Source organism: Nocardia mexicana NBRC 108244 (genome assembly GCF_001613165.1).
GTDB classification, from domain to species: Bacteria; Actinomycetota; Actinomycetes; order Mycobacteriales; family Mycobacteriaceae; genus Nocardia; species Nocardia mexicana.
The window spans coordinates 1-44,691 of sequence record NZ_BDBV01000025.1; the positions used below are offsets into that span (position 1 = coordinate 1).

39 protein-coding genes are annotated in these 44,691 nt (G+C 70.4%); 21 read left to right on the forward strand and 18 right to left on the reverse strand.

Translation table 11 applies throughout. From position 1 onward, the window contains the following. From NM1_RS10765 to NM1_RS10790, 6 genes are all read left to right on the forward strand, one after another. Window positions 1–622: ATP-binding cassette domain-containing protein (locus NM1_RS10765; protein ID WP_068017558.1), on the forward strand; the 622-nt coding region annotated here is incomplete at its 5' end. Between the two features lie 55 nt (window positions 623–677). Beyond that, window positions 678–1,907 carry an alpha-D-ribose 1-methylphosphonate 5-triphosphate diphosphatase gene (locus NM1_RS10770; RefSeq protein ID WP_068017562.1) on the forward strand — a complete coding sequence of 410 codons (1,230 nt, stop codon included), beginning with the start codon at window positions 678–680 and terminating at the stop codon, window positions 1,905–1,907. A 126-nt stretch (window positions 1,908–2,033) separates the two neighbouring features. Then, entirely contained in the window at window positions 2,034–2,966 is a 933-nt protein-coding gene (locus NM1_RS10775) for a phosphate/phosphite/phosphonate ABC transporter substrate-binding protein (protein ID WP_068017565.1), read from the forward strand. Between the two features lie 19 nt (window positions 2,967–2,985). Continuing rightward, window positions 2,986–3,804 (forward strand): phosphonate ABC transporter ATP-binding protein, encoded by an 819-nt coding sequence (gene phnC / locus NM1_RS10780; RefSeq protein WP_068017567.1) that lies wholly within the window; start codon window positions 2,986–2,988, stop codon window positions 3,802–3,804. A gap of 92 nt (window positions 3,805–3,896) precedes the next feature. After that, window positions 3,897–5,531 carry a phosphonate ABC transporter, permease protein PhnE gene (gene phnE, locus NM1_RS10785; protein WP_246010648.1) on the forward strand — a complete coding sequence of 545 codons (1,635 nt, stop codon included), beginning with the start codon at window positions 3,897–3,899 and terminating at the stop codon, window positions 5,529–5,531. Window positions 5,532–5,615: 84 nt separating this feature from the next. Then, window positions 5,616–6,410, forward strand: a complete 795-nt coding sequence (locus NM1_RS10790) for an inositol monophosphatase family protein (RefSeq protein ID WP_068017569.1) — start codon at window positions 5,616–5,618, stop codon at window positions 6,408–6,410. Between the two features lie 24 nt (window positions 6,411–6,434). Here the strand turns inward: NM1_RS10790 and NM1_RS10795 are convergent, their stop codons facing one another. The 3 genes from NM1_RS10795 to NM1_RS10805 form a co-directional block, all read right to left on the reverse strand. After that, window positions 6,435–7,091: a hypothetical protein gene (locus NM1_RS10795; RefSeq protein WP_246010650.1), complete on the reverse strand. Its 657-nt coding sequence runs from the start codon at window positions 7,089–7,091 to the stop codon at window positions 6,435–6,437. Between the two features lie 83 nt (window positions 7,092–7,174). After that, window positions 7,175–7,495 (reverse strand): hypothetical protein, encoded by a 321-nt coding sequence (locus tag NM1_RS10800; protein WP_068017575.1) that lies wholly within the window; start codon window positions 7,493–7,495, stop codon window positions 7,175–7,177. Window positions 7,496–7,792: 297 nt separating this feature from the next. Continuing rightward, window positions 7,793–8,578 carry an IclR family transcriptional regulator gene (locus NM1_RS10805; RefSeq protein WP_068017578.1) on the reverse strand — a complete coding sequence of 262 codons (786 nt, stop codon included), beginning with the start codon at window positions 8,576–8,578 and terminating at the stop codon, window positions 7,793–7,795. An 89-nt stretch (window positions 8,579–8,667) separates the two neighbouring features. Here NM1_RS10805 and hutH point away from each other — a divergent pair, with 89 nt between their 5' ends. The 5 genes from hutH to hutI are packed head-to-tail and all read left to right on the forward strand — an operon-like array spanning window position 8,668 to window position 15,653. Continuing rightward, window positions 8,668–10,257: a histidine ammonia-lyase gene (gene hutH / locus NM1_RS10810; protein WP_068017581.1), complete on the forward strand. Its 1,590-nt coding sequence runs from the start codon at window positions 8,668–8,670 to the stop codon at window positions 10,255–10,257. After that, complete coding sequence (hutU, locus tag NM1_RS10815; RefSeq protein ID WP_068017584.1) at window positions 10,254–11,903, forward strand: urocanate hydratase; 1,650 nt, start codon at window positions 10,254–10,256, stop codon at window positions 11,901–11,903. The genes hutH and hutU overlap by 4 nt, the downstream gene beginning before the upstream one ends. Window positions 11,904–11,940: 37 nt before the next feature. Beyond that, window positions 11,941–13,137, forward strand: a complete 1,197-nt coding sequence (locus NM1_RS10820; protein WP_068017587.1) for an allantoate amidohydrolase — start codon at window positions 11,941–11,943, stop codon at window positions 13,135–13,137. Continuing rightward, window positions 13,134–14,444: a formimidoylglutamate deiminase gene (locus tag NM1_RS10825; protein ID WP_246010655.1), complete on the forward strand. Its 1,311-nt coding sequence runs from the start codon at window positions 13,134–13,136 to the stop codon at window positions 14,442–14,444. Before NM1_RS10820 ends, NM1_RS10825 begins: the two co-directional genes overlap by 4 nt. 18 nt (window positions 14,445–14,462) lie before the next feature. Further along, window positions 14,463–15,653 carry an imidazolonepropionase gene (hutI, locus tag NM1_RS10830; RefSeq protein WP_068017593.1) on the forward strand — a complete coding sequence of 397 codons (1,191 nt, stop codon included), beginning with the start codon at window positions 14,463–14,465 and terminating at the stop codon, window positions 15,651–15,653. A 52-nt stretch (window positions 15,654–15,705) separates the two neighbouring features. Here hutI and NM1_RS10835 read toward each other — a convergent pair whose 3' ends face one another. Together NM1_RS10835 and NM1_RS10840 are read right to left on the reverse strand one after the other, a co-directional pair. Beyond that, the gene (locus tag NM1_RS10835; protein ID WP_068017596.1) at window positions 15,706–16,383 is read right to left on the reverse strand and encodes a methyltransferase family protein; all 678 of its coding nucleotides are present in this window, start codon (window positions 16,381–16,383) and stop codon (window positions 15,706–15,708) included. 12 nt (window positions 16,384–16,395) lie between these two features. Continuing rightward, a complete protein-coding gene (locus NM1_RS10840; RefSeq protein ID WP_068017599.1) occupies window positions 16,396–17,079 on the reverse strand; it encodes a TetR/AcrR family transcriptional regulator in 684 nt (227 codons plus the stop codon). A 173-nt stretch (window positions 17,080–17,252) separates the two neighbouring features. Here NM1_RS10840 and NM1_RS10845 point away from each other — a divergent pair, with 173 nt between their 5' ends. After that, on the forward strand, window positions 17,253–17,735 hold the full coding sequence (locus tag NM1_RS10845; protein WP_068017602.1) for a cation:proton antiporter regulatory subunit: 483 nt from the start codon (window positions 17,253–17,255) through the stop codon (window positions 17,733–17,735). Between the two features lie 12 nt (window positions 17,736–17,747). On the opposite strand, the gene NM1_RS10850 is transcribed toward NM1_RS10845, so the two are convergent. Both NM1_RS10850 and NM1_RS10855 read right to left on the reverse strand, forming a co-directional pair. Continuing rightward, window positions 17,748–18,617 carry an SDR family NAD(P)-dependent oxidoreductase gene (locus NM1_RS10850; protein WP_068017606.1) on the reverse strand — a complete coding sequence of 290 codons (870 nt, stop codon included), beginning with the start codon at window positions 18,615–18,617 and terminating at the stop codon, window positions 17,748–17,750. A 150-nt stretch (window positions 18,618–18,767) separates the two neighbouring features. Further along, window positions 18,768–20,756 (reverse strand): heavy metal translocating P-type ATPase, encoded by a 1,989-nt coding sequence (locus NM1_RS10855; protein WP_068017609.1) that lies wholly within the window; start codon window positions 20,754–20,756, stop codon window positions 18,768–18,770. An 82-nt stretch (window positions 20,757–20,838) separates the two neighbouring features. Between NM1_RS10855 and NM1_RS10860 the strand changes: the two genes are divergently transcribed. Further along, window positions 20,839–21,192 carry an ArsR/SmtB family transcription factor gene (locus NM1_RS10860; RefSeq protein ID WP_068017614.1) on the forward strand — a complete coding sequence of 118 codons (354 nt, stop codon included), beginning with the start codon at window positions 20,839–20,841 and terminating at the stop codon, window positions 21,190–21,192. On the opposite strand, the gene NM1_RS10865 is transcribed toward NM1_RS10860, so the two are convergent. The 3 genes from NM1_RS10865 to NM1_RS10875 form a co-directional block, all read right to left on the reverse strand. Further along, entirely contained in the window at window positions 21,189–21,794 is a 606-nt protein-coding gene (locus NM1_RS10865; RefSeq protein WP_068017618.1) for a TenA family protein, read from the reverse strand. The genes NM1_RS10860 and NM1_RS10865 overlap by 4 nt on opposite strands. Window positions 21,795–21,842: 48 nt before the next feature. Then, complete coding sequence (locus tag NM1_RS10870) at window positions 21,843–22,862, reverse strand: methyltransferase (protein WP_068017621.1); 1,020 nt, start codon at window positions 22,860–22,862, stop codon at window positions 21,843–21,845. A gap of 95 nt (window positions 22,863–22,957) precedes the next feature. Continuing rightward, the gene (locus NM1_RS10875) at window positions 22,958–24,085 is read right to left on the reverse strand and encodes an ArsB/NhaD family transporter (RefSeq protein ID WP_084519403.1); all 1,128 of its coding nucleotides are present in this window, start codon (window positions 24,083–24,085) and stop codon (window positions 22,958–22,960) included. A gap of 119 nt (window positions 24,086–24,204) precedes the next feature. On the opposite strand from NM1_RS10875, the gene NM1_RS10880 reads away from it, so the two are divergent. Together NM1_RS10880 and NM1_RS10885 are read left to right on the forward strand one after the other, a co-directional pair. Next, a complete protein-coding gene (locus tag NM1_RS10880) occupies window positions 24,205–25,230 on the forward strand; it encodes a sigma-70 family RNA polymerase sigma factor (RefSeq protein WP_068017624.1) in 1,026 nt (341 codons plus the stop codon). Between the two features lie 74 nt (window positions 25,231–25,304). Beyond that, window positions 25,305–26,525 (forward strand): erythromycin esterase family protein, encoded by a 1,221-nt coding sequence (locus NM1_RS10885; protein ID WP_068017628.1) that lies wholly within the window; start codon window positions 25,305–25,307, stop codon window positions 26,523–26,525. Window positions 26,526–26,558: 33 nt separating this feature from the next. Here NM1_RS10885 and NM1_RS10890 read toward each other — a convergent pair whose 3' ends face one another. Beyond that, window positions 26,559–28,172: a GMC family oxidoreductase gene (locus tag NM1_RS10890; protein ID WP_068017663.1), complete on the reverse strand. Its 1,614-nt coding sequence runs from the start codon at window positions 28,170–28,172 to the stop codon at window positions 26,559–26,561. A gap of 147 nt (window positions 28,173–28,319) precedes the next feature. Then, window positions 28,320–29,273: a helix-turn-helix domain-containing protein gene (locus NM1_RS10895; protein WP_068017666.1), complete on the reverse strand. Its 954-nt coding sequence runs from the start codon at window positions 29,271–29,273 to the stop codon at window positions 28,320–28,322. Window positions 29,274–29,529: 256 nt separating this feature from the next. Between NM1_RS10895 and NM1_RS10900 the strand changes: the two genes are divergently transcribed. After that, entirely contained in the window at window positions 29,530–30,423 is an 894-nt protein-coding gene (locus tag NM1_RS10900) for an SGNH/GDSL hydrolase family protein (RefSeq protein WP_068017631.1), read from the forward strand. Between the two features lie 4 nt (window positions 30,424–30,427). Here the strand turns inward: NM1_RS10900 and NM1_RS10905 are convergent, their stop codons facing one another. Next, complete coding sequence (locus NM1_RS10905; RefSeq protein ID WP_068017633.1) at window positions 30,428–32,536, reverse strand: amylo-alpha-1,6-glucosidase; 2,109 nt, start codon at window positions 32,534–32,536, stop codon at window positions 30,428–30,430. Window positions 32,537–33,042: 506 nt separating this feature from the next. On the opposite strand from NM1_RS10905, the gene NM1_RS10910 reads away from it, so the two are divergent. The 4 genes from NM1_RS10910 to NM1_RS10925 all read left to right on the forward strand — a co-directional run bounded on the left by NM1_RS10910 (window position 33,043) and on the right by NM1_RS10925 (window position 37,897). Continuing rightward, window positions 33,043–33,426, forward strand: coding sequence for a nuclear transport factor 2 family protein (locus NM1_RS10910; protein WP_068017636.1), 384 nt, complete (start codon window positions 33,043–33,045; stop codon window positions 33,424–33,426). 64 nt (window positions 33,427–33,490) lie between these two features. Continuing rightward, window positions 33,491–36,721 (forward strand): AAA family ATPase, encoded by a 3,231-nt coding sequence (locus tag NM1_RS10915; protein WP_169814240.1) that lies wholly within the window; start codon window positions 33,491–33,493, stop codon window positions 36,719–36,721. Window positions 36,722–36,800: 79 nt separating this feature from the next. After that, window positions 36,801–37,451, forward strand: coding sequence for an MBL fold metallo-hydrolase (locus NM1_RS10920; protein WP_068017642.1), 651 nt, complete (start codon window positions 36,801–36,803; stop codon window positions 37,449–37,451). A 146-nt stretch (window positions 37,452–37,597) separates the two neighbouring features. Then, window positions 37,598–37,897, forward strand: a complete 300-nt coding sequence (locus tag NM1_RS10925; protein ID WP_068017645.1) for a hypothetical protein — start codon at window positions 37,598–37,600, stop codon at window positions 37,895–37,897. A gap of 13 nt (window positions 37,898–37,910) precedes the next feature. Here NM1_RS10925 and NM1_RS10930 read toward each other — a convergent pair whose 3' ends face one another. From NM1_RS10930 to NM1_RS10945, 4 genes are read right to left on the reverse strand one after another with little or no spacing between them, the layout of a single operon-like run. After that, the gene (locus NM1_RS10930) at window positions 37,911–38,687 is read right to left on the reverse strand and encodes a glutamine amidotransferase (RefSeq protein ID WP_068017648.1); all 777 of its coding nucleotides are present in this window, start codon (window positions 38,685–38,687) and stop codon (window positions 37,911–37,913) included. A gap of 41 nt (window positions 38,688–38,728) precedes the next feature. Continuing rightward, window positions 38,729–39,595: a metal ABC transporter permease gene (locus tag NM1_RS10935; RefSeq protein ID WP_068017651.1), complete on the reverse strand. Its 867-nt coding sequence runs from the start codon at window positions 39,593–39,595 to the stop codon at window positions 38,729–38,731. A 2-nt stretch (window positions 39,596–39,597) separates the two neighbouring features. Next, entirely contained in the window at window positions 39,598–40,347 is a 750-nt protein-coding gene (locus NM1_RS10940; protein ID WP_068017653.1) for a metal ABC transporter ATP-binding protein, read from the reverse strand. Next, entirely contained in the window at window positions 40,344–41,282 is a 939-nt protein-coding gene (locus tag NM1_RS10945) for a metal ABC transporter substrate-binding protein (protein ID WP_084519395.1), read from the reverse strand. The genes NM1_RS10940 and NM1_RS10945 overlap by 4 nt, the downstream gene beginning before the upstream one ends. 397 nt (window positions 41,283–41,679) lie before the next feature. Between NM1_RS10945 and NM1_RS10950 the strand changes: the two genes are divergently transcribed. Continuing rightward, complete coding sequence (locus NM1_RS10950; protein ID WP_084519397.1) at window positions 41,680–43,281, forward strand: ArnT family glycosyltransferase; 1,602 nt, start codon at window positions 41,680–41,682, stop codon at window positions 43,279–43,281. Window positions 43,282–43,642: 361 nt separating this feature from the next. Here the strand turns inward: NM1_RS10950 and NM1_RS10955 are convergent. Beyond that, on the reverse strand, window positions 43,643–44,691 hold a 1,049-nt coding region (locus NM1_RS10955), incomplete at its 5' end, for an alpha/beta hydrolase (protein WP_307719311.1).

Sequence of the window (44,691 nt, forward strand, 5' to 3'; positions counted from 1 at the left end):
GCACGTGGCCCTCGCCGGACCCAGCGGTGCGGGCAAGTCGAGCCTGCTGCGCTGCGTCTACCGCAGCTATCTGCCCGATGCGGGCACCGTGACACTCGGCACGGCGTCCGGGCTCGTGGACCTCACCGCGCTCAGCGACCGGGAGATGGCCAGGCGGCGTGGCCGCGAACTCGGCTACGTCTCCCAATTCCTTTCCGCCCCACCGCGAACCGGACCCCTGGAGGTTGTGGCGGCGGCCGGACGACGGCGTGGCCTGGACCGCGCCTCGGCCCGCGATGCCGCGGCCGCGGCACTGCGGCGGCTGGCGCTGGACGAAACCCTGTGGGACGTCGACTGCGGTGTGCTGTCCGGCGGCGAGCGGCAGCGCGTGAACATCGCCGCGGGCACCGTGCACCCGCCGCGCCTGCTGCTGCTGGACGAGCCGGTGTCGGCCCTGGACCCCGCCAATCGCGAACGCGCACTGGACCTCATCGCGGCCCTCTCGGCCGACGGCGTCGCGGTGCTCGCGGTCTTCCACGACCTCGAGGCCATGCACCGCCTCGCCGACCGCGTCCTCCGCTTCAGCGAGGGCCGCATCGCCGAGCACGGCACCCCCGCCGAAGTCCTGGGGGTGGCGGCGTGAGCAAACAGTCGCATCGTGCACCGGCACTGCGAACCTATGTCTGCGAGGAGGCGGCGTGAACGCGATTCTGGACACCCTGGACCGGCCCGCCTGGTCCCTGCCGCAGTCGCCGCGGGACTACGTGCTCGGCCACGTGCGTGCCGTGCTGCCCGATCGGGTGGTCGACGACGCCCGAATCGTGGTGCGGGACGGGCGGATCGCGGAGGTGGGGCCGAGCCGGACCGGCACCGTGGCCGATGTCGACGGCGGCGGGCTGATGTGCCTGCCCGGCCTGGTCGACGTGCACTCCGACGGGCTGGAGCGCGAGCGGCTGCCGCGGCCGGGAGCCGAACTGCCGTGGCTGTTCTCGATGATGTCGTTCGAGGGCAAGCTGCGGGCGGCGGGCATCACGACGGTCTTCCACGGCGCCTCGTTCTCCGATCGGCAGACGGCCCGGGACAAGCGCAGCGTGCAGTCGGCGCTGGACATGTGCGAGGCGATCGCGATCTGGAACGACCGCGACACGGCCGGGCTGGTCGACCACCGCGTGCTGCACCGGCTGGACGTGCGGTGCGCCCCGGGCCTGGCGGCGCTGACCGACCACATCGAGCAGGCCGTGAGCCACGGCAGGTTCAATCCGGCTGTGCCGGCGGTGATCTCGCACGAGGACCACACTCCCGGCATCGGACAGTACGCGGACCGAACGTACTACGAGACCTACCTCGCCACCATGCAGGGCCTGTCGGCCGAGGAGGCCCGCACGCAGGTGGACGAGATCGCCCGCGAACGCGCCGCGAATCTCGCGGTGCGCGAGGAGTCCATGCACTGGCTGGCCGGGCAGGCCGCCACGGGCGTGGCCCGGATCTTCGGACACGATCCGGAGTCCGCGGCCGAGATCGCGGACCTGGCCGGGCGCGGCGGTGCCGTCGCGGAATTCCCGACCACCGAGGAGGCGGCGCGGGAGGCGCGCGCCCGGGACATGGCGGTGATCATGGGCGGGCCCAATGTGCTGCGCGGTGGATCGCACTCCGGCAACGTGTCCGCACACACCCTCGCACGGCTCGGGCTGGTGACGGCGCTGGCCTCGGACTATCTGCCGTCCGCCCTGCTGTCCGCCGTCTTCCTGCTGGCGGGGGACGCGAGCGTGCCGCTGGCGCGAGCGGTGTCGCTGGTCACCAGCGGACCGGCGACCGCCGTCGGGCTGACCGATCGCGGCACGCTCGAACCGGATCGGCGGGCCGACCTGATCCTCGTCGGCCTCGAGCACGACTGCCCGGTGGTCCGCGCGGTGCTGCGGGCGCACTGAACCGACAACCCCCGGCATCCGCCCCCAGCCATTCCGCTGCGGTTAACCGCTGGTTGCCGTGCCGGACACGGCTGTCACGGACCGTCGTGGTGGCGGGGAACGGGCAACAAAGGAGTCAACGTCACAATGGGTAGCAATATCTTCCGCGCCCTCGGGGTCGCCGCCGCGGTCGCGGTACTGGGCCTCACCGGGTGCGGTTCCAGCGCCGACAGCAAGGGCTCCGGCGATCCGGACACGCTGGTGCTGGCCTCGATTCCCTCGGAGAACTCCGGCAGCCTGCAGCAGCAGTACCGGCTGGTGGCCGACGTCATCGAGAAGGAGACCGGCCACAAGGTGCAGTTCCAGAACGCGACCGACTACGCCGGGGTGATCGAGGGCCAGCGCGCCGGCAAGGTGCAGATCGCCGGGTACGGACCGTTCTCCTACGCCCTGGCCAAGGACAGCGGCGTCCAGACCACCGCGATCGCCGCGCCGGTCAACGCCGCGGACGCCAAGCCCGGATACGTCTCCTACGCCGTCACCAAGCCGGGTTCGCCGATCAAGACACTGGCCGACTTCCGCGGCAAGAAGGTCTGTTTCGTCGATCCCTCCTCGACCTCGGGTTACCTGTACCCGTCCGCGGGGCTGAAGGAGGCGGGCCTCGACCCGGAGAAGGACATCACCCCGGTCTTCGCCGGTGGGCACGACGCCTCGGTGCTGGCCGTGCTGAGCGGTCAGTGCGATGCCGGATTCGCCTACGACACCATCGTCGACAAGACGATGCCGGAGAAGGGCCAGCTGAAGCCCGGCGATATCGGCGTGATCTGGAAATCGCAGACCATCCCCACCAGCCCGATCGCGATCAGCACCACGCTGTCGGCGCCGCTGCAGGAGAAGCTGACCGCGATCTTCCGCGATCAGCTCAACATCCCCGCGCTGACCGCCGCGGGCCGCTGCTCCGGCGCGGACTGCACCCTGCCCGACGGCGTGAAGTACGGCTATGTCCCCGTTCAGGATTCGCTGTACGACGGTGTCCGGCAGGTCTGCAAGGTCACCGACGCCAAAGCCTGCAAGTCCTGATCCGCGGTAGGAGAACGTCATGTCCGATCCCGACCACGCACTGGGCGCGACGATCGATCGCGTCCTGAGGCCCGCCGTCGCGCTCGAGCGGGTGCACAAGAATTTCGGACCGCGAGTCAGCGCCCTCGAGGACGTCTCGCTGCAGGTGTATCCGGGTGAGGTGGTGGCGCTGCTCGGCCAGTCCGGCTCCGGCAAGTCGACGCTGCTGCGGCTGCTCGACGGGCTGCACACCCCCGACGGCGGCACGGTGACGGTGCTGGGCCGGGACGTGGCGGCGGCGCGCGGGCGCGAGCTGCGGGCGCTGCGCCGCCGGGTGGGGTTCGTGTTCCAGCAGTTCCATCTGGTGGGCAGCATGTCCGTGCTGGAGAACGTGTGCACCGGCGCGCTGGGATCGCTGCGCGGACCACGGCTGGGCTTGGTCACCTATCCGAAGTCGGTGCGGCTGGCGGCGATGGAGCAGCTCGACCGGGTCGGCTTGGCCGACCGCCCGTTCCAGCGCGCCGACACCCTCTCCGGCGGCCAGCAGCAGCGCGTCGCGGTGGCGCGGGCGCTGGTGCAGCGGCCGCGGATCCTGCTGGCGGACGAGCCGGTGGCCTCGCTGGATCCGGAGTCGGCGGCGCAGGTGATGGCGCTGATCTCGGCGATCGCCGCCGAGGACGACCTGACCGTGCTGTGCAGCCTGCACCAGGTCGAGCTGGCGCTGTCGTGGGGGCATCGCCTGGTCGGCCTGCGCGCCGGGCGCGTGGTCGTCGACAAGCCGATGTCGGCGATCGACCGGACCGAGACGATGTCCATCTACTCGACGGTGGCCGCCGCCGCGGTCCCGCAGCCGGTGTGATCTCCGTGTCGGTGCTCGCTCCCGAAAGACCGCGTCCCGCAGGGCAATCCGAACAGCCGACCATACCCCGGCCCTCGGGCACCGCGATCGGCGTGGCCGCCGTACTGGTGGCGTGGGTGGTGGCGTCCGTGTGGTCGGTCGCCTCGCTGCGGCTCAATATCGCCACCTTCGCCGACAGCCTGGGCAACGCCGCCGATTTCCTGTCCCGCGCGCTTCCGCTGGATTTCCCGCCACTCGCCGAGCTGGCAGCGATGACCGGGCAGACCCTGGCGATCGTCGCCTGCGCCACTCTGCTGAGCGTGCTGCTGTCGGTTCCGGTCGCGGTCGCGGCGGCGCGCAACACCACGCCGGGTGCGCCCGCACGCTGGGGTGCCCGCGCAATCATCGTGGTGGCCAGGGCAATTCCCGATATCGTGCTGGCCATCGTGTTCCTGCGACTGTTCGGGCTCGGCACGCTGGCGGGTGTGCTGGCCATGGGCATCCACTCGGTCGGCATGGTCGGCAAGCTGTACGGCGACGCCATCGAGGACACCGCGGCCGGTCCCCGTGACGCGCTGCGGGCGGCGGGCGCGGGCTGGGCGCAGCAGCTCACCGGCGCCGTGTTCCCGCAGGCGCTTCCGGCGTTCGTCGCGACCGCGCTGCACCGCTTCGACATCAATCTGCGCACGTCGGTACTGCTGGGCTATGTGGGCGTCGGCGGACTCGGCATGGAGCTGTCGATGGCGACGCGGACCATGCAGTACCGGCGCGCGCTCGCCCTGGCGCTGTTCGTGCTCGCCCTGTGCATCGCGGTGGAACTGCTGTCCGGGGCGGTGCGCCGCGCGCTGCTCGGCAACCAGGCGCCCGCCCGGCGCGGACCGTGGCGACGATTCACCCGATGGCTGCGGCGCGCCGAGAACGGCTGGGCCACCGGCGAATCCGCGAGCACGACCAACGACGGCGGCTACCGCATCAGCCCGCCGTGGACCGCCCGGCGGATACGCGGCGCCTGCTACGCCGCCGTCACGATCGTGGCCCTGGTGGCGGCCGTGCGGGGAGCCGATCTGGAACTGTCGCGGGTGGGCGAGGGGCTCGCCACGTTGCCGCAGACGCTGGGGCTGTTCTTTCCGCCTGCGAGCGGCGGCATCTGGGGCGAACTCGTCGACCAACTGATCGTCACGGTTCAGATCGCCCTCGCCGCAACCTTTCTCGGGTTCCTGATCGCGCTGCCGATCGGTGCCTTCGCCGCCCGCAATGTGGCGCCGAGTCCGGAGGTGGCCCGGGTGTTCCGGATGGTCATCGTCACCGTGCGCGGTATCCCGGACCTGATTCTGGCGATCCTGTTCATCGTGGTCACCGGGCTGGGTGCGCAGGCCGGTGCGCTGGCGCTCGCCGTCGGCACGGTCGGGTTGTTCGGCAAGCTGATCGCCGACTCGCTCGAGGAGACCGACGTGCGGGTGCAGCAGGCGGTATCGGCCACCGGCGCCACCCGCGTGCAGGTCTTCGGCGCCGCGACATTGCGCCAATGCGCGCCCGCGCTCGTCGCCCACCTGTGCTACCAACTCGACGTCAACATCCGGGCGGCCACCCTGCTCGGCGTGGTCGGTGCGGGCGGCATCGGCTTCTACCTCATCAACGCCACCAGGGTGCTGCAGTTCGACGTGGTCACCACGATCGTCCTGATGGTGTTCGCTGTGGTGATGGCGGTGGAGGGCATCGCCATGTGGCTGCGCCGCGCCACCTCGTAAGACCCGGGGACTGCACAGCCATCGCATTTCCCCTATTTCCGGCTCGCTTTCGGCCGGAATCCGCCGACACTGCCGGGAGTATCCATGCTGAGCACGAAACACATTGGTGACCAGGCGAATACGGCGTTGGTCGCCGCGGCCGAGGCCGCGCAGACCGCGTACCGCAAGGCGCTGGAGAACCACTCGCCGCAGCAGCTCGCGGCCGTCGCCATGGACGGCGCCGACGGCACACCCACCATGCTGATCGACGTCCTGGTGGAGGAGGCCGTCATCGACGCCGCCACCGCGGCGGGGGTGAACGTGCTGTCGGAGGAGCGGGGTTGGATCGATATCGGCTCGGCGGTGAGCCTGGTCATCGATCCCGTGGACGGGTCGGCCAATGCGGCGGCCGGGGTCCCGCTGTCGTGCTTCAGCGCCGCGGTCGCCGTCGACGGCGAGTTCACCGAGGCGATGACCGTCTGGCTGCACACCGGGGAGCGCTGGTGGGCGGCGGCCGGACGCCCTGCCTTCGGGACCAGCGGCTGCCGATCGGCGAAGGCGGCGGCGGTGTCGGTGCTGCGGCCGCACCCGCGCAACTGGGACGCCTGGTCGCGAGTTGCCCGGTCCGCCACCAGGATTCGGATCCTGAGCTGCAGCACCCTGGACGCGGCTTTCGTGGCGACCGGCGCCGTGGACGCCTTCGTGGACGCGGGCAGCGATACGCATCGGCTGATGGATATCGCGGCGGCCACGGTACTCGTGAGTGCGGCGGGCGGTGCGGTGGTGGACGCCTACGGCCGCCCGATCGTCTTCGACACCGACCTCACCCGCCGCTGGAGCGGGGTCGTCGCCGCCACCGCGGAACTCGCGGACGAGTTGTGCGCCCTGATCCGGGGTTGAGCGCCGCGGCCCGGGTAACCGGCGCTAACGACCGAGGCCGTTGAGTAGCAACGGAATACGGCCCGCATAGTCGGTGGGCAGGTAGCGCTCCGGGCCGGTCGTCCACGGCTGCCCGGACTGCGGATCGTAGCGATCGGGCATGGCGATACCCCGGGGTGCGTACGCGTGGAATCCGTGGGCGGCGGTGGTGCGCGTCGCCCGCCAGAGATGATCACGGAAGGCGACGACACCGACGGTATCCGAGCTGACGGCCGCACCGCGCAGTTCCGCCACCCGCGCCGCGACACCGTCGGTCGACAGGTAGGCCAGCGTTCCGTCCGGATTGCGGTCGGCGGCGATGGTGACCACATCGCGCATCCCGTACTTCGACTCGAGCACCTCGGCGATCGTCGTCTGCGCGAAGACGGGAATGTCCCGGTCGCCGCGCGCCGCGACCACGGCATCGGCCAGCGCTTCGTTCACCGGGCCGGGCTCGCCCTCGATCCGCGCCGGATCCGCGCCCGGAGGTATCCGGTTGCCGAAGCTGTAGGCGACGATCAGCGAGAGATCGTCCGGGGCGGCGGTGGGAACGCCCCACACCGATTCCGCGGCGGCGCTCGGTCCGGCGTGCGCCGGCACCTGGCACGCCAGCGGCGCGATCACAGCTACGGCGCCGACACACAACATACTGCGGAGTCTCACCGAATCGATGCTAACGGTGCCGCCCGAGCCGCGAGGCCCGGCCACCTCGCGGGCGGCCGGGTCTCGGCAAGGCAGTGCGGGGGTCAGGCCGACCCGCGAATGCTCTTGACGTCGCAGACGTCGAGCACATAGTGGCCGTGCTCGTCGACGCCCAGATCGATCCTGTTCTCGGTGCAGGTCGATTCGACGATGACCGTGGCGCCGTGATTGCAGACGTTGTGGTAGTACACGGTGGTGCTGACGTTTCCGTCGTCGTAGGAGTACGTGATGCACCCGCTCGTGCCCTCGACGCGCTCGGCGGACGCCGTGGTGGCGGTGGCGACGGTGGACCCGACCGCGGCGGCGGCAATCGCGAAACCCGCCAGCAGCCTGTTCGTCTTCAGCATGTTCTTCCGTTCTTCCATGGGGACTACGGCGAGCGAGATTATGGTGGTGCCGTAAGGCTGTCAAAGCCCGTCGAACTGCATGTTCGGGCGACCACCACGCCGTGTCGGAGCCTCCGGAGGGAATCCGTCGAAAATCTGAATCATTCTGTGGCGCAACACTGTTCGCGTGTCTGATGTATAGTCGGACCAGCACCGCCCGGGGGCACGAGGGTACGGATTTGCGGGGCCGGGAGGCCCGCAAGCGCGACAATGATTCGCGTGGTGGCAACTTTCCTGCGCGGGCCGACAATTCCAGAACCCCCGCGGCAGGCTCAGCTACCCGGGCCCGCGCCCGCCGATGATGGCGGTCAGCGCAGCGGCCGTGGAGCGCACTCGGGCGGCGAGCTCGGGCCAATCCCGTTCACACGGAACGGGTTCGTCGGGGCAGTGGTGGCGCAGGGTGACGCCGACGGCGGCGAGGGGACGGCCGCCGTGGTCGAATGCGGGCGCCGCGACCGTGGCGAATCCCGGTGTCACGTAACCGTCTTCGACGGCCCAGCCGCGAGACTTCTCGGCCCGCAGCAGTTTTCGCAGTTCGGTGAGGGTGCGGGGGCCGCGGTCGGTGCGCATCGGGAAGGCGGCGGGCCCGGGGAACAGGGCACGCACGTGCACAGGCTCGAGGTGTGCCAGCATCGAGCGGCCGGTGGCGGTCAGGTGGGCGGGCAGCCGCACGCCGACGTCTGTGACAAGGGTCTGGGGCCGCGCGGGCCGCTGCTCGATCAGGTACAGCGATTCGTTGCCGTGCAGGATGCCGAGGTGCCCGGTGTGGCCGACGGCGTCGACGAGCGCGCGCAGCAGCGGGGCGCCCACCCGCTCCAGCGGGTCGTGCCGCAAATACGCCGACCCGAGCTCGAAGGCGGCGATGCCGAGTCCGTAGGCGCGTTCCGCGGGCAGGTGGGCCACGTATCCCGCCGTGCGCAGCTCGTTGAGCAGGTGATAAGTCGTCGATCGCGGCAGGCCGAGCTCGCGCGCGATCGCGGCCGCGGGAATCGGCACCGCGCGCCGCGCCAGCAGGCCGAGCACCTGCAGCCCGCGCCGCAGCCCCGGAATGTCGCCGCCCACCCGGGGAAGCCTAACGGTTGTCTGATATCCCGGACAGATTCCGGTGTGGCCTCCTGCCCGCGCGCGGTGCGAGGGGTTGCAATGTCTGCATGACAGGAATCGGGATCGATCCGGTGCTGGTCGGTTCGGCGCCGCTGCACCCGCCGGAGGTGCTGGCCGTCGCCCGCGGGGAGGCGAGGGTGGCCCTCGCCGAGGACGCCATCGCCCACCTGGCGGTGGTACGCCGTCACATCGACAAGCTCGCGCACAGCCCGGAACCGGCCTACGGGGTGTCGACCGGATTCGGCGCACTGGCCTTGCGGCACATCCCGCCCGACAGGCGAGCCGACCTGCAGCGCAGCCTGATTCGCTCGCACGCGGCGGGCGCGGGGGCAGCGGTCGAGGCGGAGGTGGTGCGGGCGATGATGCTGCTGCGCCTGCGCACCCTGCTCAGCGGCCACACGGGGATCCGCCCGGACACGGTGCGGGCGCTGGCCGCGTTGATCAACAGCGGCCTGGTTCCGGAGGTCCCCGAGTTCGGCTCACTCGGGTGCTCCGGCGATCTGGCGCCGCTCGCGGCGGTGGCGCTGACGCTGATGGGTGAGGGCGCGGTGTACGACCCCCACGGGCGGCGCCGGGAGGCGGCGCAGGCCCTCGCCGAGGCCGGTATCGCGCCGACGATTCCCGCCGAGAAGGAGGGGCTGGCGCTGACCAACGGCACCGACGGCATGCTCGCCATGCTGGTGCTGGCGGGCGCCGACCTGCACCGGCTGCTCGACATCGCCGATCTCACCGCCGCCATGAGCGTCGAGGCGCTGCTGGGCACCGACCGCGTCTTCGCGGCCGACCTGCAGGCCCTGCGGCCGCATCCGGGGCAGGCGCGGTCGGCGGCCCGGATGCTGGCGGCGCTCGCCGGTTCGGAGATCGTCGCCAGTCACCGCAACCCCGACTGCCCGCGGGTCCAGGACGCCTATTCGCTGCGGTGCGCTCCGCAGGTGCACGGCGCCGCCCGCGACACCCTCGCGCATGCCGACGCCGTCGCCGCCCGCGAATTGTCCTCGGCCATAGACAATCCCGTGGTGCTCGAGGACGGGCGGGTGGAATCCAACGGCAACTTCCACGGCGCGCCCGTCGGCTATGTGCTCGACTTCCTGGCGATCGCGGCCGCCGATGTGGCGAGCATGGCGGAGCGCCGCACGGATCGGATGCTGGATGTGCACCGTTCGCACGGGCTACCGGCCTTCCTGGCCGCCGATCCCGGGGTCGACTCGGGGTACATGATCGCGCAGTACACCCAGGCCGGGGTGGTGTCGGAGTTGAAACGCCTGGCGGTGCCCGCGTCGGTGGATTCCATCCCGTCCAGTGCGATGCAGGAGGACCACGTATCCATGGGGTGGTCCGCCGCGCGCAAGCTACGCCGCGCGGTCGACGGCCTCACCACCGTGCTCGCCGTCGAAATGCTCACCGCCGCAAGGGCTCTCGACCTGCGTACACCGTTGCGCCCGGCGCCGGTGACCGGCGCGGTGCGCGATCTGCTGCGCACCCGGGTGCCCGGACCCGGCCCGGACCGCCATCTCGCTCCCGATATCGCCGCGACCGCCGAACTCATCGGCGGTGGTGCCGTCGGGGATGCCGTCGCACCGCTGCTCGAGTCCGGCATCGCTCACCCCACCTCCTACGACCCCCGGGAGCAGTCATGACCGCCACCGTGCGCGCCGCCCGCGGCAGCACCCGCACCGCCCGCAGCTGGCAGACCGAGGCGGCGCTGCGGATGCTGCACAACAACCTCGACCCCGAGGTGGCCGAGCGCCCGGGCGACCTGGTCGTATACGGCGGCACCGGCAAGGCCGCGCGAGACCGGCCCAGCTTCGCCGCCATCGCGCGCACGCTCACCGACCTGGCAGCGGACGAGACGCTGCTGGTGCAGTCGGGCAAGCCGGTGGGTGTGGTGCGCACCCACGAGTGGGCGCCCCGGGTGCTGATCGCCAACTCGAATCTCGTTCCGGACTGGGCGAATTGGCCGGAGTTCCGCCGTCTCGAGGCGGCCGGATTGACGATGTACGGGCAGATGACGGCGGGCTCGTGGATCTATATCGGCACCCAGGGCATCCTGCAGGGTACCTACGAGACCTTCGCCGCGGTGGCCGCCAAGCGATTCGGCGGCAGCCTCGCCGGAACGCTCACCGTCACAGCGGGTCTCGGCGGCATGGGCGGTGCGCAGCCGCTGGCGGTCACCATGAACGGCGGCGTGGCGCTGTGCGTCGACTGCAATCCGCGACATGCGCTGCGGCGGGTGGAAACCCGGTTCCTCGACGAGATCGCGGCGGATCTCGACGACGCGTTGCGGCGGGTGCTCGCGGCGAAGCGGGAGCGCCGCGCCCTGTCGGTGGGGTTGGTCGGCAACGCCGCCGACGTGCTGCCGGAACTGCTGCGGCGCGACGTTCCGGTGGACATCGTGACCGACCAGACCTCCGCGCACGACCCGCTGTCGTACCTGCCGCGCGGCGTCGGGCTCGACGACTGGGACGACTATGCGAGCCGGAAGCCGGACGAATTCACCCGCCGCGCAAGAGAATCCATGGCCGAGCACGTCGGCGCGATGGCGGGATTCCTGGACCGCGGGGCCGAGGTGTTCGACTACGGAAACTCCCTGCGCGGCGAGGCGCGGCTGGGTGGCTGCGAGCGGGCCTTCGACTTCCCCGGCTTCGTGACCGCCTATATCCGGCCGCTGTTCTGTGCGGGCAAGGGCCCGTTCCGGTGGGTCGCGCTCTCCGGTGACCCCGCCGATATCGCCGCCACCGACCGCGCGATCCTGGAGCTGTTCCCGGAGAACGAGTCGTTGGCGCGGTGGATCCGCCTGGCCCGCGAGCGGGTCGCCTTCCAGGGGCTGCCCGCCCGCATCTGCTGGCTCGGGTACGGCGAACGGCAGCGGGCGGGTCTGCGGTTCAACGAGATGGTCTCGGGCGGTGCGGTTTCCGCGCCGATCGTGATCGGCCGCGACCACCTGGACTGCGGCTCCGTCGCCTCACCGTATCGCGAAACCGAGGCGATGGCCGACGGGTCGGACGCCATCGCCGACTGGCCGCTGCTGAATGCGCTGGTCAACACCGCCTCGGGGGCGAGTTGGGTGTCCATTCACCACGGCGGCGGTGTCGGTATGGGCCGGTCCATCCACGCCGGGCAGGTCACGGTCGCCGACGGCACCGCCCTGGCGGCGCAGAAGCTCGAGCGAGTGCTCACCAACGACCCCGGCATGGGCGTGTTCCGGCACGTCGACGCGGGGTATCCGGAGGCCGAGCGCGTGGCACGGGACTGTGACATACGAATTCCGATGTGGGAGTCGTGATTCGAATGTCATGCATTCTCCGTGGCGGGAAAATCGGATGAGCGCGAACGGGTTACTGGCCGAGATCGCGGATGTAGGCGCGGACCACGCGCGCGGGGGCTATTCGCGGCACGTGTTCGAACCGGCTGAACTGGAACTGCGTGAATGGTTCATCGCGCACGCGCGGGCGCGGGGCCTGCAGACACAGGCCGACCGGAACGGCAATCTGTGGGCCTGGCTCGGTGCACCCGGACCGGATGCCGTCGTGACGGGCAGCCACCTCGACTCCGTGCCGGGCGGCGGAGCCTTCGACGGTCCGCTGGGCGTTGCGAGCGCGTTCGCGGCACTGGACCTGCTTCGCGCACAAGGGTTTGCACCGCGGCGGCCCCTGGCGATCGTGGTATTCGCCGAAGAGGAGGGCGGCCGGTTCGGGGTGCCGTGCCTGGGGTCGCGCCTGCTGACCGGCGCCCTCGCCCCGGATCGTGCGCTGGTGCTCGCCGACGGACACGGCGTCACGCTCGCCGAGGCCGCACGCCGCGCGGGCACGGATCCCGGGCGATTCGGCCGCGACGACGAAATACTGTCCCGTATAGGAACATTCGTCGAACTGCATGTGGAGCAGGGGAGAGGTCTCATCGACCTGGACGCCCCGGTCGCCGTGGGATCGACGGTTATCGCCCACGGCCGCTGGCGGTTCACCTTCACCGGACAGGGCAACCACGCCGGCACCACCGCGACGGCGGACCGCCGCGACCCGATGCTCCCGGCCGCCGAAACCATCACCGCGGTACGACACCTGACGAGGTCGATTCCCGACGCCCGCGCCACGGTCGGGCGCCTGGTGCCGACGCCGGGCGGCGCCAACGTCATAGCCTCGCGGGTCGACCTGTGGCTCGACGCCCGCCTGCCCGAGCCCGGCAACGTCCGCGCTCTCGTTGCCGAGATCCATGAAAGCGCCAGGGCAGCAGCGACTCTGGAGGGATGCCTGGTCAGCGTGCACGAGGAATCCTATGCGGGCACCGCCACCTTCGACCCGGCGCTGCGCGATGAACTGACCGCCCTGCTGGCCGCCCCGGCGCTACCGACGGGCGCGGGCCACGACGCCGCAGTACTCGCCCCCCACATCCGCACCGCCATGCTCTACATCCGCAATCCCACCGGCATCAGCCACTCCCCGGCAGAACACGCGGACCCCACCGACATCGACGCAGGCGTAACAGCCCTCGCCCAGACCCTCACAAGGCTCGCCGGATGATGCGCGGCGAAACCGTGTGGTGTGGGCGGGCGTGGTTGCCGGGCGGGGTGGCGGAGGCCGTGCGGATCGAGATCGATGGTGGGCGTATCGAATCCGTTGCCGTGGGGGAGGAGCCCGCCGGGACGGTGTTGCCGGGGCTGACCGTGCCGGGGTTCGCGAATGCGCATTCGCATGCGTTTCACCGGGCGCTGCGCGGGCGCACCCACGATGATCGCGGGAGTTTCTGGACCTGGCGCGAGCGGATGTATGCCGTCGCCGGACGGCTGCGGCCGGATTCCTACTATCGGCTGGCGCGCGGGGTATTCGCCGAGATGGTGTCGGCCGGGTACACCAGCGTCGCGGAATTCCACTATCTGCATCATCCCGGTCGCGGACAGCGCTACGCGGACCCCAACGAGTTCTCCCACGCCCTGGTCGCGGCCGCGGCCGAGGCGGGTATACGGCTGACGTTGCTCGATACCTGCTATCTGGCAGGCGGATTCGGACTCCCCACCGAGGGCGTGCAGGCGCGCTTCGACGACGGTGACGCCGAACGCTGGGCCGAGCGGGTGCACGCGTTCCGTCCCGCGGGAGATCTGGTCGTCACCGGCGCGGCGGTGCATTCGGTGCGCGCGGTACCCGCCGAGCAGCTGCCCGTGGTGGTGGCCGGTGCCGCGGGCCGCCCGCTGCACGTGCATGTGTCGGAACAACCGCGCGAGAACACCGACTGCCTCGCCTTCCACGGCTGCACGCCGACCGCATTGCTCAGCGCCGCAGGCGCTTTGACGGCGAATACCGTCGCGGTACACGTCACCCACCCGACCCCCGAGGACATCGCCACGCTCGCTCGCGCGCGGGCACGGGTATGCCTGTGCCCGAGCACCGAATCCGATCTGGGCGACGGCATCGGCCCCGCGCGCGCCATGTCCGACGCCGGTATCCGGCTGTGCCTGGGCAGCGACGGACAGTCCGTCATCGACCCCTGGTTCGAGGCCCGCGCCCTGGAATGGCACGAACGTCTCGCCTCGGGCAGGCGGGGCCGGTTCGACGTGACGGAATTGCTGAGCGCGGCCACCGCGCACGAGGCCGCCGGATGGCCCGGGGTAGGCGCGCTCGGGCCGGGCTGGGGCGCGGACCTCGTCCACATCAACGAACGATCCCCGCGAATCGCCGGAACCGACGGTGCGGGAACGCTTTTCGCGGCCTCGGCCGCCGACGTCACCGATGTGATGGTGGCCGGTCGCTGGATGGTGCGCGACGGCGTCCACCAGCAGATCCCCGACGTGGCACGGGAACTGGAGACCGAAATCGCGGCATTGTGGCAATGAGGCCGGAGGAGGAACACGGTGACGGCAGATACGGCTACGGTGATCACCGGGATCGCCGAGCTCACCACGAACACCGACGAATGGGGCACGCTCGGCACCGCCGCGCTCGTGGTCGAGGGCGACCGGGTGCGGTGGGTGGGTCCGGAATCCCGTGCCCCGCAGGCCGATCGCAGGATCGATATCGGCGGGCGGGCGATGCTGCCGGGCTGGGTGGACAGCCACACGCACATGGTGTTCGCGGGCGACCGGACCGCGGAGTTCGGTGCGCGCATGGCAGGCCGCCCGTATTCCGCCGGTGGCATCCTGACCACCGTCGACGCCACCCGGTCCGCACCGGACAGCGAGCTGGCCGCCACCCTGCGACGCTTGCGCGACGAGGCGCTGCGCCAGGGCACCACCTGCGTCGAGACGAAGACCGGGTACGGACTGACCGTCGCCGACGAGCGGCGCTGCGCCGCCCTGGCCGCGGAGGTGGCGGACGAGGTCACCTTCCTCGGCGCCCACACGGTGCCGCGAGACACGACGGCCGACGACTACACCGACCTGGTCTGCGGCCCGATGCTCGACGCCGTCGCCGAATACGTCGGATGGATCGATGTGTTCTGTGAGACAGGCGCTTTCGACGCCGAGCAGTCCGGCCGCGTGTTGGCGGCGGGCCGAGCTCGGGGCCTCGGGTTGCGGGTGCACGGCAACCAGCTCGGCCCCGGCGACGGGGTGCGACTGGCGGTGGATCACGGGGCGGCCAGCGTCGATCACTGCACGTATCTCACCGACGACGATATCGGGGCACTCGCCGGATCCTCCACCATCGCCACGCTGCTCCCGGCATGCGACCTCTCCACCCGCCAACCCCTCGCACCCGCGCGCCGGCTCCTGGACGCGGGTGCCCGGATCGCGTTGGCCACCAACGCCAATCCCGGCAGCTCGTACACGACCTCGATGGCCTTCTGCGTGGCCATCGCGGTCCTGCGGATGAAACTGTCTGTCGCGGAGGCGGTCTGGGCGGCGACCGCGGGCGGCGCACTGGCCCTCGGCCGCGATCTGGACGCCGAGGGCGCCGTCGGCGTCCTCCGTCCCGGATCTCGCGCCGACCTGCACGTCCTCGACGCTCCGTCGGCGGTCCATCTGGCGTATCGGCCGGGTGTCCCGCTGACCTGGGCCGTGTGGCGACATGGGGACCTCGTGGTGTGCCCGCCCGAAATCCGGTGAGCCGCTGGGACAGCCGTACCGCAACGGCGCCGCGGCAATCCTCCGGAGGGCGCTACCAGACCTGGGGGACCAGCCGGTAGCGCGTCCGGCGGGCGTACTCGGTGTAGCCCGGGAGGCTCTGACTCAGCAACCGCTCCTCGTCGGAGATCCGCCACAGCATGATCGGCACCAGCGGCACGAAAACGGCCAGCCCCCACCAGGATCCGAGCGCGACCGGCATCGCGACCTGATACAGCAGCGAACCCGTGTACATCGGATGCCGCACGAGCGCGTACGGACCGGTCGACACGACCTGCTGGTCCTCCGCCACATCGATGGTCGCCGAGGTGAAGGAGTTCTCGCGGAACACGAAGAACACGATCAGCATCCCGAGCGCGATCACCACCTCGGCGACAACGCTCAGCCACCCCGGCACCGACGACCAGCCGAAGCGGTGATCGAGCCCCGGTACCACCAGCAGGGCGAAGAACCCCAGCGACGCAAGGGACATGATGATCCGCTGGCTCGTCCTGGTCTCGGCGGTCGGCCCGGCCGACATTCGCCGCTCCAGCAGTTCCCGGTCGTAGCGGATGAGATAGAGCATGATCAGCACGCCGGACGCGCCGAATACCCCGAGGAAGACCCATGCCTGCCAATACTCGAAGGTCCAGGCCGACAGGAAAGCCAGCGCGCCCAGCCCGACCAGCAGTGCCGCCAGCGAGGCGAACGACTTCACGTAGACGTTACCCATGACCAACTCCCATCATCCGTCGAACCACAGGCGCAGCGTGGCCTCGTCGTGGCCCTCGAGCGACTCGGCGGGGAGGCCGAGAAGGCGTTCGAGGGCCGCCAGATCGGCCGCGTTGGCGCGCAATACGGCATCGAACGAGACCTCGCCGCGGCGGCGGGCGAAGAACAGTTCCGTGCCGGTCTCCTGGAATCCGTACAGCATCGACGCCATGACGATCGCGGTCTCCTGCGGCTCGACGGCCGCGAACACGTCCTCGGCGACACCCTGCGCCACGATGGCCGCGAGCACCGGCCGCAGCCGCCGCGTCCCGCTGCGCCGGACCTGTTCGCGCACGATCGCGTTGTCGTCCGAGCGCCAGGTCTCCAGCACCGCGAGCACCAGGTCCTGACTCTCGCCGGTGTAGGCGGCCAGGCCGGTGAAGACGGCCTGCAGTTTGTGCAGCGCGGTCCGGGACGGATCCTCGAGCACCGGCGCGAGTGCCGCGACGGCCGCTTCCGTCATGCGTTCGCTGACGGCCACCAGCAGTGCCCGCTTGGAGTCGAAGTAGTGATAGAAGGACCCCTTGGACGCGCCGAGTTCGTCCAGCACGTCCTGCACGCTCATCTGCTCGTAGCCCTTGGTCTGGATCAGCCGCGTGGCGGCCTCGACGAACGCCTCCCGCCGAACAGTCTGTGCCGCCTTCACCGTGCGCGCCATACAATCACGCTAACAGACCAACGGTCGGTCTGCTAGGCGCGGCGGCACGGATATGTACTGCCACAATGGAATTGGCGCAAGCCGACCGGCGCGAGGTGTCGTCGGCGCATATCGGCCCGCATGCGAACCGTCGACCAGGTTTCCGTCGGGCCCCGCGTGGTTATGGTGAAAAGGTGAACGTTGAGGTGACCCCGCTCCCGGGCATCGGGGTGCGCAAGGAGTTCTCGCTGGGGAACGCGCGGCGGCGGGTGGGGGTGATCGACCATCGGGACGGCACGATCGATCTCATCGTCAGCAAGCCCGGGAATCCGGATGCGACCGATCAGATTCCGCTGTCCGCGCGGGAGGCGACCGCGCTGGCCAATCTGCTCGGCGCACCGCAGCTGGTGGCGCAATTGCGGGAGGAGCACAGCGAACTCGACGGGGTGACGACGCGCGAACTTCCGGTGCGGGACGGCTCGCCCTATGCCGGGCAGCCGCTGGGGGAGACCCGAATGCGTACGCGCACGAAGACGTCGATCGTCGCGGTGGTGCGGTGCGGGCACGCCATCCCGTCGCCGGGCCCGGATTTCACCTTCACCGCCGGCGATGTGCTGGTGGCCGTCGGCACGACCGAGGGCCTGGAGGCCGCCGCCCGGATCCTCGCCGACGGCTGACCCGCACCCGAATCACCTGTCCGCCAACAGATCCGCGACGATCGTCTCCACTCGAGTACGAATGTGGGGGGCGTAGTCCGGGTGTGTGGTGGTGTAGAGGCGGTCGGCCTCGACCGCCGCCAGGACGATCTCCGCGGCACGTGCGGTGGACATCGGGTCGGCGGTCATCTCGGCGATGGCCGCGAAGACCGGCTCCATCTCGTCGCGCTGTTCCGGGGTGAGTTCGGCCAGCCACGCCGTCTCCGGGCGTTCCCGCAGCTGCTGCGGATCGCTGTCGAGAATCGACGCGATGTCGCCGACACCGCGCAGCAGCCGGGTGTCGACCGGGCCCGGACAGACCACGGTCACTCCGACATTCGGTGCCAGCACGGCCAATTCGTTGTGCAGCGATTCCGACAGCGCCACCACGGCATGCTTGCTCGCGGCATAGGGTGCGTTGAACGCCCCGGCCGTGAGACCGGCGATCGACGCGGTATTCACGACGTGCCCGCGCCCGGCGGTGACCATATGCGGAACGAAGGCCCGCACGCCGTGCACCACACCGTCCACATTGACCGACCAGACCCGTTGCCAGGCCGCGAGTTCCACCTGCCAGCTGGGCCCGCCGGAGCTGATGCCCGCATTGTTGAACAGCAGGTCGACCCGGCCGAACCGGTCCATCGTCGCCTCGGCGAGCTGCTCGACCTGCGCGGAATCGGCGACATTCGTCGGCACGGCCACGGCGCCGTCGCCGAACTCGGCGACGGCCTCCTTCAGCGTATCGGCCTCGATATCGGCCAGCACGACCTGGACGTTCCGGGCGTGCAGGGCGGCCGCGACCGCCCGGCCGATTCCGTGCGCGGCCCCGGTGACGACCGCGACCTGTCCGGCTTCGATCTGCATACCCGCTCCCTTCGAATGGCCCCCGCAGGCCCACGGGAGGCAGCTCCACACGGTCGACTGCCTACCAAGCTACTCGCGCGATCGGCCGCTACGACGGGTTATTCGCCATGAGAAGACGCCGAATTCCGTTGCGCAGGACGGGCGCTGCGATCAGCGCTCGCCGTGAACCCAGGCGCGGGATGCCAGCAGGCGCATGCCGTTGAGGCCGACGATCACCGTGGACCCCTCGTGCCCCGCGACGCCCAGGGGGAGTGGCAGATGTCCGGCCAGGTCCCACACGACGAGCACGGTGATGAAGCTCGCGGCGATCACCAGATTGGCCACGACGATGCGTTTCGCCCGGCGCGACAGCGCGATCACCGCCGGGATCGTGGTGAGGTCGTCGCGGACGACCACCGCGTCCGCCGTCTCCAGGGCGAGATCGGATCCGCTGCGGCCCATGGCGATTCCGGTGTGGGCGGCGGCGAGCGCGGGCGCATCGTTGACTCCGTCGCCGACCAGGGCGACGCGATGCCCACCGCCTTCCAGGCCGCGAACGGCGGCGACCTTGTCCTCCGGGAGCAGGCCCGCCCGGATATCGGTGATCCCCACCCGCCTCCCGAGTTCCGTTGCCGCACGGGCATTGTCACCGGTGAGCAGCACGGGTCGCGTCCCGGTCAGCCGGGTCAGCGCCGACACCGTCGCGCCGGCGCCCGGTCGCAGCCGATCGGAGACGGCGAGCACCCCTGCCGGTTCGCCGTCCACCAGCACCACCACCGCGGTCTCGCCCCGCGATTCCGCCGCGGCGACAAGCGTTTCCAGCGCACCGTCGTCCGCGCGGTTCGCGGGGGCGAATGAATGCGCGGAACCGGATACCGCCGCACAGGCGGGGCTGACGACGTGAATCTCGTGACCGTCGACGACCGCCCGAACCCCGCGGCCGGGCATCGACTCGAAGTCGCCGGCGGCGGGGACGTCCACGCCGCGCCGGCCCGCCGCGGCGACCACGGCGCGGGCGATGGGATGCGCACTGGAGTGCTCGACAGCGGCGGCCAGGGCGAGGATCCGGTCGGCATCGGTGTCGCCGAGCGGATGAACGCCGGACAGGTGCGGTTCGCCGCGGGTGAGCGTGCCCGTCTTGTCGAAGGCGACGGCGGTGACCGTGCCGAGCTGTTCCATCACGATCGCCGACTTCACCAGCACGCCGTGCCGTCCGGCGGTGGCCATGGCGGCGAGCAGCGGCGGCATCGTCGCCAGCACCACCGCGCACGGCGACGCCACGATCATGAACGTCATGGCCCGCAACAGCGCCGAGTGCAAGTCTGCACCGAATGCCAAGGGCAGGAACAGGACCGCGATCGTCGCGGCGACGACGGCGGCCGAATACCACTGCTCGACCTTCTCGATGAACAGCTGCGCCCCGGCCTTGGTCGCCGAGGCCTGCTCGACCATGGCGACGATCCGGGCCACGACGGTGTCCGACGCGGCGCGCTCCACCCGTACCCGCAGCATGCCGGTGCCGTTGAAAGTGCCCGCGAACACCTCGTCGCCCCGCGCCTTCGGTACCGGCAGCGGTTCGCCGGTGATGGAGGCCTGATCGACGTCGCCGGCGCCGGATTCGACCGTGCCGTCGGCGCCGATCCGCTCCCCGGGCCGCACCACGATCACGGCGCCGGGCGTCAGGTCGGCGGCCTCGACGACCCGTTCGCGCCCGGAATCGTCGAGCACCGTCGCCCGGGCGGGCGCGAGGTCGAGCAGGCTGCGCACGGAGTCGGCGGTGCGCTGGGTCAGCACCGCCTCCAGCGCACCCGATGTCGCGAAGATGACGATCAGCAACGCCCCGTCGAAGACCTGCCCGATCGCGGCCGCCCCGATCGCGGCGACGATCATCAGCAGATCGACGTCGAGAGTCTTGTCCCGCAACGCTTGCAGGCCCGCTACCGCGGGTTCCCACCCGCCGGTGAGGTAGCAGGCCAGGTACGCCGCCCACCACAGCCAGGCCGGTCCGCCCGCCCACTGCGCGGCCAGTCCGGCGACGAACAGCGCGGTTGCGGCGGCGGCCCACCGCACCTCCGACAGCGCCAGCGCGCGGGTGCGGCCCGACAGCGCGGGGCGCGTCGCGCCCTCGGTCCGCGGTCGATCCACGAGGGATGCGGTCATACCGAACTCCGTTTCTCCGAACCACTACACAGGAATACATGAAGACGTCTTCATGTAATCACCGGGCGGTAGAGTAACCGCTGTGGGACATGGAGTCCAGGGCAGGACAACGCCGCCGGCACAACTGGATGCCGACTCGGCCGCCACCGTCGCGGCCACGCTGCAGGCACTGGCCACACCGAGCCGCCTGCGCATCCTCACGCGGCTACGGCACGGCGCGTGCTCGGTGGGCGATCTGGTGGAGGCGGTGGAGATGGAGCAGTCGGCCGTCTCCCATCAGCTCCGCCTGCTGCGCGCGATGGGCTTGGTCACCGCGACCCGCCAGGGCCGCAGCATGATCTACACCCTCTACGACAACCACGTGGCCATGCTGCTCGACGAGGCGGTCTACCACATCGAACATCTCGGGCTGGGAATGAGCGATCCGGCGGTCTAGGGAATATCCCAGAACGCCAGCTCGTGCCGCATTCCCTCCAGGAACAGCTTTTCGGCGCGGGCGGGATCGGTGGTGGCCTCGTCGAGCATGTGGGCGCAGCGGCGCGTGAGGGCGGCGAACTCCGGATCGGCGTAGGTCTGCACCCAGCGCCGGTATCGCGGGTCCTCGGGCATGGTCCGCGCCAGCATGGCGCCCAGCGTGGAATAGCCCCACATGCACGGATACAGCGCCGCGAGGCCGTCGGCGTACGCGGCGGCCGAGTCCAGCAGGAAGCCCGTATATGCCACGCACGGAGCGCCTTTCACGGCATTGTCGAGATCGGCGTCGAATTCGGCGGCCAGCGAACGGTGCAGCGACAGCTCGTCGTGATAGGTGGCGTGCGCCAGATCCACGAGATCGCCCAGGTGCGCCGCCGGCGCCTGCCAGGCCAGCCGCGTGAAGACCCGGACGTAGTCCAGCAGGAACAGGTAGTCCTGCTCCAGCCACGACCGGAAGACCGGTTCCGGCAGGTCACCCCGGGCGATCCCGGCGACGGTGGGGTGCTCGAGCTGCTGCTCGACCAGCGGGAGACCGATATCCTCGAGATGCGCCGAAATGCTCATGTCCCGAGTCAATCAGGTGCGCCGCGCGCGAGCGTCCCGACCGGGCGACTACGCGCCCTTCGCTTCGATCAGGGATATGCCGCCCGGCAGCGTTGTGATGGTGGATACGGCCAGTCCGGCTGTGGCGCAGAGGGTTTCGAAGTCATCGCGGGTGCGCTCACGGCCGCCGAGATTGACCAGCATATTGAGATCGCTGATGTACATGTTCGGGGGAACGGAGTCGTCGACGACATCCGGCAGGATCGGCTCGACGATCAGCACGCGGCCGCTGTCGGGGAGTACTCGGCGGATGTGGCCGAGGATGACCGCGGCGCGCTCGTCGTCCCAATCGTGCATGATGCTCTTGAGCAGGTAGAGATCGGCGCCCGCGGGGGCGGCGGCGAAGAAATCTCCCGCGACGACCGTGCAGCGCTCGGAAACGCCCTGTACCGACAGTGTTTCCGCGGCCTGGGCCGAGCCCTCCGGGGTGTCGTACAGGATTCCGCGCAGGCCGGAATTCGCGTTCAGGACGGCGGCGAGCAGGGTGCCGTCCCCGCCGCCGATATCGGCCACGGTGTGGAACGGCGCGAAATCGTAGTGCTGCGGCAGGATTCGGGCCGTCGCCGAGGTGCCCTGCCGCATCGACACGTTGAACTGGGCGGACAGTTGCGGGTGGGTGGCCAGGTACTCGAAGAAGCCGACTCCGAATATGGTGTCGAAACTCGGCTTTCCGGTTTGCACCGCGGTGCCGAGTTCGCCCCATGCCGCCTGCATGGCCGGATCGGAGAACATCTGCACGAAGGAGTTCAGCGAATCCGGGCGATCGGTGCGCAGCAGGGCGCCCGTCTCGGTGAGCCGGAACCGGCCGGGCTCGGTCTCGGCGAGGATGCCGAAGGCGGCGAGCGCACGGCACAGGCGGATCGTGGACAGCTCGTGCGCGCCGATGACCTCCGCGATCGCCGCGCCGGTGCGCTCGCCGTCGCCGAGCGCGTCGGCCACGTGCAGCCGCGCCGCCGTGGCGATCAACTGCCCCGCCATCTGCCCGAAAACCAACCCGACCACATGTCCGCGCTGCTCTGCCGTCGCCATGCGAGTTAGCCTAGCCTTACTTAATGAGTCCGACAACAGTTTCGGAACTGGGGCAACGGATTTCGCACGCACGGCAGGGACCTCGCATAGGCGCTTCAGGACCAGTGCAGCGCCGCTCCCGCACCGAGCAGCACCAGCGGCACCCCGCCGAGACCGATGGCCGCGAATCGCAGCGGTGCGATCGTCATGCCGCGCGCGCGACAGCGCTGCGCCCACAGCAGGGTCGCCAGCGACCCCCACATCGTGACGAGCGGACCGCAGTTCACGCCGACCAGGACCGCGGCCGACCGGCCCTGATCGCCCGGCGGCACCGCGGATCGAATCGCGGTGTACGCGGGCAGATTGTTGACGAGGTTGCTCATCGCGGCGGCCACCGCCGTGGCCTGCGCGTCCGACCGGCCGAGCCACCCGCTGAGCACTGCGGCCATGCCGTGGGCCCCGAGCGCGCCCACCACCAGCAGCAACCCGGCCACGGCCACGACCGGGCGCCAGGGAATCAGCGACCACCGCAGGCGCTTTCGATCTCGCATCGCGAACGGGGCCGCCGCGGCGGCGGCAGCGGCGGTAGCGGCTACCCACGGTACGACGCCGCAGGCCACCGCCACGGCGAATGCACCGCATGCGGCAGTGCAGACGATGAAACGCAGGCGGTCCGGTGGCGGCGCGGCGGGCGGCGCGTGATACCGCCCGGTGAGGCTGCGCCGAAACAGCAGACCCAGATAGGCGACGGTGATCAGGACGGCCGCGAGCGCGGGCAGCGCCATACGCCCGGCGAAACCGATCGTCGAGACTCCGGTGTGCTGCACCGCGAGCAGGTTGGTCAGGTTCGACACCGGCAGCAGCAGGCTCGCCGTATTGGCCAGCCACACCACCAGCATCGCGAACGGGATCGCCGCCACCCCGACGGCGTCGGTCACCGCGAGCACCACCGGTGTCAGCAGCACGGCCGTGGTGTCCAGGCCCATCACCACGGTGACGACCGTCGACAGCACCGCCACGAGCCCGAACAGCGCCGCGGTGGAGCCGCGCGCCAGCCGGGCGCACGCGGCGGCCGCCACATCGAAAACCCCGGCGGCATCGGACAATTCGGCCAGTACCGTGGTGGCGATCAGGAATGCCAGGATCGGGCCCGCCTGGGTCAGCTCGATATCGACCGCGTCCACCAGCGGCAGCCATCCGCCGATCACCACCGCTGCGCCGAGCCCGGCGAGTACCAACCACACCCGCTCCAGCGTGCCACGCGCAGGCAATGCCCGGGCAACCGCGGCGCCGGTCCGGTCCAGCCGCGGAAGTTCCGGCGCCCGACCGATGAATTCTCCGGGCCGATGTCGTCGGAGTTGGTATGGACGATGCTCCGCTGCGCCCTCACGTCGACGAGCAGCTCCCCGCACCCGCCGAGGACGAGTTCCGGAAGCTGGTGGAGCCGCATCGCACCGAACTGCACGCGCACTGTTATCGAATGCTCGGGTCGGTGCACGATGCCGAGGATGCGCTACAGGAGACGATGGTGCGCGCCTGGCGCGGGCTGGCGCGGTTCGAGGGCCGCAGTTCGGTGCGGGCGTGGCTGTATCGGATCGCGACCAACGTCTGCCTGACCGCGCTGGAACAGCGGCCGAAGCGGGCCTTGCCGATCGACCTGTCACCGGCCGCCGCGGCGGGGGAGCCGCCGGGCGATCCGGTGGAGGGCGTGCGCTGGCTGGGGCCGTACCCGGATCGGCGGCTGGGGTTGCCGTCGGGGTTCGCGGGCCCGGAGGCGCGCTACGAGCTGCGGGAGAGCGTGGAGTTGGCGTTCGTGGCCGCGCTGCAACATCTTCCGGCCACGCAGCGCGCCGCGCTCATCGTGCGGGACGTGCTCGGTTTCTCCGCGCGAGAGGCGGCCGAGCTGCTGGGGACGACGACGGCCGCGGTGAACAGCGCCCTGCAGCACGCGCGCGACAATGTGCGTTCGCGGATCCCGGAGCGCTCGCAGCAGGCGACGCTGCGCGACCTGGGCGATCGACGGGTGGACGGGCTGGTGCGCTCGTTCACCGAGGCGATGCGGCGCGGCGACGTGGACGCGGTGGTCGGGCTGCTGGCCGAGGACGCTGTCTGGTCGATGCCGCCGCTGCCGCAGTGGTACCGCGGACATGCCGCCATCGCGGAATTCCTTGCCGGAGGCCCGTTCACGCAGCGCTGGCAGCACATCCGGGCCACAGCGAACGGCCAGCCCGCCGTCGGAAGCTACCTGTGGGATCGGGAGCAGGGCCGCTTCCGGGCGTTCGCGCTGGACGTGCTGACCGTGCGCGGCGGCGCGATCGCCGGGGTCACGGCATTCCTGGATGCGCCGGTATTCGCCGAGTTCGGTCTGCCCGAGACGGTCGAATCGTAGCCTGGCTGCGCGGTTGTCGAACCAGGTCATTCGACAGAGGCGACCGGGGCGGACCGGTCCCTACCGTCGTCGTCATGACCACGACCCACGCCCCGGAGTTGCACGACTGGCTGCGCACGCACGCCCGGCCCGTGACCGACACCCGGCAGAACCACCTCGGTGACGACCTCACACCGCTGACCGATTCGATCGCGACGGCGAAGGTGGTCGGGCTCGGCGAATCGACACGGTTCTCCGCGCAGACCTACGGCGTCCGGGACCGGATCTTCCGAAGTCTGGTGCGGGAGTATGGTTTCCGGGCGTTGGCGCTGCAGGACAGTACCCGCGCCGGAGAGCGGCTCGACGACTATGTGAACGGCGGCGCGGGGACGGCCGAGGCGGCGGTCGCCGGGATGTGGCGGCCGTGGCGCAGCGCCGAACTGGTCGACACGCTGACGTGGATCCGGGCGTTCAACGCCGACCATCCCGCCGATCCGGTGCGAATCTTCGGCATCAACCCGACGCGCGCCGAGCCGTCGGACTACGACGCCGTCCTCGATCATGTCCGGCGGGCGGCACCGGAACTGCTGGATGCCGTGGCCGCCCACCTCGATCCGATCCGCACCGCCCACCAGATCGACGAACACGTGCAGCGGCACCAGGGCATTCACCCCGGACGGCCGTTCGCCGACCATGCGCGCGACGCCGTCGGCCTGCTCGGCGAGCTGCCCGCGACCCCCGAGCGCGAGACCGCGCTGGCGCACGCGCGGCTGATCCTCGAATTTCACGACGGCAGTGTCGCCGGGCGCGGCAGCTTCATGACCGACGAACAGCCCGCCGTGACGAGAATCCTCGAGTGGCAGCGGCGCACGGGTGCCCGGATCGCGTACTGGGACGGCGTCGCGCACACGGCCGCGGCGGCCTTCCGCCTGGGCGACGGCGAGCAGGAGTCGCACGATCTGGGCAGTCTGCTACGCACCGCCCTCGGCACCGAGTACCTGTCGGTCGGCATCGGATTCCACCACGGCGACTTCGGCTTCACCGCCGTCCCCGCACCGGCCCCTGACCTCGTCGACGCACTCCTCGGCACCGTCGACCTGCCCGCGCACTACATCGACTTGCGCACGGCCGCACCGGAACCCGTGCAGTCCTGGCGCCAGGCACCGGCCGCCCTCCGGGTCATCAGCGGCGTCTACGACCCGTCCAAGGACGACACCGCCCGCGTGACTGTCACCTCCCTCGCCGACGCCTTCGACATCCTCGTCCACATCCACGAGGCCACCTCCGTCCGGTGGCTCCCGACGGCCGGGTTCTGACCCCGCCGACGAGCGAAACACGGTGCGGCACCGTCACTCCGCATTGTCGGAGGCGCCCGTGATCAGGTCTGCGGCGCGCCAGGCGAGGGCGGTGACGGGGCCGTTGAGGTTTCCCGACACCATGGTCGGGAGCACCGACACGTCGACGACGCGCAGGGCCGCGACGCCGCGGACCCGCAGCTGCGGGTCGACCACGTCGTCGGCGTCGGGGCCCATCGCGGCGGTGCCGATGGCGTGGTAGCCGCAGACGCCGCCGTCGAGGCAGGCGTCGATGATCTCGGCGTCGGTGTCGACGTGCGGCCCGGGCGTGGTTTCCGGGCCCAGCCGGGAGGCGAGCGGTTCGGTGGCGAACAGCCGGCGCATGGTGCGGAACGTGTCGACGGCGACGCGGCGATCATGGTCGGTGGCGAAGTAGTTGGCGTCGATGTCCAGCGCCGCATCAGGATCCGGCCCGGTGATCCGGAGACTTCCGGTGCTGTCGGGCCGCAGCAGGTAGCCGATGCACATGATGCCCGGCTCACGCTCGAGGGTCACCGGCTCGCCGGGGAGCTGCGGGGCGATCGACCACGGGCCGATCTGGATCTGCGCATCGGGCCGGTCGAGACCCGGCCTGGACTGGAAGAATCCGACGATATCGTGCCCGGGCCCGGCCAGCGGTCCGCCGCGTGTCGCGAGATACCTTATCCCCGAACGTAGCTGACCGGCGGGCGTGCCCAGCAATCGGTTGTACCCGAGGTCGCCGACGAGCCGGTACTGCAGCACGAAGCAGTGGTGCTCGATGAGCCGGGCGCCCACGTTCGGGCTGTCGGCCAGCACCGCCACTCCGGCCGAGCGCAGCGTCTCGGCGGGACCGATGCCCGACAGCTGCAGGATTTTCGGAGTGGCGAGAGCGCCGCAGCAGAGCAGCACCTCGCGGCGGGCGCGATAGTCGACACCCCGACCCTTCCGGCGGCAGCGGATCCCGACGGCGGTGCCGCGCTCGATCAATACCCGATCGGCGACGGTCCGCACCGCGACCGTGAGATTCGCGCGCCGCTCGACCGGATGCAGGAATGCGGTGGCGGCGCTGCACCGGCGGCCGTTGCGGATGGTCGCCATGGCGTAACCGATGCGTTCGGTGTCCTCCGCGTTAATGTCCCGCACCTGTTTCCAGCCGAGCGCGGCGCCGGTGTCGAGGATCTCCTCGAGGAACGGGTCGAGCCCGCTGGTGGTCGAGATGCGCAGTGGCCCACCGGATCCGCTGAGATCGGAGGCGCCGGACGGGTTGTCCTCGATGGCCCGGAAGATCGGCAGCATGGTGTCCCAGCCCCAGCCGGGATTGCCGCGACGCTCCAGTTCGTCCCAGTCCGCGCGCTGCCCGCGGTTGTAGATCATGCCGTTGACCGCGCTGGATCCGCCCAGCGTCTTGCCCCGCACCCACGTCTCGGCGCGATCGCCGGGGCCGATCGGCCGGATCGGATACTGCCAAGTGTGCCGCGGGTCGCCGAGCAGTTTCCCGAACCCCATCGGCATGCCGATCAGCGGGCTGGTGTCGCGGCCACCGGCCTCCACGAGCAGCACCGTGGTTTCCGGGTCGGCCGAAAGCCGGTGCGCCAGTACGCAACCGGCCGGTCCGGCGCCGACGATCACGTAGTCGAATTCGGTCACCACTGTTCGAACCCCCTCTGCCGTGGCTCGCGGGGCCACGCCGTTACGCGCCGGACGTCGGGCGCAGGCGCGCCACGTCCGCCGCTTCCACTGTGCGTGCCCGCCGGAATCACCGCAATGGTTTCGGTTCCTGCCGAATCGTCCGGTTCACCGTGTGTTGGCGCCGATCAGGTGCAGTCCCAGCGCGGTGGCCCGATGGACGACGGCCTTGCCGTCGCGGCGGCAGGTGACCAGCCGCGCCGCCCGCAGCGCCGCGGCGTGCTCGGACGCCGACGCGGCGCTGATGCCGAGCTGTCGCGCGATATCGCCCGTGGTGTGGTCGTCGGTGAGCAGGCGCAGCACGGCCGATCTGGTGGCGCCGAGAACTCCCGCCAGCGGATCGGACTCGTCGCCGACCCGGATACCGGCCATCGCAGGTGGCGAATACACCAGCAGCACCGGGTGTCCGGGCAGGTCGCCGACCAGCGGCGGCCCGGTCCGGAATGCGGTCGGCGCCAGCACGAGCCCCCGGCCACCCAGCCGCACCGTGCGCCGCTGCGGGCCGGGGATCTCGAGGCAGTTGCGACGCCAGCGCGCGCCGGGGACCGCCGAGGACAGCGCGGCGGCCAGTCCGTGGCAGGCCAGCAGCCGCCCGTGCCGGACCAGTTCGGCGTGATGCCGGGCCCGGATATCGGCCCAGTAGGGCGCGACCGCGGCGGTGAAGGCGCCGGTGAAGGCATGTTGCAGGATGAGGCACGACTCGCGGTCGCCCTCGGCGACGTGCTGCAACCATCGAGGGGCGCGATCGGTGCCGTACCAGAGCATCATCTCCGTCCGCGCCCGCTCGGCCGGGAGCCCGCCCATCGTGTCGAGCGCCTCGTCGACGGTCGGGTCGAGGGCCGTGGGGGACAGCGCTCCGGAGAAACCCGCGACGAGTTCGCACAGCGGCCGGGCCTTCGCCGGGAGCGCGGCCGAAGCCGTGTGTCGCCATCGCTCGTGCCAAGGCGCGCGGTCCCCGTGCCGGAGCGCCAGCAGCGCCAGTTTCGTCTCCAGCAGCGGCGCCGGTTCCGGGAGGAACCGGGTCACCGCGAGATCCTCCGAGGTGAACAGGATCCGCAGCATCGTCACCCCTGACCGTGAACTGTCGACAGCTCGATTCTTGCGGCCGACGCTCTTCCTGTCACCTACCGACAGCGACCTCGCATCGGCCACCTGCCGGTATCGGTCCGACCACTCGCCGGAGCGGGTCCGCCGAGTTGCCGAAAGCTCGCAAATCACAGGACATCTCGTCGATCGACGACGGTCCCACGCCGTGCCGCCGAGGATCGCAGCTGTGTCGCAACCACACTGCGGCAACTATGAGGCTGATAATGACGGTATGGCGCCCCGACGGAGGTCCCTCGTCCGGCTGGTTCTCAGTGCGTCGCTGGTGGCTGTCGGTGCCGCCGGACTGCCGGGGGAGGCGGCGGCCGGACCCGTGCATCGCTATGTGGCGCTGGGGGATTCGTACGCGGCCGTCGGGTCCTGGACCCGGATGAACGGAAATCCCGTCGGATGTCTGCGGGCCGGGGACAACTATCCGGCCGATGTGGCGCGGCGGGTCGGGGCGGCGCAGTTCGTGGATGTCACCTGCAGCGCCGCCACCACCGAACACATGACGCGGCCGCAGGTGCCCAATCTCTACGGTGTCCCCGTCGGCGGTCTGAACGCTCCCCAGTTCGACGCTCTCACCCCCGATACCGATCTCGTGAGCGCGACGCTCGGCGGCGACGATATCGATTTCAGCGATATCCTGCAGGCCTGCGCCCGGTTCGCGTTCGCCGATCCGCGCGGGCACCGGTGCACCGATCACTTCACCGCCGGGGGAGTGGACCGGATTGCCGCCGATATCGACGCCGTGGCACCGAAGATCGGCGCGGTCCTCGACGATATCCACGCCCGGTCGCCGCGAGCGACGGTGGTGCTGGCCGGATATCTGCCGATCCTGCCCTCCGACGGCGGCAGCTGCTTCCCGCAGATCCCCGTTGCCGCGGGCGACGCCCCGTATCTGCGCGACGTCCAGCGCCGCCTGAACGATATGCTCGCCGCGACCGCCGCACAGCACGGCAGTCACTTCGCCGACCCCGACGTGCCGGGGCGCGACGCCTGCCAACCGGCGGGCGCGAACTGGCTCAATCCCGTCGACCCGCATCCGCTCAGCACCTGGCCGTTCCACCCCAACGCGACCGGTCAGGCATTCATCGCCGACCGCATAGTCGAGGCGGTGCGGTAGCACCTCAGGGCTGGATCAGCTGCCAGTCGGTGGGCAGCCCGTCCACCTTGACGGTGGTGCCCTTGGCCTGAATGTTCACCGTGGCCGGGCCGAGCCGCAGATCCGACAGCCTTACCCGGCCCGCGCGGTCGGGCAGCCGCGGCGCGAGGGTCAGGGTGCGCTTGGGGACATCCGGTTGCAGCCCGAGGAACGAGCGCATGAGCAGCAGGGTCGAGGCGCTCGCCCAGGCTTGCGGCGAGCACGACGTCGGATACGGCACCGGCGACGGGAAGCCGGAACGTTCGAAGCCGCAGAACAATTCGGGCGGTCGGGCCCCGAACGCCAGGATCGACTCCAGCAGGCCGCCCGCGAGCCGTTCGGCCAGTTCGGCCGCCCCCGGGATGTGCTGGTAGCGCAGCAGACCGGCCACGGCGATCGCGGTGTCGTGCGGCCACACCGAGCCGTTGTGATAGCTCATCGGGTTGTAGCGGCCCATGCGCGACGACAGTGTGCGCAGGCCGAAGCCGCAGTCCATGCCGCCGTTGGCCAGCCGGTCGACCAGGATCGCGGCGCGCTCGTCGTCGACGATTCCGGTCCACAGGCATTGCGCGACATTGCTCGACAGCGAGTCCACCTGATTCTTCTTGCCGTCCAGCGCGAGCGCGTACCACCCCGACTGCGGCAGCCAGAACGCCTCGTCGAAGCGCTGTTTCAGCTCCTCGGCCTGGCCACGCAGGCGGTTGGCGGTGGCGGTGTCGCCGAAGGCCTCGGCCATATCGGCGCGGCCCTGCCGGGCGGCATACACGTAACCCTGCACCTCGCACAGTGCGATGGGCGGGTCGGCGAGGTGGCCGTCCGCGAAATTGATGGAATCCCAGCTGTCCTTCCAGCCCTGATTGGCCAGGCCCTGTTCGGTTTTGCGCCGGTACTCCACGAAGCCGTCGCTGTCGCCGTCGCCGTAGTGGTCGATCCAGGACAGGGCGGCATCGGCGGCCGGGAGCAGGGCCTTGATGGCGGTCTCGTCCGCGCCCCAGCGCCAGCACTCGGCCAGCAGCATCACGAAAAGCGGTGTGGCGTCGACGGTTCCGTAGTAGACGGTGCCGCCGAGCACCTCGTCTCCGGCCGGGCCGTGCCGCATCTCGTGCATGATGCGGCCGGGCTCCTCCTCGGTGATCGGATTCACCTGCGTGCCTTGCAGATTCGCCAGCTGCTGCAGCGTCCCCATGGCCAGGTCCGAGTCCAGCGGCAGCGCCATCCAGGAGGTGAGCAGGCTGTCGCGCCCGAACAGGGTCATGAACCACGGCGCCCCCGCGGCCACGTACGTCGGCGAACCCGGCCCCTGGTCGTCGATGCGCAGCGCGCCCAGATCGCTCTCGGTGCGCTGCAGGATCGACGTGATGCCCGGATCGCTGGCGGTGAGGGTGGTGGCGGTGGCCCGCCACTGTTTGATCTTGAAGGTGGGGCTGTCCTGGTCGTCGTCGCCGAAGTTCGTCTCGACCGCGCGATGCCCGACGATCGGCTGGCAGCACACCGTGGACTGCCAGCGTCCGCGCGGCGGCACCACGATCTGCCAGCTCAGCGTGCCCGCGTGCGTGGTGGGGTTGCCGTCGGCGCGAATGGTCAGGCCGCGGCCCGGATCCTGGCGGTCGCTCAGGTGTAGCTCGTGGTCGCCCGCGGCGAGTTCACACCCGCTGTTCTGGACCTGCCCGGCCTTGACCGCGAACAGGTCGGCGAAGTCGGAGTCGGCGGTGAGCGTCACCGTCATCGCGGTGGCCTCCTCGCCGAGGTTGTGCACCACGATGATCTCCCGCATGCCGTCGCCGATCATGCGGCGGCGCAACACCAGCACGGTGCTGTCGGCGACGCCCTGGCGGGGCAGCTTGCGCAGGACGAACCGCGCGCGGAACGCCTCGGGCGTGAGCACCGAGAGCTGTTCGGGCAGATGACCGTCCAGCCGCAGCTCCCAGCGGGAGATCACCCGGGCGTCGCGATAGAACAGCCCCTGCGAGGTGCCGGCGTGGATATCGCCGAGGTGGTCGGACAGGCAGAAGGTGCTGGCCTCGACGAGTGTCACGGTGCCGCCACCCCCGCCGTTCACGGGCACCGGGGGGCCGGCGTTGAAGATCTCGTTCACGAGTGACCTCCCGAGAGCCTGGGGGTCACCTGTTCGATCACGTGTTCCGGGCGCATGCTCGCTCCTGCGGGTACTGGTGGACCTGCCGTGGGTCGAACTCCACTCAGGGTAGCCGAACGATAACCGCACGGTACGGCGGTCGCTCCCGTGTTGCCCGAAGGTGGGGGAGTGCAGGCGGCAGCGAACGCGAGCATGCGGCGAAAGAGGGGAGTGCCGTTCCTCGACCGCGTCGGCGTTCAGGTCGATCGGACGCGAATTGCCCGCAGCCGCACGAGAGGGGAATGCCGATCGAGCCATTTTCAATACCTATACGTCAATATGCGCATCTATGCATGTATTCTCCGATAGTCCACCCGGCCAACCACAACACTCACCATTTACCGAAATGCCCAGAGGAGGGGAGAGGAGCGCCGCGTTGTCAGGCCACGTCGCGCTTCGATTCGATCATCTCTCGGCCGGTGTGCAACGGGCGGTGGTGTTCCCATGGCTCCGACTACCATCGGGTGATGGGCGACGATGTATCGACGGCCGAAGTTCGCAAGGTCGCGCTCGACTGGGCGGCGGCCATGATCGCCAACGATGCCGGACGGATCGGGGCGTTCATGGCCGAGGACTGGGTGATGGTGTCGGCCACGGGAATTGCCACCAGGGAGCAGTTCCTGGCACTGGTGGAGTCCGGCGCCCTGACCCATTCGGCGATGGCGGAAGCGACCGAACCCCGGATCCGGATCTACGGCGATTTCGCCGTCTACACCGCGCGTGTCACCAATACCGCGCATTACCGCGGCGACCGATTCGACGCCGACGAGTGGACCACCGACGTCTTCGCGCATCGTGACGGCCGGTGGCGGTGCGTGACATCCCACATCACCGCCGCCGCACCCGGCTGACCGGCCCGGGTACGGTGGATTCCGATATGTCCACTTGTCACTCTGTACTTCCGGTCGGGCGGCCGTGGCGCTGATCGGGCGTGAACACGTTGCCGGACAGTTGCGAGATGCGCTGCGGCGCACCACGAGCCACGGCGGGCTGGTACTCGTCTCCGGCGAGGCGGGTATCGGGAAAACGACGCTTGTCACCGAGGTGGTGGGCGAGTTCGACGCGGAGTGCGCCCTGGTGCTCACGGCGACGGCGTGGAGCGGGGACGGGGCGCCCGGGTTCTGGCCGTGGGTGCAGGTGCTGCGCGGGCTGCGCCGGGCGGCCACGCCGGACCAGTGGGCCGCGCTCGACGCTGCGGCGGGCAATGCGCTGTCGGTCCTGATCGGCGACACCGCGGCGGGCGAGGACGGCGCGAACCTGTTCCGGATCGGCGATGCGGTGACCGAGGCCCTGGTGGCGGCGTGCGCGCGGCGGCCGGTGATCGTGGTGATCGACGATCTGCACCGGGCGGATCCGGCGTCGGTCGGAGTGCTGGCGTTCGTCGCCCGGCACACCTGGTTCGAGCGGCTGACCCTGGTGGCCGCGCTGCGCGACAACGAGGTCGCCGCGCCCGCGCATCCGCTGCACGACGCGATCACGGAACTGCGGCACACGGCGCGCAGCATCGATCTCACCGGCCTCGAGGTCGACGAGATCGGCGAATTGGCCGCCGCCGCAACGGGTCACCGGCCACCGGATGCCGTAGTCCGGATGTTGCACTCGCTGACCGGTGGCAATCCGTTCGCCGCCGAGGAGGCCGCGCGGCTGTGGCATGCGGGCACCCGATTCGACGAGGGACCGGAGGAGTCGGACGGCGAATATTCCGGTGCGACATCGGATCCCGCAGTACACCACATCCTCGACACCCGTTTGGCCCTCCTGCCGGACAGCGTCGTGGACCTGCTCACCACGGCCGCCCTGCTGGGCGGTGAATTCGATTCCGCCGTCCTCGCCGCCGTCACCGCGGCACTCGCGATTCCCGAACCAGCCGCCACGGCGACGCCGGTCCTGAACCTCGATGCTGCCGGTTCGGCCGACGCGCTCCCGGTTTCCGGTCGGGTCGGTCCGGGGCAGGTGACCTCGGCGCTCGCGTCGGCCGTCGGTGCGCGCCTGATCGCGCCCGTGGGTGGAAACCGGTATCGGTTCACGCACGATCTGATTCGCGAGGCGCTGGCTCAGCGCGTGGATGCGGCGCAGGCGCGCCGACGGCACGCCGCAATCGTCGCGGTCTTGCGCTCGAGCGATACCGCGCCCGGTGCCGTCGCCCAGCACGCGTATCTGGCCGCGGACGCCGTCGCGGCGGACGAGCGGATTCGCTTGCTGCTCACCGCCGCTCGCGATGCCACCGGCAGGCTGGCGGCGGGTGAGGCGGCGCAGCACTACCGGCGCGCGGCGGCGCTCGTCCGGCCCGGGGACGCCCGGCGGCGCGGGGACATAACCCTTGGATTAGCGCACGCCCTCACGGATGCGGGAGAACTCGACGATGCCCGGCACGCCTTCGAGTCGCTGCTGGACGACGCCGGGTACTCGGGCGACCCGGAGCTGTACGCGCAGTCCGTCCTCGGCCTCAACGAATTGGGTATCGCGAATGTCGAATTCGATGCCGACCGCGAGATCGAGCGCATCGAACGCGCACACCGCTTGTTGCTCGGCGAGCACTCCGACGCTTACCCGCTCGGTGTGCGGCTGCGCGCCGCGGCGCTGCGGGTCGGTGTGCATACCGGCCGCTCGCGATCGCCGGAGCAAGCGAAGCGCACCGCTGTCGAGAGTCGCGAGGTGTTGCGGCTGGCACGGGAGTCCGGGGACGACGACGCGTTGGCGGCGAGCCTGCTGACCCGGCACGACGCGATCTGGCGGCCGGGTACGGCCGCGGACCGGTTGACACTGGCCAATGAGCTGGTCACCGTGGGAAACCGGTTGCGCCGCGAGGAGGTTCACCTCACCGGGGCGCTGCTGCGCTGCGCCGCGCTGCTGGAGCTGGGCGATCCACGGGCGCACGCGGAGCTGGCGGCGTTCACCCTGCGGGCCGACCGTTCCCGGCTGCCGCGGTTCCGGTTCGTGGCACTGTCGCGGACCGGCGCGCTGGCGCTGCTGACCGGGCGATTCGATCAGGCTCGGGCGGATATCGACGGCGCGTGCACGCTGGCGGAGCGTCTGGGGGAGGTCGACCGGTGGCCGCTGTGGCTGGAGCAGCGGTGGGCGCTGGCGGTGCAGACCGGCGACATCGACGGGGCCGCGGAGTTCGTCGACCGCTATTACACGATGGCGGGCTCGTACACGGCGGTGACCGATGTCGTCACCTCCGCCCTGCGCGGCGATCTCGAGCGGGTTCGATTGCGGCTCGGCGATGTGCAGCACCTGTACGACGAGTATCCCCGCCATTTCCACGCCGGGGTTCTGGTGGCGCAGGCGCACGCGGCGCTCGCACTCGACGAGCCCGGTCTGCGGGCGATGGTGCGCGAGCGCCTGACTTCGCTGCGCGACTACTGGGCGGTGGTGGCGGGCGGTGGCGTCGTCTACGGTCCGTACGCGTACTGGCTGGGTCGGCTGGCGGCCGCGGCGGGCGAACAGGATTGTGCCGCCGAGGATTTGCGCGCGGCTGCCGATAGCGCCCGCAGGATGCGGGCGTGGCCGTGGGTCGAGGCGGCGGAGCGCCAGCTGCGGCTGCTGGCCCACGGCAATCCGGCATCGGCGGCGGTAGCGGCGGAGGGCCCGGTGCCCGGGAACGTCTTCCGGCGCGACGGCGCGGTGTGGACGATCGAGTTCGCCGGTCGCACCGTACATCTGCCCGATGCCAAGGGGCTGCGCGACCTGCATCTGCTGCTGTCGCATCCGGAACACGACATCCCCTCGCTCGAGCTCCTCGGCACCCCGGGCGATCCCGCGCTGCGCGCCGCCGGATCCCTCGGCGCCGCACCGGTTCTCGACGCGGAGGCCAAGGCGTCCTATCACCGCCGCCTCACCACCCTGGATGCGGAGATCGACCGGGCCGTCGCGCTCGGAGCCGACGACCGCGCCGCCGATCTGGATCGCGAGCGGGCCGCGCTGCTGTCCGAACTGCGCGGCGCCGCGGGCCTGGCGGGGCGCACCCGCCGCCTGGGCGATGATGCCGAACGCGCCCGCAAGACCGTATCCGCCCGGGTCCGCGACTCCCTGCGCCGTCTGGACCGCGAGCATCCCGAACTGGCGGAGCATCTGCGCGCGGCGGTCTCCCTCGGCGTGCTGTGCCGCTACCACCCGCACCGCGAGGTCAGCTGGGCGCTGTGATCCGGGTCTCCTTTCCGCCGGATCCAGCGCCGCGAGATCGGATCTCGCGCCTTCGGGGTAGGAGCGAAAGGAGCACACCATGAAGCAGCTCGCCGAGAATCTGTGGGAGACCGAGACCGAGAGCCCGTTCCCGGGGCTGACGACCCGCGCCTACCTGTGGACGCGCCCCGAGGGGAATGTGCTGTTCTACAACACCACCCATGCCGCGGAGCTGGACCGCATGCAGGAGCTGGGCGGGATCGCGGATCAGTACCTGAGCCACCAGGACGAGATCACCCCGACGCTGGCCACCATCCGGGAACGGTTCGGCGCGAAACTGCACATCCACAAGGGCGACGCCGAGCACGTCACCCAGACGACGGTCGACGACCCGTTCGACTCCCGCCACACCGCGCCCGCGGGGTTCGAGGTGATTCCCACGCCCGGCCACACTCCGGGCAGCGCGTGCTACCTCGCCACCATTTCCGGGAAAACGTATCTGTTCACCGGCGACACTCTGGTCCGCAACCCCGAAGGGAAGTGGTGGGCCGGTTTCCTGGAGGGTCACAGCGACCGCGAGACCCTGCTCGGCTCGCTGACCGTGCTGGCGGATCTGACCCCCGATGTCGTGGTCTCCAGCGCGTTCATGGGCGATTCGGGGGTCACCGAACTGGGTGATCGCGTGTGGTCGGAGTGCGTGGCCCAGGCTCGCGCGCCCCTCGCCGCGGGCGAGACGCCGGAGTGGGGATAGTCGGCGCAGCAACGCCGGGAGAAACGTCCTGACCGGGGGCGATGAGATCAATTTCCGTTGTTTGGTTTCGGAGTCCGTGTGTTGGCTACCCGGGAGAGAACGCACTGCCGACCGAGACTCCCACGACAGCGGGAAGGAACCCGACAATGCTGATGCTCACCCCCACCGCCATCGACGTCGTACGAACGATCACCTCCGCGGAGGGCACACCGCAGGGCGCAGGCCTGCGGATCTTCACCGACGACGGCGCCGAGACGCTGCAGTTGGCGCTGGCCGCGGAGCCGGCCGAACAGGACCAGGTGGTGACCGCGGAGGGTTCCCGGATCTTCCTGGACCAGCAGGCCGCCGCCTTCCTGGACGACAAGATCCTCGACGCCGGGGTCGACGGCAACGGTCAGAGCAGCTTCGTCCTGGGCACCCAGGACGGCGACGCCCCGACCGCGTGATCGGGCCGCCCGCCTAGGTCTCGTCTGCGACGGGGCCGGGTGTGGCGGTCGCGGCCCGCCCGCAGTAGCGGGTGATGAACCGGTGCAGGATCTCGCCCGGCACCGGAACAGATTCGCGATGCCCGAGGGCGATCAGGTAGTCGGCCTCTTCGGGATCGAAATACCCTGCGTGCCGGTAGGTTTCGATGCGCAGGGCCAATCCGTCGCCGTCCAGTTCCGGATGGAACTGGGTGGCGTACACATGTGCGCCGACCCGGACCATCTGCACCGGGCATCCGGCGGACCGTGCCAGCAGGACCGCGCCGGGCGGAACCTCCTGGCAGGATTCCTTGTGTCCGACGAACGCGCGGAATTCCTGCGGGAGGTTCCGCAGCAGCGGGTCGTGTGCCGCCGCGGCGGTCAGCTCTATCGTCTGCGCGCCGGCGGTCTCGGCGTAGCGTTCCTTGCTCACCGTGCCGCCGAGTACGTCCGCCAGCATGCCCAGGCCGTAGCAGGCGCCAAGGTAGGGGAAGTCCCGCCGGACGATCTCGGTGACCAGCTTCCGCAGGATCGGCTCGAATTTCTGCTGGTAGTCGTATTTCTGGTCGTCGGGGTTGCTGATGTTGCTGGGACCGCCGCCGACGATGACGGCCGAGTAGTCGTCCAGTTCCACATCGGGCATGCCCCGGTCCATCTGGATCCGCACCAGCGAGCCCACATCCATCTCGGCGATGCGCACGATGGCGTGGTATTCGTCGTCGGCGGCCGATCGCTCGGGCCGCAACTGCAGCAGCAGGCAGGGCTTGGGCATGAACTCGATTGTGCGACATGGTTGCCACCGGAGTCGCAGGACTACGCGGCGACCGCCCGGCGCCGTGCCGCGGCGATCGCCTTGCCGACGACTCCTTGGCGGGGCGCGAACAGATAGACCGCGGTGAACACGGCGCCCTGCACGACGACCACCATCCCGCCCGGTGCGGTGTCGAGGTGGTAGCTGAGGTACAGCCCGGTGACCGAGCAGGCCGCGGATATCGTCGGGGCGATCAGCAGCATCCGGCCGAACCGGTCGGTGAGCAGGTACGCGGTCGCGCCGGGGATGATGAGCATGGCGACGACCAGGATCACCCCGACCGCCTGCAGGGCGAGTACCGCGGTGAGGGCCAGCAGTCCGAGCAGGGCGGTGCCCAGCAGCCGCGGCCGCAGCCCGATCGCGTGCGCGTGGGTGGGGTCGAAGGCGTAGAGCACGAAGTCGCGTCGCTTCGTGATCAGCGCGGCCAGCACGATCGCGGCCAGCACCACGACCTGGATCAGCTCGGACCGGCTCACCCCGAGCAGATTGCCGAAGATGATGTGGTTGAGGTCGGTCTGGCTCGGCGTCACCGAGACCAGCACCAGCCCGGCGGCGAACAGCGTGGTGAACACGATGCCGATGGCGGCGTCCTCCTTGACCCGGCTGGTGTTGCGGACGACGCCGATCAGCGCCACGGCCAGGAATCCGAAGACGACCGCACCGACCGCGAACGGCGCGCCCACGATGTAGGCGAGCACGACTCCGGGCAGTACGGCATGCGAGACCGCGTCACCCATCAGCGACCAGCCGATCAGCACCAGCCAGCACGACAGCACCGCGCACACCACGGCGGTGACGATGCTGGTGATCAGTGCCCGGGTCATGAAGTCGTAGGACAGCGGATCGAGCAGGAGTTCGGTGGGGCTCATGGTCATCCGGCCTTCCGCAGCGCGTCGCGGTCGAGCACGTCCATGCCGAACGCGCGCGCGAGATTCTCCGGGCGCAGCACGTCTTGCGGGTCGCCTTGGGCGAGCACGGTGCGCATCAGCAGGATCGCCTGGTCGGCGAGGCCGGGGAGTGCGTGCAGGTCGTGGGTGGAGATCAGGACGGTGGCGCCGGCGGCAGCGAGTTCGCGCAGCAGGGCGGTGAGGGTGGCCTCCGAGCGCTTGTCGACTCCGGCGAACGGCTCGTCGAGCAGCAGGATCGTTGCACCCTGTGCCAGTCCGCGCGCCACGAACGCGCGCTTGCGCTGCCCGCCGGACAGGCGGCCGATCTGGCGGTCGGCGAGGTCGGTGAGCTCGACCCGCTCCAAGGCGCGATCGACGGCGTCGCGGTCGGCGCGGCGGGGGCGGCGCGTCCAGCCCATATGCCCGTATCGGCCGGTCATCACCACGTCGCGGACCGAGAGCGGGAAGTTCCAGTCGACGTCCTCGCTCTGCGGAACGTATCCGAGTGCGCCGGATCGGCGGGCGGCGGCGGGCGGGCCGCCGTCGATGCGGACGGTGCCGCGGTCGGGCTGGACCAGGCCCATGATCGCCTTGAACAGCGTGGATTTCCCCGACCCGTTCATCCCGACCAGCCCGCAGATGCATCCGGCGGGCACGGTGATCTCGACGCGGTCCAGGGCGAGTACGTCGCCGTAGTGGACGGTGACGCCGTCGACGGCGATCGCGGGGGTCACGGCCGCCGCCCGGTGAGCGCGGCACTGATCGTGGTGGCGTCGTGGCGGAGCAGGTCCAGGTAGGTGGGCACCGGGCCGCCCGCTTCCGACAGCGAGTCGACGTAGAGGGTGCCGCCGAACCGGGCGCCGCTGGCCTCGACCACCCGCTGCATCGGCGCGTCGGAGACGGTGGATTCGCAGAAGACGGCGGGCACCCGGTTGGCGCGGACGAATTCGATGGCCGACGCGATCTGCTGCGGGGTGGCCTGCTGTTCGGCGTTGACGGCCCAGATGTATTTCTCGCCGAGCCCGGCGTCGCGGGCCAGGTAGGAGAAGGCGCCCTCGCAGGTGACCAGGGCGCGCTCGTTGGGCGGCAGTGCCGACAGCGTGGCGATCAGGTCGGTGTGCACCTGCTGCAACTGTGCCTTGTATGCCTCGCCGTTGGTGCGGAAGTCGGCGGCGTGCGCGGGGTCCAGGTCGCCGAATGCGCGCACCATGTTGTCGACGTAGGTCTGCACGTTCAGTGGCGACATCCAGGCGTGTGGGTTCGGTTTGCCCTGGTAGGCGTCTTCGCCGATCGCGATGGGCGCCACGCCGTCGCTGACGACCACGTGTTCGGCGTCGGCGTCGGCGACGAACTGCGCGAACCAGGCCTCCAGGTTCAGCCCGTTGTCGAGGATGAGGTCGGCCTGCGCCGCCTTGCGGATATCGCCCGGGGTGGGTTCGTAGCCGTGGATTTCCGCGCCCGCCTTGGTGATCGACTCGACGGTGAGATGGTCGCCGGCGACGTTGCGCGCGATATCGGCGAGCACGGTGAAGGTGGTCAGTACCACCGGTTCGTCGTTTCGGGAGCCGAGGTCGCCGCAGGCGGTGAGTGCGACGGCGGTGCATGCGGCGATCGCCGCGGCGACGGCGCGCAGGGGAGGACGCGCCGAGCGGTGGAGCCAAACCTTCATGCACCGGAATGATAAGTTCGGCAACCCTAACTTTCAAGTCCCGGCAAAACGAACAGACCGGTCAGGTGCGGGAGAGTCGGTAGGTCCGCGCCGTGCACGAACGCTATTCGCACCATGATCCGACATCGTGGTGGTGTACGTTCACAGCCGATCCGGTAAACCGCTTGTGCGGTTGGGGAGTATTCGATTCAGCCTGTTCGCCGACGGCCTCGTAATGGATACCATCGACGCGATCCGGCCGGGCCGCGAAATGCACTACGGCCGTGGAGAAATCCGCACCGCACGGCCGGGAAATCGGCGCATCATGCGACATCGGCGTCCTCGACCGCCGGGCTGAGGTGTCGCTGTTCCGTTGCGGCACAACAGCTCTCGCTGGCCGAAATCGGGGAGGTATTCGATGCCGGAAATTGCTGTCGCCGCATCTCGAATTCGAGGCGCGGCGCTGACCATCGGCTCCGAGGTGCGCCGTTCGAATAACGAACCGGCAGCGGATGTCCCGCCTTTCGCCTGGCGCACGGTATCGGCCGTCGCTGCCCTCGCCGGAGTATTGTTTCTCACCAGGCTGGGCCGTTACGAATTCGGTGGCGACGAACTGTATTTCATTGCGGCCGGCCATCACCCGGCGCCGAGCTATGCCGACCAGGGACCGGTGGTGCCGCTGCTGGCGGCCCTGGCCGATACGGTCGCTCCCGGTTCGACGGTGGCGCTGCGGTTGCCCGCGCTCGCGATGACGATCGCCGCGATTGTGCTCAGCGCCCTGCTCGCCCGGGAATTCGGCGGTGGTCGGCTCGCGCAGACGCTGGCCGCGGCGGCCTACGCCACCACGCCGCTGGCGGTGATGCAGTCGGCCATGCTCTCCACGTTCGGCGTCGACGTGACGCTGACCGCGCTGGTGTCGTGGCTGCTGATCCGCTGGGTGCGCACCCGCCGCGATCACCTGCTGGTGTTCGCGGGAGTGGTTGTGGCCGTGGACTTCCAGGTGAAATGGCTGATCCCGATGGTGTGGGCCGGACTGGCGGTGGGGGTGCTCGTCTTCGGTCCGCGCGAGATGCTGCGGCGCCCGGCCTGGTGGGCCGGATCCGCGATTCCGGTTGCCTCGGCCGTTCCGATGCTGTGGTGGCAGCACCGCAACGGCTGGCCGCAGCTGTCGATGGGCGCGGTGGTCCGCGACGAGCAGCTGGCGACCAGCGGCCTGGCGAATATGCCGGTGCAGATCGTCATGGTGACCGGTGTGCTGGGGCTGTTGCTGGTGGCGGGAATGTGGGCGGGGCTGCGCTGGGATCGGTTGCGGCCCTATCGTTTCGTGATTCCGGTGATCGCGATCGGGCTGGTCGGCATCGTGGGCGGTGGGCTGCGTCCGTACTTCGTCGGCGGGGCGTTTCCCGGATTGTTCGCGGCCGGGGCGGTATATCTGGCCGATCGCGGGCTCAGCCGCCGGGCCTGGGCCGCCGGGGGCGGACTGCTGGCGCTGGCCACCGCACTGTGCGTCGCGGTCACGGTGATGCTGCCGCTGCCGATCTCTCGGCTGCACACACCCACCGACCGGTATTCCCAGCTCGACTCACGCAGCCGCTATTTCGGCCCGAGCGGCTGGGACGGCCTGGTCGACACGGTGGCGGACGCCTACCGCAAGGTGCCGCCCGACCAGCGCCCGGGCCTGGTGATCATCACCCAGAACTATTGGCAGGCAGCGGCATTGGACCACGCCGCACCCGCCGACCTACCCGACGTCTACAGCCCCAACCGCGGCTACGGATTCTTCGGCCCCCCACCGGACACCGCGACAAGCGTCCTCTACGTCGGCGTCGACGGCCCGAGCGAGGCCCTGCAAACCCGCTTCACCGAACAAACCGCCATCGCCCGCATCGACGAGCCTCTCGGCTTCCCGAGCGTGGACCGCGGAGTCACCATCTGGCACTGCCGCTTCCCCTCCCACCCCTGGTCGCAAGCCTGGCCCGAAATCCGCACCCTCCCCCTCGTCGACGGCACAACCCGCTGACACCCGTCGCCACCCCGCCGTCGTGCACCGCCCACCACCGACCGCATCCTCGTTCCTGAAGCCACCCGCCACCCCTCCGACCTCCAATCTCAGCCCGCGAGCTAGGCGGGCCCGGCTTCCAATCTCAGCCAGTGAGGTAAGCGGGCCCGGCTTCCAACCTCAGCCACTCAGTAGGCGGCCCGGCTTCCAACCTCAGCCACTCAGTAGGCGGCCCGGCTTCCGGCCTCAGCCACTCAGTAGGCGGCCCAGCTTCCGGCCTCAGCGCACTCAGTTGGCGGCCTGGCTTCTTCCTTCATTTCCCGTCGTCGCGGCCCCTAGGGCCGCGACGACGGGATCCCCCACACCCACCCCACGAACCCCATCACTCACCGAGCGCCGCACTCAGTACCGGCCACGACTTGTGCAGGTCCTGCTCCCAATACCCCCACGAATGCGTACCGCTGGACCGCAGATCGAACGTGGCGGGAATATCCAACTCCCGCAACCGGTCTCGCAGCTGCTGCGTGCAGCGGGCGGCCACGGCGTCCAGTATCCCGCCGATGACGAGCTGGTCGATCAGCTTCACCGGATTGGCGTGGATTCCGGGCCCGCCCAGGGTGTCCAGCGGCCCTGGCGCACCGTTGCCGGACGCGACGTAAACAGTGGTGCCGCGCAGGCCGGCGGCATTGAGATAGGGGTCGTTGGCGGCCCAGGCCGGATCGCCGGGCGGCCCCCACATGTTGAGGATATTGCCTTGGCGGCCGGTGACGATGGCGTCGACCATGACCTGTCCCATCGGATCGCTGGTGCGCACGCAGCCGCTGTAGGAAGCGATGGCGCGGTAGAGCCCGGGCTCGGCCAGGGCCAGCTGAAATACCGAGGTGCTGGCCATGGACAGCCCCGCGATGGCGTTGGCGCCGCTGCCGTGGAAGGCCGAGTCGATCACGGGGGGCAGTTCGCGGGTGAGGAAGGTGGTCCAGCGCTGCCGGCCGTGCACGGGGTCGTCGGCGCGCCAGTCGGTGAAGAAGCTGCCCGCACCGCCGATCGGGATCACGACGTTGACCTGTTGTCCGGCAAAGAATTCCGCGACGTCGGTCTTGGTGAGCCAGTTGCTGCCGTCGCGCCAGTTGCCGGTATCGGTGCCGCCGTCGACGCCGTTGAGCAGATACAGCGTCGGCGCGGGTTTCGAAATATCCGCTGCCGGAAGGATTTCCACCGACAGCGGTCGTCCCATGGCGGCGGAGTGCACGGTCAGGTCGACGACCCGGCCGGGCCCCTGGGCCGCGGTGAGCAGGCGCGAGCCGTTGGCGGAGGGCTGGGCGGCGGCCATGGCGTGGACGGGAACCGGGATGTCGGGTCCCCAGACGGGTTCGGCGGCGGCCGTGCCGGTCGAGGCGGCCAGCGCCGCGGCGAGCGCCAGCGCGGCGAGGT

Excerpts from the sequence above, each read along its gene's own strand:
- NM1_RS10775 (WP_068017565.1), top strand. The coding sequence starts at position 2,034 with ATGGGTAGCAATATCTTCCGCGCCCTCGGGGTCGCCGCCGCGGTCGCG.
- phnC (WP_068017567.1), top strand. The coding sequence starts at position 2,986 with ATGTCCGATCCCGACCACGCACTGGGCGCGACGATCGATCGCGTCCTG.
- NM1_RS10790 (WP_068017569.1), top strand. The coding sequence starts at position 5,616 with ATGCTGAGCACGAAACACATTGGTGACCAGGCGAATACGGCGTTGGTC.
- NM1_RS10800 (WP_068017575.1), bottom strand. The coding sequence starts at position 7,495 with ATGGAAGAACGGAAGAACATGCTGAAGACGAACAGGCTGCTGGCGGGT.
- hutH (WP_068017581.1), top strand. The coding sequence starts at position 8,668 with ATGACAGGAATCGGGATCGATCCGGTGCTGGTCGGTTCGGCGCCGCTG.
- hutU (WP_068017584.1), top strand. The coding sequence starts at position 10,254 with ATGACCGCCACCGTGCGCGCCGCCCGCGGCAGCACCCGCACCGCCCGC.
- NM1_RS10820 (WP_068017587.1), top strand. The coding sequence starts at position 11,941 with ATGAGCGCGAACGGGTTACTGGCCGAGATCGCGGATGTAGGCGCGGAC.
- NM1_RS10825 (WP_246010655.1), top strand. The coding sequence starts at position 13,134 with ATGATGCGCGGCGAAACCGTGTGGTGTGGGCGGGCGTGGTTGCCGGGC.
- NM1_RS10835 (WP_068017596.1), bottom strand. The coding sequence starts at position 16,383 with ATGGGTAACGTCTACGTGAAGTCGTTCGCCTCGCTGGCGGCACTGCTG.
- NM1_RS10840 (WP_068017599.1), bottom strand. The coding sequence starts at position 17,079 with ATGGCGCGCACGGTGAAGGCGGCACAGACTGTTCGGCGGGAGGCGTTC.
- NM1_RS10850 (WP_068017606.1), bottom strand. The coding sequence starts at position 18,617 with ATGCAGATCGAAGCCGGACAGGTCGCGGTCGTCACCGGGGCCGCGCAC.
- NM1_RS10855 (WP_068017609.1), bottom strand. The coding sequence starts at position 20,756 with ATGACCGCATCCCTCGTGGATCGACCGCGGACCGAGGGCGCGACGCGC.
- NM1_RS10865 (WP_068017618.1), bottom strand. The coding sequence starts at position 21,794 with ATGAGCATTTCGGCGCATCTCGAGGATATCGGTCTCCCGCTGGTCGAG.
- NM1_RS10870 (WP_068017621.1), bottom strand. The coding sequence starts at position 22,862 with ATGGCGACGGCAGAGCAGCGCGGACATGTGGTCGGGTTGGTTTTCGGG.
- NM1_RS10880 (WP_068017624.1), top strand. The coding sequence starts at position 24,205 with ATGGACGATGCTCCGCTGCGCCCTCACGTCGACGAGCAGCTCCCCGCA.
- NM1_RS10885 (WP_068017628.1), top strand. The coding sequence starts at position 25,305 with ATGACCACGACCCACGCCCCGGAGTTGCACGACTGGCTGCGCACGCAC.
- NM1_RS10895 (WP_068017666.1), bottom strand. The coding sequence starts at position 29,273 with ATGCTGCGGATCCTGTTCACCTCGGAGGATCTCGCGGTGACCCGGTTC.
- NM1_RS10900 (WP_068017631.1), top strand. The coding sequence starts at position 29,530 with ATGGCGCCCCGACGGAGGTCCCTCGTCCGGCTGGTTCTCAGTGCGTCG.
- NM1_RS10910 (WP_068017636.1), top strand. The coding sequence starts at position 33,043 with ATGGGCGACGATGTATCGACGGCCGAAGTTCGCAAGGTCGCGCTCGAC.
- NM1_RS10920 (WP_068017642.1), top strand. The coding sequence starts at position 36,801 with ATGAAGCAGCTCGCCGAGAATCTGTGGGAGACCGAGACCGAGAGCCCG.
- NM1_RS10925 (WP_068017645.1), top strand. The coding sequence starts at position 37,598 with ATGCTGATGCTCACCCCCACCGCCATCGACGTCGTACGAACGATCACC.
- NM1_RS10930 (WP_068017648.1), bottom strand. The coding sequence starts at position 38,687 with ATGCCCAAGCCCTGCCTGCTGCTGCAGTTGCGGCCCGAGCGATCGGCC.
- NM1_RS10935 (WP_068017651.1), bottom strand. The coding sequence starts at position 39,595 with ATGAGCCCCACCGAACTCCTGCTCGATCCGCTGTCCTACGACTTCATG.
- NM1_RS10945 (WP_084519395.1), bottom strand. The coding sequence starts at position 41,282 with ATGAAGGTTTGGCTCCACCGCTCGGCGCGTCCTCCCCTGCGCGCCGTC.
- NM1_RS10950 (WP_084519397.1), top strand. The coding sequence starts at position 41,680 with ATGCCGGAAATTGCTGTCGCCGCATCTCGAATTCGAGGCGCGGCGCTG.